The organism is Microbacterium sp. PI-1 (genome assembly GCF_004337555.1).
Classification (GTDB): Bacteria; Actinomycetota; Actinomycetes; order Actinomycetales; family Microbacteriaceae; genus Microbacterium; species Microbacterium aurugineum.
The window spans coordinates 170,221-227,891 of the sequence record NZ_SJYZ01000001.1; the positions used below are offsets into that span (position 1 = coordinate 170,221).

Below are 57,671 nucleotides of genomic sequence, written 5' to 3' on the forward strand. Positions count from 1 at the left end.
GTCGGTCGTGCCGACCAGGACCCGCCCCTTGAGCGGGTAGATCAGGACGATACGGCCGTCGGAGTGCTCGAAGAAGATCTCACGGCCCTGCGTGGCCTCGAGCAGCTCGGGGTGGTCGAGCACGATGTGCGACCCCTTGGTGCCGCCCATGTACTTCGTGTCCTCGCCGAGCGCATCGTTCGTCACGTCCGTCCAGGGGCCCGAGGCGTTCACCACGACATCGGCCTGCACGGAGAACTCGGTTCCGCTTTCGCGGTCGCGGAGGATCACCTTGTCGCCGTCGCGGGCGATCGCTTCGACGTAGTTGAGAGCATGCGCCCCCGGGTGAGCTGCGCGTCCGTCCTGGAGCACGTCGAGAGCGAGACGCTCCGGGTCGTGCATGGAGGCGTCGTAGTACGTCGCGGTGTACTTGATCCGCGGGTCGAGCGAAGGCAGTTCGGCCAACGACTTCTTCCGACCGAGGAAGCGGTGCCGCGGGACCATTCCGCCGTCGCGCGAGAACGTGTCATAGATCGTGAGGCCGACCTTGATGAGGAACGCGCCGCGCTCCTGCGGCTTGCCGCTCTTGTGCGTGAGGAACCGCAGGGGAGCGGAGAGGATGCCGGAGAAGGTGGAGTAGATCGGGATCGTCGTCTGCAGCGGCTTGACGTAGTGCGGGGCGATCTTGAGCAGGCCGTTGCGCTCTTCGACGGACTCGCGCACGAGGCGGAACTCACCGTTCTCGAGGTACCGGATCCCACCGTGGATCATGTGGCTCGATGCGGAGGACGCGCCGGAGGCGAAGTCGCCGCGCTCGACGAGGACGACGTCCACTCCCTGCAGTGCCAGATCGCGGAACGTGGAGATCCCGTTGATCCCGCCACCGATGACGAGGACGCTCGTACGTCCGGACTCACGGACGGTGCTGACCTCTGCGCGCTCCGCAGACGAGTGTGTGGAATCGATCATCGTCGACCCTCTCTTCCTTACTTGCCAACCAGCATCGACCTGTGTGGCATCTCGCGCAAGCCCACTGCACATATGTGCAAGGATCGGGGGTGAGGAGGTCACGATGGTCGGTCAGGCCGCGGAAACGCGCGACAGCAAGCTGATCGCGGCGCTCACCGCCGCGCAGCTGTACTACATGCAGGACAAGACGATGGAAGTCATCGCGCAGGAACTCGGCACCTCCCGATCCTCCGTGTCCCGCCTGTTGAGCTTCGCCAGGGAAAGCGGCCTGGTCGACATCCGGATCAATTCGCCGCTCGAACGTCTCGGGATGCTCGAGCAGCGCATCCGTGACCGGCACCGTGTGGCCGCGCACGTGGTGCCGATGCCGGAGATCCTCAGCGAAGTCGAACGTCTCGAGCGTGTGGCGCTCACGGCAGGTCGTCTGCTGTCACAGTTCGTCGATTCGAACATGGTCATCGGAGTCGCGTGGGGCTCGACGATCAGTGCGGTGAGCCGTGGACTGACACAGAAGGAGACGCACAACACCACGTTCGTGCAGCTCAACGGTGCCGGGAACACCCAGACGACCGGCGTCGAATACTCCAGCGACATCCTGCAGCGGTTCGGCAGTGCCTTCGGCGCGCAGGTGCAGCAGTTCCCCGTCCCCGCTTTCTTCGATGACCCGGCGACCCGGGAGGCGATGTGGAGGGAGCGGAGCACGCGGCGTGTGCTCGACCTTCAGGCCAAGATGGACGTCGCCGTCTTCAGCCTGGGCTCTCCTGCGGCGGAGGTGCCGAGCCGGGTCTACGTCGGCGGCTACCTCGGGCGTGACGACTACCGCAGCCTGCGCGAGGACCACGCGATCGGCGATGTCGCGACGGTCTTCTTCCGATCAGATGGTTCCTGGCGGGACATCCGCGTCAACGCGAGGGCGACCGGCCCCGGGCTCGATCGTCTGCGCCGTGTCCCTCGCCGGGTCTGCGTTGTCTCCGGTATCCCGAAGTTGGTGAGTCTCCGGGCTGCTCTGGCGGCCGGACTCATCACCGACGTGGTCCTCGACGAAGGTCTCGCACGCCGTCTCGTGGAGGACTGAACAGCGCCGGGAGTGTCAGTCCTCGTCGGTCGACGACTCCGGACCGGAACGGAACTCGCGGATCAGGTGCTGCACCACGGCGGTGAGATCGCCGCCCGCGGCATCGGCGACGGCGAGCTGCCGCGCGTAGCTGGCGCCGCCCTCCAGGATCGTCCCCACGCCGCCGAACTCGCGTCCGCACCCCAACTCCACCGCGACGGGGGCGAGCGACTCGAGCGTCTCGGTCAGGTGCTCCCGTACGGGGCGCTGGGTGCCTGCGGCGTCGACGATGACGCGGGCGTCGAGTCCGTATCGTGCCGCCCGCCACTTGTTCTCGCGGTGGAACCAGGCGGGAAGTTCAGGGAGAGCCCTGCCCTCGTCGAGTTGCCGCGAGAAGTGCTCGACGAGCACCTGCACGAGTGCGGCGACGGACGCCAGCTCCGGGAGGGTGGACAGGCCGTCGCAGGCGCGTACCTCGATCGTGCCCCAGCGTGGGGCGGGGCGGATGTCCCAGCGCACCTCGGTGGCATCTTCCATCACGCCGGTCCGGACCATGTCCTCGAGGTACGACTCGTACTGCGACCAGTCGTGCAGCGGCCACGGGAGTCCTGCTGTGGGCAGCTGCTGGAAGACCAGAGCACGGTTCGACGCGTAGCCCGTGCGTTCGCCGGCCCAGAACGGGCTCGACGCCGCCAGGGCCTGCAGGTGGGGGAGGTAGCCGGCGAGTGCGTTGATGAGGGGGAAGACCTTGCGGTGGTCTTCGACTCCGATGTGCACGTGGATGCCCCAGATCATCATGTTGCGTCCCCACCACTGAGTGCGCTCGATCAGGGTGTGATACCGCGACTTGTCCGACACCTGCTGATCGAACCACTGGGCGAACGGGTGGCTTCCGGCGGACAGCAGCTCGATCCCGGCGGGGTCCGTCGCCGAACGCACGGAGGTGATCGCGTTGGCGATGTCGTCGACGGCGTGCGCCACGGAGTCGCCGATTCCACTCGTCACCTCGATCGTGTTGGTGAGAAGCTCACCCGTGACCGTGTGGCGCTCGTCCGCGCTCTCCGTCTCCAGCGCGGCGAGCAGTTCCGGGGCGCGCCCGACCAGGTCACCGCTGGTGGGGTCCGCCAGCATGATCTCCCATTCGAGGCCGACGGTGGAGCGGGCCGAAGAGGCGAACTCGAGTTTCACCCGCACAGTCTGGCACGGGCGCGACGCGACACGGCAACAGCAGTTTCATCGCGTTTCGCGCCAGGCGCGTGCATCTGGCAGAATAGAGGGCTGGACCACCTGCTCGACCCTCTATCCAGCAGGTACCACTCATTTTGAGCTTCCGCCGGGTGTGCACCCCACTCTCCAGGCGATCAGTTCGTTTCCTTCCACACAATTCAGGAGAATCGTGGCTGTCAAGATTCGTCTCAAGCGCCTGGGCAAGATCCGTGCGCCGTACTACCGCATCGTCGTCGCCGACTCGAAGACCAAGCGCGATGGTCGCGTGATCGAGGAGATCGGCAAGTACCACCCCACCGAGGAGCCCTCGTTCATCGAGGTCGACTCCGAGCGTGCGCAGTACTGGCTCTCCGTCGGCGCGCAGCCGACCGAGCAGGTCGCCGCCATCCTCAAGATCACGGGCGACTGGGGCAAGTTCAAGGGCGACAAGGACGCGAAGTCCACGCTCAAGGTCGCCGAGCCGAAGGCTCCCTTCGAGGTCGACGCGTCCAAGAAGTCCGTCGTCAAGCCCAAGGCCGACAAGAAGGCGGAGGCTCCCGCTGAGGAGGCTCCCGCCGCCGCCGACGCGGAGGCCGCTGAGGCTCCCGCCGCAGACGCGGAGTAATCCGTCGTGCTCGCCGCCGCGCTCGAACACATCGTCAAGGGGATCGTCGATCACCCGGAGGATGTCCGTATCAACGAATCCACATCGCCGCGAGGCGATCTCCTCGAGGTGCGCGTGCACCCCGACGACCGTGGACGCGTGATCGGGCGCGGCGGCCGCACTGCGAAGGCCCTTCGCACGCTGGTCAGCGCTCTTGCTGACGGGCGTCGGGTCCGCGTCGATGTCGCGGACGACTGACGTGGTGTCGAAGGACCGCAATCAGGGCAAGAACCAGCTGCGCGTCGGACGTCTCGTCAAGGCGCACGGCCTGAAGGGTGGGCTCAAGCTCGAGCTCTACACCGACAACCCCGAGGGGCGATTCGTCCCCGGTGCCGGTTTCACGTTGCAGGTGCCTGAGGCATCTCCGTGGCACGGCAAGGACATCACCGTACGTGAGTATCGAGTGATGAACGGCAACCCGGTCGTCTTCTTCGAAGACGTCGACGACCGTGACGCGGCCGAGAGCCTCGTCAAGGCGATCCTCTGGATCGACCAGAACGTCGACGAGGTCGAGGACGACGCGTGGTTCGACCATCAGCTCGTGGGGCTCGATGTCGTCCGTGATGACGCCGTGATCGGTCGGGTCGTCCGTGTCGAGCACTTTCCCGCCCAGGATCTCCTCATCGTCAAGGCCGGTGAGAGCGAGGTCATGGTGCCTTTCGTCTCGGCGATCGTGCCGACCGTCGATGTCGCCGCAGGGCGTGTCGTCGTGACTCCTCCTGCGGGGCTCTTCGAGGAGCTTCCCGACGTCGCCGACACCGATCCGCAGGCGGACTCGGGCGCCGACGCGGCCGAGTGACCGCTGATACGGTTCACCCGTGCGCATCGATGTCGTCTCCATCTTCCCGTCGTATTTCGACGGACTGACGCTTTCCCTGCTCGGCAAGGCTCAGGCGTCCGGCCTCATCGACCTCCGTGTTCGGGATCTGCGGGATTGGACCTCGGATCGGCACCGTACCGTCGATGACACACCGTACGGCGGCGGCGCCGGCATGGTGATGAAGCCCGAACCGTGGGGGCTCGCACTCGATGAGCTGACCGGTGCGTCGGCATCGCATGTCGATGAGCGCCCCACCATCATCTTCCCGTCTCCCGCCGGCGAGGTGTTCACCCAGAAGACGGCCAGACAGCTCGCGACGCGTCAGCATCTCGTGTTCGGGTGCGGGCGCTATGAAGGCATCGACGAGCGCGTCTTCGAGTACGCCGCGGACCTCGGCGAGGTGCGCCTGATCAGCCTCGGCGATTACGTGCTGAACGGGGGAGAGGTCGCCGTGATGGCGATGATCGAGGCGGTCGGACGACTCATCCCCGGAGTGGTCGGCAATCCGGAGAGTCTCGTCGAGGAGTCGCACGAGGACGGCCTGCTGGAGTACCCGTCGTACACGAAGCCCGCGTCATGGCGTGAACGATCGGTGCCCGATGTCCTGCTGAGCGGTAATCATGCCGCCATCGCGGCCTGGCGTCGCGAGCAGCAGTGGGAACGCACGCGCCGGCGTCGACCCGACCTCCTGCCACGCGACGAGACCTCGGCATCCTGACGGCGATCCCGGTCAGAGGATGCCTTCCGAGGATCGGGTGATCTCGAAGACGACTCCGTGAGGATGTCGCAGTGCCAGCGCGTTCGTCGGGTCGAGTCCTCGCAACTCCGCGCGCAGCATCCGTCCGATCATCTCGTGGCTCACCAGCAGCGGCGCGCCGGTGGCAGCCCACCCGCATGAGCTGAGCGCCTTTCGGGCGCGCACGCGCGCCTGAGCGTAGCTCTCCCCACCGGGGAACGCCCATCCGTAGCGGTTCGCAGCTCGCTCCTCCCGGAGCGTGGGATAGAGCTCGTCGATCTCGTCCCAGGTCATCCCCGCGAGTTCGCCGTGGTCGATCTCCGCGAGTTCGGGGACCTCGATCATCTCGGCGCCGATCCGCTCCGCGATGATGGCCGCGGTCTGCGTGGCTCGTCCCAACGGGCTCGTGCACACTGTCAGGACTCCGGCGTCCCGGAGGCGCTCGGCGACGGCGTGCGCCTGCGCCACCCCTTCATCCGTCAACGGCGAATCCCGTTGTCCCTGCAGCCGGTGCTCGAGATTCCAGGTCGTCCGCCCGTGCCGAGCGAGGAAGAGACGCTCGGGGACGTGACGATCCTGCGGAATCATGGACTCAGGATGGCACACGGGCTCCCGGTCAGTCGACGCCGAGGAAAGACCTGTCCGTCAGCACGATCGGTCCGTCCTCGGTCACCGCGATGGTGTGCTCGGAGTGCGCACCTCGGGACCCGTCCGCGCTGCGCAGGGTCCATCCGTCCGGGTCGGTCACCAACTCGTCGGTCGTCGCGAGGAACCAGGGTTCCAAGGCGAGGACGAGTCCTGCGCGCAGGGGGAAGCCGCGCCCTGCGCGACCATCGTTCGGCACATGCGGATCCCCGTGCATGGTGCGACCGACGCCGTGTCCACCGAAGTCGGTGTTGATCGAGTACCCCTCGCCGTGTGCGACGGCCGCCACGGCCGCCGAGATGTCGCCGATGCGATTGCCGACGGTGGCGGTCTCGATGGCTGCTGCCAGTGCGCGCTCCGTCGTGTCGATGAGGCGCAGATCCTCGTCGCGCGCGGCGCCCACGACGAAGGAGACGGCGGAGTCGGCGACCCAGCCGTCGACGGCCACCGCGAAGTCGAGCGTCACGAGGTCGCCGTCGCGCAGGGCGTAGTCGTGGGGGAGTCCGTGCAGCACGGCGTCGTTGACCGAGGTGCAGATGACCTTGCCGAACGGGCTCGCGCCGAAGGACGGGTGGTAGTCGATGTAGCAGGACTCCGCGCCTGCCTTGCGGATCATGTCGTGCGCGCGACGGTCGATCGAGAGGAGATTCGTCCCGACCTTGGTCTCATCGCGCAACGTCGCCAGCGTCTCGGCGACGAAGCGTCCTGCGGCGCGCATCTCGTCGATCTCGGCAGGGGTGCGCAGTTCGATCATCGGTTGTCCTCTCGTCATCTCCATTCTCCCTGATCCGACGCCCCGGGATCTCCGACCGCTCTCAGCGAACATCGGGTCACGGGCACGTGTCCCGTCGTACGATCTGAGCATGTGGTTGCGACGGGCGTTCTTCCGCTGGCTTCTTCCGGCGGCGTTCCTGCTGCCACTGTGGCTTCTGATCGGGTGGGGAGTCTTCCAGGGCGGCTGGGCGATCCTCTGGGTGTTGCTCATCGCGATGCCGTCCGTGTTCCTCGGACAGCTCCTGTTGACGCTCCTCACGCGCTCGCGTCCCTCCGTTCGCATCGAGCGCGCGGTCTCCTGGTGGGATGTGGCCGGCTTCACGCTCTGGCACGGTCTGACGATCGCGGTCGGTTTCTTCATCGACGGGGTGTTCCCGTGGGTGCTCACCGGCGCGATCGTCGTCGGCATCGCGCTCGTCTGGCTCCAGGTGTGGCAGTTGTGGCAGGAGGCCAGGGGGAGTGGCTCTCGGCTGCGCGAGACCATCACCTGGTCGACGATCCCGACCGCCGACGAGCAGGCCCCTCCGACCAGAGCGCACGAGGTCATCGTGGTGCGGGAGACCGACGGCCGCGACTGACGTCGCGGTTTTGGCCGAGCACGCCTTCCATGGCAGAATGAATGTTTGTGCTGTGACCGGCTCTGCCACAGGGGAGCCCGCGGACGCATCAGCTCCGTACAGTTCATCCCTTTTCTTGTTCCTTTGAATACATGCATGCGACCTGTGGCGGGTGCAGAGAGAGACGATCATGCAGATCCTCGACGCCGTCGACGCGGCTTCCCTCCGTTCGGACATTCCGGACTTCTTCCCCGGTGACACCGTCAAGGTGCACGTCAACATCACCGAGGGCAACCGCTCCCGTATCCAGGTCTTCCAGGGCGTCGTCATCGGCCGCCAGGGCGACAGCGTGCGCGAGACCTTCACGGTTCGCAAGATCAGCTTCCAGGTCGGCGTCGAGCGTACCTTCCCGGTGCACTCCCCGGTGATCGACCACATCGAGGTCGTCACCCGCGGTGACGTGCGTCGCGCGAAGCTCTACTACCTCCGCCAGCTGCGTGGCAAGAAGGCGAAGATCAAGGAGAAGCGCGACCGCTGAGTCGCAGCATCTCCACAGCACCCCGGGACACGATGTCCCGGGGTGCTTCGTTCTCTCCCCGGTGTGCGAACCTAGATAGCGTCGCCGCACGACGGTGCATGATCGTGAAGGAACCTGATGACTGAATCCTCGTCCGCGCGCACGGCCAGACGTCGCCGCGGGTTCCTGGTCTTCCTCCGTGACGTCCTGGTGATCATCGTCATCGCCGCACTGGTGTCGTTCGTCGTCAAGACGTTCGTCGTGCGGTCTTTCTACATCCCCTCGGCGTCGATGGAGCGGACGCTCCTCGTGAAGGACCGGATCCTCGTCGATGAGCTCACCCCGCGATGGGCGGCGTACGAGCGCGGTGACGTCGTCGTGTTCAAGGACCCGGGCGGGTGGCTCGATCCCCAGCCGCAGACGCCTGCTCAGCCCCCTCTCGTCCAGGCGGTCGACTGGGTGCTGAACTTCGTCGGCATCTCCGCGACCGACTCGCAGGACCATCTCGTGAAGCGGTTGATCGGCCTTCCGGGAGATCACGTCGTCTGCTGCAACGCACTGGGTCAGATCACGATCAACGGTGCTCCGATCGACGAATTGAGCTACCTCAACCTGCCCGACGGCGACACCGCCGCCTCCAATGAGCCGTTCGACGTCGTGGTGCCGGAGGATTCGGTCTGGCTGCTCGGCGACAATCGTGATCGTTCCCGCGACGCCCGTGCGCATCAGGACCTTCCCAGCGGAGGCTTCGTGCCCATGGAGAACATCGTGGGCAAGGCATTCCTTACCACGTGGCCGTTGAACCGGATCGGACCCATCGACGGGCATCACGACATCTTCACCGGGGTTCCGGATCCCGAATGACCGTCATCACCCCGAAACTGACTCTCGAGCGCCGGCTCCTGAGGGAGTGCGAGCTGATCATCTCGCTCGATGAGGTCGGTCGGGGCGCACTCGCGGGGCCGGTCGCCGTCGGCGCCGCCATGATGGATGCCACAGGTGCTCGTCGGCGTGTCCCCGAGGGGCTTCGCGATTCGAAGCTCGTGACCGAGAGAAGGCGTCCGGAGGTGGCGGAGCGAGCGGCCGCGTGGGTGCAGGCATCAGCGGTCGGATGGGCGACCGCGCAGGAAGTCGATGACATCGGCATCATGTCCGCCCTCGGCCTCGCCGCCTCGCGGGCGGTGCAGTCGATCGCCGATCAGGGTGCGACTGTCGAAGACGCGCTCATCCTGCTCGATGGCAACCATGACTACGTCTCGAGGATCCATCCCGTGCCGCTGCGTGTCCGGCCGGTGATCAAGGCGGACCGTGACTGTGCGTCGGTGTCCGCCGCATCGGTGATCGCGAAGGTCGCCCGCGACGGGTACATGGCCGAGCTTCACGAGACTCATTCCGCGTACCAGTGGAATCGGAACAAGGGGTACGCGAGCCCCGAGCACCGCGATGCCATCCGCAGCCACGGACTGTCCCCGTTCCATCGGGCCTCGTGGGCGATTGCGGACGTACCCACGCTGTTCTGAGCGGTGCGATGCCGCGCCCAGCGGCCTGCGACTCTAGGATGGACTCATCATGGATGAGGAAGCCTTCGACGACTACGACCGCGAACTCGAGCTGGCCTTGTTCCGGGAGTACCGGGACGTGGTCTCGCAGTTCCAGTACGTCGTCGAGACCGAGCGCCGCTTCTATCTGGCGAACGAGGTCAACGTCGTGCGTCGCGACAGCGAGCACGACTTCTACTTCGAGATTTCGATGACGGACGTGTGGGTGTGGGACATCTATCGTGCCGACCGGTTCGTGAAGGCCGTGCGAGTCCTCACCTTCAAGGACGTGAACGTCGAGGAACTGCAGCGTCGGGAGTTCGAGCTCCCGCAGGAGCTGTCGCTCGACGGTGAGTAACTCTCTCCACACTCCACCCCACGGGTGAGTTCTCCCCAGGATCCGCGCCGACGACGTCGAATCGAGCCGTGCGACGTGAGCGCCGCGTGATGCTGAGTCCATGGCAGCGAAGGATGAACTCGGCAGAGCTGGAGAAGAGCGCGCCGCGCAGCACCTGACGGGGAACGGCTACACCGTTCTCGCGAGGAACTGGCGGTGTGCGCAGGGAGAGATCGACATCGTCGCCACGCTCGGAGAGCACGTGGCGATCGTGGAGGTAAAGACGCGGCGAACGGTCGCGTTCGGGCACCCGTTCGAAGCGATCGATGTGCGGAAGCGCCGTCGACTGTGGCAACTCGCGCACGCCTGGGCCCGCGAGAATCCCGAGGCGGCACGGGGGAGGGCCGTGCGACTCGAAGTCATCGGGATCGTGGGAGCCGACCCGGCACGCGGGACGCTCGAGCATCTCGTGGACATCGGATGAGCACTGCGCGTACCTGGGCGGTGGCGCTCACCGGTGTCGACGGGCATCTCGTCGAAGTCGAGGCCGACCTGTCGAATCAGACGCCCGAATTCCGCATCATCGGGTTGCCGGACAAGTCCCTCGGCGAGGCCGTGCAGCGGGTCCACAACGCTTGCAAGAACGCGGGTCTCGATCTCCCTCGACGCCGGCTCACCGTGAACCTCTCCCCGGCGAGTCTTCCCAAGCACGGCGCAGGTTTCGACCTCGGCATCGCCATGGCGGCGCTGGCGGCAGGAGGGGCGATCGGGTCGCGGTCGATCGCGGCAACGGTTCACATCGGCGAACTCGGACTCGACGGGCGGATCCGCCCCGTCCCGGGCGTCCTTCCCGCGGTCTTCGCCGCCGCACGCGCCGGGTTCGACACCGTGATCGTCCCGCGCGGCAACGAGTCGGAGGCGAGGCTCGTGCCGGGGGTCGAGGTGCGCGCTGCGGGCTCACTCGCAGAGGTCGCGGTCTGGCACGGCGCCGACGTCGAGGTGCCGGACGTCGACGTCGTCGAATCGGCGTCGGTGCCGGTGGCCGATCACCCGAGACTCGATTTGTGCGACGTCGTCGGTCAGGGTGAGGCGGTGGAGGCGCTCCTGGTGGCGGCGGCCGGCGGACACCACATGCTGCTGAGTGGTCCTCCGGGAGCAGGCAAGACGATGCTCGCTCGGAGGTTGCCCGGGATCATGCCGCTGCTCGACGAACAGGAAGCACTCGAGGTTGCGTCCATCCGATCGCTCAGCGGCGAAGCCGTCGCCGCACTCGATCGCGTGCCGCCGCTGGAGGCGCCGCACCACAGCGCATCGGTCGCTGCTCTGGTCGGCGGCGGGTCGCGGACGGCACGACCCGGGGCGATCGCGAGAGCGCACGGCGGGGTGCTCTTCCTCGATGAGGCGGCGGAGTTCTCGCGGGTGGCGCTCGACGCCCTGCGCCAGCCGCTGGAGTCAGGCGCGATCGAGGTCCACCGCGCGGGCTTCACGGCGCGGTTCCCGGCGAAGTTCCAGCTCCTGCTCGCGATGAACCCGTGTCCGTGCGGCAACTACGGCGTGAGAGGGGCCGAGTGCATCTGTCCGCCGATGTCGATTCGTCGGTACTCCACGCGATTGTCCGGTCCACTACGTGACCGCGTCGACATCGATCTCCAGGTCAGTCGTGTCGCGGCATCCCGGGCGATGGGTGAGGCCGGCGGGGAGACGACGACGGCGCAGGCGCGGGTCCGGGTGCAAGCCGCCAGGGAGCGGGCCGCACATCGGTGGCGGAGCAGTCCGTGGGGACGCAATGCGGATGTACCGGGGACCTGGCTGCGTCAGGGCGCTCAGCGTCTTCCGGCGGCCACGCGATCTCCGCTCGATCGGGCGCTGGAGCGCGGTCTGCTCACCCTGAGGGGATACGACCGAGTGCTGAGGGTGGCGTGGACGATGGCTGACCTGGCCGAGATCGAACAACCCGGTGTCGAGGAGATCGGGCGTGCGTTGCACCTGCGGAGAGGATTGCCGAGATGATGCGGCTACTGCTGGGAGACACCGAACTGATGGCTGCCGCCCGCCGCATCCACGCAGGGGAAGAGATGGCGGACTGCGTGGCGCGAGCGGCGTGGACGGTGATCGCCGAACCCGGAGATGCGGTCGCCGGCGCACTGATCGGCGCCCTCGGCGCGGAGGAGGCCCTCTCCGTGGCAGCAGGAGGTCGAAGCAGGTCGCCGTTCACCGATGACACAGGCGACGTAGGCTTCCGCGCGCTTCAGGAAGCCCAAGCGCGATGGCGTCCTCGGCTGCAGCAGGAGGCCGTGCGATCAGCCTTTCTCGGAGCACTCGAGATCGGCGCGCGGTTGGTGATCCCCGGCGATCCGCAGTGGCCGGAAGCCCTCGACGACCTCGGACCCCACGCGCCGAGCGCGCTCTGGGTGCGCGGGCGCGTGGAACTGCTCACAGCGTCCCCACGCGACTGGCATGCTGCGGAATTGAATCTCGCGCTATTGCCGTGTTAGGGCGTGAGTAACCAAACCAAGTTGAGCGGCGTCTTCCATCGGCTTGCAGGGGTGTGCGATCCCGGAGCAGGTTTTCGAGACGGAAGAGTCCACGATGCTGGTGGAGTTCCCGCTGGCCGAGTCGAGGAGGATCGAACGACCACGATTTTTCCGATGGGCTTTCTAGGCTGACGGGTCTGAGCTTCGCAGGCGAAGCCGGTGCGCGAAGGTTGGGCGTAGACCACTACGCGAACCGCTGGGTGCGAAGTGGGAAGTCACCAGTGTTGAACGTGCGGCGAGACCTCTTTGCTCATTGCAATGGCCCCTGCGTGGATCCGATTGAGTTCCTTCTGAGGGCGACGCTATCTGGTCCGGCGTAGCCGCGAGATGAGGTGTCTCTCGGCCCAGCCGAGCATCTGTAGTGTGGAGTTGCCGCCACGTGTCGCACCGGGGCGGTCTTCTATGCCCACCCCAGGGGGATCTCGTCTTGTCGCACGCCGTTTCTCAGCCCGTCATCCGTTACCCGCGCGCGCATGTCGCCGCGATGGTCGTCGTCGCACTCGTCGCGTCGCTCCTGTCGGCGTTCGTTATCGCGTTGCCTGCCCGCGCCGCGCAGATCGTCGCGCTCGAGGCCTTTACAGACACCCCCACGCTCGCCGGTGAGCAAGGCAGCCTGCGCCTCGCCGTTTCGAACCCGACGGGCGAGGCGTGGTTCAACATGGCGGTCGCGGCGACGGTGCCGGCTGGCGTGAGTCTCGCCGACGGCGGCGCGATACTCGGAGTGACACCCGTCGCCTACACGAGCGCCGACGATTCCACGATCCCGGCGGGCGTCACACGCTACGTGTGGGAGGACATCGTCGACCTGCCCGCGGGCGCGGCTTTCTCGGCCGAGGTAGGACTCACAGTCGCACAGCCGGTGTTCGATGATTCCGGTTCAGCGACGACCAACGATGAGGCTTTGCACCCTGTGGGGTCGGACTTTGACATCTCCGTCACCGCCTACACCAGCACCGACCCGCGTCTGCTGCCCTGGTTCGCCGGGAGCTCGGCGAACGACCCGACCGCATCCGAAGCAGTGACGCATTCGAGCCCCGTGCGCACGCCCACCACCGAGATCACGTCGCTGCGGGTGACGAAGACCGAGCCAAGCCCCGAGGCTGAGCTATTGCGCGGCGTGCACGACTTCGCCACGACCTACACGATCCAGGTCGAGAACACCACGCAGGGTTCGACGAACGACGTCACTGTCACCGACTACCTGCCCGCTGGACTCGAGTTCCTCGGAAACGGGCAGGCCGACTACTCCGCCAACGAGGAGTACCCGGGTGCGGGCCCCATCAGTCACGCGGCACCGGCCGGTTACCGCACGCCGCAGACGATCGACACGATTGTCGCCGACGCGGCCCTCGCCGCCGAACGCGGCCTCGTCGAGGGTGCCGTCTACACGGCTGTCACGTGGGTGCTCGACCTGGAGCCCGGCGAGATCGCGCAGATCCCCTACCTCGCCGGCATCCCCCTGTATGAGAACGCGCTCTTCGACGGCACCGCGCCGAGCCCCGAGTCGCTCGAGCAGGCACCGAACCTCGACAACAACACCGGGGCGTCGACTCGTCACTCCGACGAGGGCACCCCCGCCACCGACGGCAACACCCTAACCAACGTTGCCACCGCCACCGGGCAGTACCAGGGAGTCGTGCGCACGGGCGCCGACCGCACCGCGACCGACGCCGATGACGAGACTGTCTTCGCGATGGATGTGCGGGTGCTCAAATCCGCCAACCGCGAGACGTTCGCCGCCGGCGAAGAAGTGACCTACACGCTGGATATCGCAGCCAGCGAGTACACGGACGCCTCACAGATCGAACTGATCGACCGCCTGGGGGACGGGCTCTGCCCAATAGTGCCCACGGGCACCGACGTGCGCACCGGCACCATCGAGGTGCCGACCCTGGGCGGCGGCGTCGAGACTTTCACCGGCGCTCCCGTCTCGGAGTTCCCCGCGACGTGCGAGCTCGTCCCCGCCGCGCCGAGTGTCGCCGGGCTGCAGTGGATCGCGTTTGACGCCGACAGCGGGCTCTTCTATGCCGGATTCACGATCGACACGATCCCCGCGGGGAACGACGCCCAGGTGCAGTACACCGCGCGCATGCGCACGAGCTACACCAAGGACGGCTCAGGCAACACCTCATCGACCGACGCGGTGGTCAACTCCGTCATTATGACGGGTGCGACCGACCCGACCCCGGCAGTCGCTGAGGTCACCGGTCCCGGCACCGAGTCGGTCGCCGATGACTCCGAGGCTGTGCTCACGTCGCGCCCCGACTCGATTTCGAAGCGCGTGCTGCCCTCCGACGTGCCCCTCGCGTCGGGCGACGACGTCTGCGCCGTTGATCAGGCCCTCTACTCCGACACGCTCGCGGGCGGCTTCGTGCAGGGCGACACCGTGTGCTACGAACTGCGCGTGAACTTCTCGGCCGACGCCGATTCACGAAACCCCATCATCACCGATGTGCTGCCCGCAGGCGTCTTCGTCGACCCCGCCGACATACGTGCAAGTGTTGTGGTGCCCGGCGATGGCACCACAACACTCGATCCCGACCAGTGGCAGGTCGACGGCGACCGGGTCGTGATCGAACCCGCCAGCGACGTGATCGACGGCGACCGCTTCGTGCGCCGCGGTTCGATCCTGATCGTGCACATCGCGGGAACCGTCGAGCAGTTCTCCGTCGATCCGCTGTCGCTCGACAAGCACGAGAACCTGATGAAGTTCCAGCAGGAGAACGTCGACGCCGTCATCACGTTCGCCCGCACGCAGGCCGACATCGAGGTGCAAGCAGGCCTGCAGCTGAGCAAGGGCATCGCGGGCGTCAATGGCGACACCGTCGACGGTGCCGCTGGATGTGATGGCACCCTGCCCGACTGCGACAGTGTTCAGGTGGCGCAGGGAGACCGTGTTGGCTATCGGATCGACCTCTCGGGCGGACCGACCTCGGTGACCGACCCGACGCTGGTCGGCGCCACCTACGCGGTGTCGGATGTCGTGGTGTGGGACCGCCTGCCCGACGCGATCCAGCAGCTGATCAACGTCGATTCCGCTGTCATCTCCGAGCTCGACGTCGACGCCTCCGACGATGGCGAGCTGCTTCTGTCGGGTGATCCCGGCTACCCGGACGATGCGCCCGACGACCAGCCCGCGCTCGTCGTATGGCAGGGCGTCGGCGCCGCAGCCAACGAGGTCAGGACGCTCACCTACGACCTGACGATCCCTGTCGGCCTGCTGATCGACACCGACCACGTCAACACCGCGTCGATCATCGCCTACGCGGTCGGCGCGAACGGCGGCGGGCAAACCTCGATCCGTCCCGACGGCTCGCTCTCGACCGCAGAGAGCAACGCGCCGGGCGAGGGCACGCGCGACACGAGCGATGTGCACCTGCCTGCAGCATCCATCGACAAGCAGCTCGTGACGACCGAGATCGGCGCGCTCACAAGCGACATCGACACCCTGAACACCAACGCGGTGATCGTGCAAGGCGAGCGGGCCACGTTCCGGTACTCCGTCACGATCCCCGCGCACACGTCTGTCGAGAACGGCGTGCTGAGCGATGGGGGCGTGCTGCACATCGGGAGCGCGACCGGGACGGTGGCCGGCACGACCCTCGTGGGGTCGACGACGGCCAAGCCCGCCGGCGTCGCCGACGACGACTGGGACGACTTCGTCTTCGACGCGGCCACCGGCGCCTTGTCCTTCCCCGACCTCTACACCAACAACACCGACGCCGACCAGGTCTTCTCGATTGACCTGACGTTGTGGGTGACCGACCGCGACGCGAGCAACCCGTTACGAAACCCCAACATCGCCAACAATGCGACGCTGTTCAACACGGCGACCTTCGAGAGCGATTCCTGGGACGGCTCGGACAGCGCCACGGTGCAGTATCGCGAGCCGAACCTGCAGATCAACAAGTCCGCCGACCCCGCAAGCGACGTCTCGATCGGCAGCCCTGTCGAGTACGAGCTGCGGGTCACGAACACCAACCGGGTCAAGGCCTACGACGTCGAGGTGATCGACACCGTTCCCGAGGGCCTGATCGTGGATGCTGCCACCATCTCGGGAGGCGGTGTTCTGACAGGTGTGGACCCGGCGACGGGCGGCGGTACCATCACGTGGCAGATCGCCGAGGTGCCGGCCACCGCGACGCTGATCTACGAGGCCTCGATCGACCCCGACACGGGCGGCGGCCAGAGCTACGAGAACGTCGCCGACGTGACCGGCTACACGCTGCCCGCGACGCTCGACGGCGACGACACGACAGCCCGCCGCGGCGACCGCGTCGACACCGATGAGCAAGTCATCACGGCCACCACCGCCGGCATCGTCAAGGGTGTGCTCGTGGGTGCCGGGGCCTACGGCGAGAGCGCCACGGCCCCGATCGGCGAGACCGCCGAGTATTCGGTCGAGGTCACCCTGCAGCCGAACATCAACTACTACGATCCCGTGATTCGCGACGTGTTGCCCGAGGGCGCCGCTCTCGTCGAGGCCAGCGTCTCGGGTCCCGATGAGACGAGCGCCACCGACACGATCACCGGCGAGTGGGCGCGCAGTTACGACGCGGGCTCTCGCACGTGGTCGTGGGCGTACGACGGCGACATCGCCAGCGACCCCGAAACCCGCACACTCACCCTCACCTACGACGTGCTGCTCTCGGATGCAACCCCGGATGACGTGACCGCACTGCCCAACACGGCGACCTTCGCGTGGACGACGCAGTCGGGTGGCGGCGATCCGCAGGGCGTCACCGACACCGCGACGGTGACGATTCTCGACCCCGTCGTCGAGGTCGCGAAGACCGTCGACGACGCGGCGGCGATCGATGTCGTGCCCGGCGACGAGTTCACCTATCGCCTGGTCGTGACCAACACCGGCAACACCCCCGCATACAACCTCGTGATCACCGACGTTGTGCCCGAGGGCATCGTCGTCGACGCCGCCACGATCAGCGACGGCGGTGTGCTCACCGGCGCCGGCGCGAACGGGGGCGGCACGATCACCTGGATGGCGGGCACGGCGGACGCCGAGGCCCTCGACGGACCCCTGCATGAGCAGGGATCGAGCGCGACCCCGGTAGAGATCGAGTTGACGTACGACGCGACGCTGGCAGCATCCACCGCCATCGACACGGACGCGCTGGTCAACACCGTCACGCCGACGTCGTGGGAGTCGTTCGACGAGGGGGGCCGCGAGTACGGCCCTGGTGAGAGCGACACCGCGTCGGTGGAGCCCCTCTTTCCGTTCGTCGAAGCCGCGAAGGCGGTCGCCGACGGCGACACAGCCTACGAGGGCGACGCATTCGGCTGGGTGCTCACCGCCACGAACACCGGGAACGCCGCCGCGCAGACGGTCACGCTGACCGATGAGCTTCCCCTCAACTGGCAGTACACTGCGACGTCGGCGATCACGGTCGACGGGGTGGCCGTCACCGGGTCGCTCGCGCCCACTGTGACCGGTGCGCCCGCGACCGGCCAGAGCCTGCAGTGGACGTTCGGTTCTGAGTCCGGCGCCGAGGTGCTGCCGGTGGACGGCGTCATCGAGATCCGTTTCACCGCGACGCCGCTCGAGGACGCGCTGACCGACGCGGGCGTGACCCTTCCGGATGGGACGGCCGTACCGCACACCAACACGGTGGCGGTCGCTGCGACCGACCCGACGGGTGCCGAGGGCAACGCCGAAGGACCATACGTCGGCCCCGACGCCGACGCCGACGCCTACCTGCGCTCCGCCGACCTCGCGGTCGACAAGACCGCCGCAGACCGCGTGGTCGCGGGTTCGGGTGAGGTCGAGGGCTGGAGCATCGAGGTCACCAACAACGGCCCCGACACCGCGGCGGGCCCCATCGTCGTCACCGACGAGACCGCGCCGCTGCCCGAGGGCATCGCCGTGACCGGCGCCGCGGGCGAGGGATGGAGCTGCACGGTGCCCGTGCGCGCCGGCGACGGCACGACGACTCTCGAGTGCCTGCGCACCGACGAGACCGAGTCGCTCGATGCGGGCGCGTCGTTCGCCGAGATCGTCGTGTCGATCGAGGTCGATGCCGATGTGGATGTCGCGGCGCTGGCCGCCGACGCAGTCTCGAACACCGCCGAGGTGGAGGGGCGCACGTCCGACCCGGTGCCGACGAACAACAGCTCGACCGACGTGCTGCCGATCGAGGCTGAGGCCGACCTGAGCGTCGTCAAGACGGTCACGACCGCTGACGTGCTTGCCGGTGCACCGATCACCTGGCAGATCGCGCCGACCAACAATGGTGACTCCGTGTCGCTGAGCCCAGAGGGCGACCGCATCACGATCACAGACACAGTGCCCGCGGGGGTGACGGACGTCACGGTCACCCCGTCGTCGCCGTGGACGGCGACCGCCGAGAACGGCTTCCCCGCCCAGGCGGGCGATGAGATCGTCCTCACTTACGCCGCCGACGCGATGCCGGTGGGCGCCGCGCCGACGATCCTCGTCACAGGCACGATCGACTCCGGCTTTGGCGAGGGTGACGAACTGGTCAACACGGCTGAGATCGCGCCCGGTTCGACGACCGACCCAGACCCCGACAACAACGTCTCGACGGTCGAGGTCACTCCGGGCTCGGAGGCGACGCTCGCGGTCGCCAAGACCCGCGTGGTGTTCTCGGGCGGCGCGTGGGTGGATGCGGCGTCGCTCGACCCGGTGCCGCCTTTCGAGGCCGGCGATCCCGTGTCTTACCGCATCGCCGTGACGAACGATGGTCCCGCCGACGCGCGGGGTGTGCAGGTGCGCGACGAGGCACCCGACGGGCTGACGTATGCGTCGCACCAAGGCTTGTCGGGGGCGTCCTGGGCGCGCACCGACGGGCCGGCCACAGGAGATCAGGTATTCGGACTTGGGGCCGATCTGATCGCAGGGGCCACGGCATCCCTCATCGTGACGTTCGACAGCGATGCGGCCCTCGAGGGCGACATCGTCAACACCGCGGTGGCCTCGGCCACCAACGGGGTGAACGAGCCCGAGGACGTCGACGACACCGGATCGACACGTGTTGCCGACCTGGCGATCGAGAAGTCGCATACGGGTGAGGCGATCGCCGGGGCGACGCTCGAGTACACGCTCGTCGTCACCAACGAGGGGCCCAGCGTGTCGTCGGGACCCATCGAGATCGTCGACACCCTACCCGCGGGCATGAGCTACGCGGCCGATTCGGCGACCGTCGCCGTGGCCGGCGGAGCCGCCACCGCGGTCGAGCCCGCCGAGGCGGGCGCACAGCTGACCTGGTCGGTGGGCGACGCCTCGACGACGCTAGGCGTAGGGGAGCAGATCATGATCGTCTTCACCGTCGATCTCGCCGACGTCATGCCCGCACAGTTGGGGCTCGAGAACGTCGCCACCGTCGACGGGCCCGAAGATCCGAACCCCGACAACGATCGCGCGGCCGACCCGACCGACATCATCACGCAGGCCGACATGACGATCGTGAAGGACGTCGAGGCGGGCCCGTGGGTGGCCGGCACCGAAGTGCAGTACCAGATCACGATCGACAACGCAGGCCCCTCTGTCGCCGACGCCCGCATCGCAGATGTCGTGCCCGCGGGGCTGAGTGTGACCGCGATGTCGGGAACAGGCTGGGCCTGCGACGTCGACACCGCCGTCTGCGAGTTCGACGGGCATCCCGTCGGAGAAACGACGATAGCCGTCACCGCGCTCGTTGACGCCGCCACGCTGCAGGGTTCGGTACTCGAGAACGTCGCTGAGCTGACGTGGACCGACAGCCGCGGTGCGCACAGCCAAGACGACCCGGCCGAGATCACCGTCGACGCCCGTGCCGACCTGGGCATCGTCAAGACGGCGGTCGACGCCGACGGCAACCCGGTCACCGAGGTCATCGCCGGCGACCAGGTGCGCTACCTGCTCGAGGTGCACAATCACGGCCCGTCGGATGCTGTCGGCCCGATCGTCGTGACCGACCAGCTGCCGTTGGGCTTCACCTTTGCTTCGGTCGCCGCGTCGGAGTGGGTGTGCGAGGCATCTGCCACAGTCGAGGGTGAGGTGGTGTGCGAGCTGGATGTCGCACGCCTGGCGGCGGGAGTAACGGCGCCGGCGATCACGCTGCTGATCGACGTCGACCCGGCCGTCGCCGAGGGTGTGCACACCAACACCGCCGTCGTGTCGTCTCAAACGACCGAGCCGGACCCTGACCCGAACCCGAACACCGACGACGCCACTGTCGACGTCGTGCAGCGCGTGGCGCTGAGCGTCGTCAAGACGCACGACGCCGCATCCGTCGTCGTGGGAGGCGAGCTCGCGTTCGAGATCGCCGTGTCGTCGGCGGGGCCGTCGACCGCAACAGGCGTGACCGTCACCGAAACGCTGCCCGCGGGGCTCGAGTACGTTGGGTTTGAAGGGACGGACTGGAACGAGGTCTCGGTCACCGGTGATGCCGCGACCGGCACGGTGGTCGAGTACTCGCTCGCAAGCGCGATCGAGCCGGGCGGCGCGGCTCCCTCGCTCGAGGTGACTGTGCTCGTGCTTCCCGAGGCCTACCCGGGCGTGACGAACATCGTTGAGGCCAGCGCCACCCAGCCGCCGATCGACCCCGATGTGCCGGTGACCGATGACGACGAGATCGTCGTGCCGGGTCTGTCAACCCTGGTTGTCGACAAGACCGCCCGTGCGGGTGCGTGGCAGGAAGGCGGCACTGGGTCGTTCACGATCTCGTTGCGCAACGACGGGCCGACGGCCGATCCTGGCCCGATCACGGTGACCGACACGATGCCGCGCGGGCTGACCGCTCAGTCGTCGTCGTCGACAGATGCAAGGGTGGAATGCGTCACGGAGTCTGGTTCGGTCGTGTGCACACTGGCCGACGGACTCGCGGTCGGGGCCTCGATCACGATCGTGATCGACGTGGCGATCGGTCGCGGTGCGCACCCAGCTGTCGCGAACGTCGTGACGGTGGCGACCCCGACAGCGCAGACCGGGGACGCCGTGCTCAACGCGACGGCGTCTGTCGAGGTCGCGGCCGATCCGCTGGCCAACACCGGCAGCTCGCCCGTGTGGCTGCCGCTCGGTGCTCTCGCGCTGCTGCTGATGGCGCTCGGCCTGTGGATGATCGTGATCCGTCGCCGCCGCGAGGTCCTGGTTTGATCCGAGCCGCCGTCTGACCCGAACCCCGCCGTTGCCGCTGTAGCGGCGGGGTTCGGCCGTAAAGAAGTCAAAGAGGCAACAGGCCAGCGGTGCAGGCGGGATCCGCATCCCGTCCAGAAGCGTCCTGACACAGAATCGCGCACGCATCGTTTCCGCGATGTCGCAGATCGAAAAGCAACTCTCGTGAGACAAAATGCCCTCTCGCAGTGAGCACGTCTGTCGATGACAGTCCAGTCAGTCGTGTCGCGGTGGCCCAACTGGCGTGAGAGTCGACCTGAGCGTCAAGCGCCAGAAGTGGCGTGTTTTGTAAGCAGCTCACTGATCCCGCCACCAGCGGCTGCTATGGCCCTTGCTGCTGGATCGTGCACGACCGCGCGCCGGCCAGATCCGGGTCGTCGTAGTCCTTGGAGAATCCGTCTAGCGAGATGCCGATCGATGGGGCGAAACGGTGGTCATCACGATCACAGACGGTGCCGACGACATCGCTTCCGCAGAGGACGGGCCTCTCCGGGTGCCACGGGCCCCGTAGCGGGTCGGTGCTGCGTTCGATGAGGCCGGGGCGTGTGCGAGCGTCTCGACCGCGAGGGGGCCGACGACGGAGACCGGCGAGAGCGCTACCTGGCCTGCGAAGACAGTGTGTCCCTCGCCGGTTCGTGGGGCGAGACGAGCGCGTCGAGATCGGTCACGGACCCATGATCGAGCAGGCCGTGGACATTGCGGAGTGGTTCACCCGCGGTTCTGGATTGTGTCGATCCGTGAGTGCGCTGTAGCGGGCGTTGCTCGCCACCACGGCCTCCGCCCACCGGGTCGCGGCCGTGATGTGCAGGCCGGTGAGGCGCGCGATCACGGGGGCGGGCAACTCCTGGGCGAGGGAGGCCAGGGCGCCGGCGCGGGTATGACGGGCACGGATGCCGAACTTTGCCAGCCGGTCGGTGAGGGAGTCGCGGGAGAGTGGTGCGCCGTGATGCTGTCCGGGAAACAGCCAGTCGGATTCGCCGGCGTCGGTGAGCAGGCGCGGCGCGTCGCGGTGCGCGCGGGCAGCGATCGCGAGTTGTCCGATCGCCTCGGGCAGCTCCAACGGATCCGGCCCGAGCCGGATCATCACCGGGTCTGCTGCGGTGATGTCCGTCACGCGCAGTAGGTGCAGTCGGGCCACCGGGATTCCGAACAGGAGCAGCAGCGCGCCCGCGAGCCGGGTCCGGGGATCGTCACCGCGAGCGGTGAGCACTCCGCCGAGCAGCTCCCAGCGCTCGTCGACGCTGGCGCCGGTGGGTGTGTTCGAGGTGCGGCCCAGGGGAGGGACGTGCAGGCGCGGGCAGGTGCCGCTACGGGCCGCCCACTCAAGGAACGCCGCGACGCGCCGGCGAAGTGGTGGTCCGTCTAGGAGCCAGAGATCCAGTCGCGGCTGATCGAGAACGGCCAACGACTCTGAGCGGCCGGTGAGCCAGCTCATGAGGTCGAGGACTCGTAGCAGTTCCTGCCTGCGTCCGTTCGACTGCGATGGCGTGACCTGATCGGTCTGGTCGCGCAACTGCCGCAGATGACGCCAGCGGACGTACCGGTCGAACAGGCGGCGATGATCTGGGTTGACGATCTGCGCCGATCGAACCTGGCACCAGGTGTCGAACCGGACCAGCTGCTCGTCTCGCGCAGGGATCAGTCCATGCTCGGCCAGCAACGCCCGAACAGGGGCCGTCGACCCTGGACTGCCCAGCCGATCCAGCAGCGCGTGACTCAGCAGCTCCCCACCGGAGAGGGCCTCCCGCAGGATCGCGACCGTCGTGTTGCGGCGGAAGGCGTCCAGGGTACGTCGCTCGTCCGCGGCCAGGAACCGGTCGCGTAGTGGCCCGAGCATCGGATTGGCCGCCACGACATCGTCCGATAGCAACTCGCGGATCTTGTCGTCGGCGTAGCAACGATCACACCAACGGCGGCGATGCAGCCGACCGTGCGCCCCGCAGCGACGGCAGTCCCGGAACATCAACGGGCTGGTCCGGGCGCAACGCTGGCAGAGCGGACCCTTGTCGGTGCGCGCGCTCACCCGCGCGTCGCGGCCGCAGCCGATGCACGCCTCCACAATGTGCGGGGCGCAGGACCAGCAAAGCGGCTCCCCGTCCGGGGTGTGCCGAATCGGGAGCACCACCCGTGCGCAGACTGAGCACGGTTTGCGCTGGAGCGCGCAGGGCGTGCAGATCGCCTTCGCCGTGCTCGCGAAGCGACATTCCCGTTCCCGACCGCAACGGTGGCAGACATCGACGCGCGCGGCCGCGTAGCAGCCCACGCAGATCGCCTTCGATGTGCCGGGGAACCTGCATCGACCCGAGGTGCCGCAGACCGTGCAGACATCGGCGCCGGGCGCTGTCCGGCATCCGGAACACATCGGCCCGTCCGGAGTACGCACCGCGATCAGCCGGTGAATCCCGCAGCCGATGCACTCCGCGGAGGATTCGGGCAGCCGGTTCGTGCAGCTCTGGCAGAATCGGTCCCCGTTGGGACGCCGGAGCTCCAAATGGGCCGTGTCCCCGCATCCGTCGCAGACCGCCATATGCCCGGCCTTGTAGCAGGCGCGGCAGCACATCCGCCCGTTGAGTCGGTCCGGGAGCCTTCCGATCCGGCCGCAGTGCCCGCAGGCCAGGGCTCGCACCCGGGCGCCGAGACCACGCAGCCGCTCGTAGAACGTTGCGAACAAGACCGACGCCGCGGGCGGGTCGGCGATCCAGTTGACGCCGAACAACTCGCATTCCAGCGCGAGTCGCAACCTGCGATCCGCTTTCCATCCCTCGGTCGCGCTCAGCATCATGCTGAGAGTCCCGCCGGGAATCTGTTCGGCCACGAACCGATCCAGGCGCTCGTCGGCAACACCCTTCAGCGCACGCCAACAAGAGCGGCAGTACGCCCGGTCGCCTACCTGCGCGTGCCGCAACTGCCCATTCCGCTCACATTCGACGCAGTCGATCAGCACCGCCAGGCGTGCCCGCCCGCAGGCCTCGCAGATCCGGTCCAAGCCGTCCCGACGACTCAGCAGCACGACACGACCGCAGTGTGCGCAGCCCGGCGGGCGAACGGTTCTCGCGCCGGCGGCGGCGAGGTCGAGCAGGATGCGATCCAGCAGCCGCGGGATCCGCGTCGACCCCGAGAGCAGCATCCCCGGATCCTCGGTCAACTGTGCAAGCAGACGCCGCCCTGCGGGTTCCTGGAGGACCGTGCGGTCCACGACTCCCGCGATCACCTTCCGAGCAACCGTCTTCTCGACCTCCGTGATCGCTGCGACCAGGGCGTCGCGGACCTCGTCACCCATCCTTGGGGAGCACGCGCGCCCGCGGTGGGCGCAGGCCCTTCGCGCGCAGCATCGCCGCGCCGCGCGCGGGCTGGTCCTCACCGTCGGTGCCGGTCGCCGCCGCGGATGCCCCCAGGTCGACCTTGCGGACCAGCTCGTCCGCGCTGCACTCGAAGATGTCCATCAACGCGACCAGCACGTGCATATTCAGCCGTTCCGGCTTGTCCGTCGCTAACCGGTAGATCTGACTCGCCGACAATTCGATCCCACGCTCGCGCAGCAACGGCACCAGCTTCGACGTCGCGAAGATCCCCGACGCCGCCATCACCTCACGCAACCGCCACTCATACCCGATCACCTTCATCGGCCCCTCCTTCCTCCTGCGGCCGCAGCCGCCCCAACGCGTCCCGCATCATCTTGTTCGCGAAGTCGCCACTGACCCCGGTGTAGATCGACGTCGTTGACTGGTGCTGATGCCCGACCTGCCGCTGCACGAACACCGGATCAACCCCCTCCTCGATCAGATGCGTTACATAGCTATGGCGCAAAGCGTGCGGAGACAGCACCCGGTCGAACCCGAGATCTTCCCGATAGGCGGCGAACCGGTCCGATAGTTCCCGCGTGCGCAGCCTGGTGCCGCGCTCCGAAAACCACATCGCCCGCTCACCATCCGGCCGCATAAGTGGCCAGACGTTATCCAGATAGTCCTGCACCGCCTCCACCGCCCAGTCCCGCAACGTGACCACCGAGCGACGCTTGGGCGGGCCACCCTTGGACGCTTTTCCATAACGGACGTGCAGCATCCCGAACTCGCCGAACTCTGGCGCGTGCGCGTTGCGGTAGAAGTCGGTCACATCCAGATGGACCGCCTCGTTCGCCCGCAACCCCCACGCGTACATCACCCGCAGCAGCACCGCATCCCGATACGCCGGAAGTGCACCCTTGCGGCCACTCTCGAGGCACCGATCGACCTCCGAGTCGGCACGGTCAAACAACGCCTGCAACTCGGACCGGGTCAACGGTCGCCGCCCCGGCCGGCCTTCGTAGTTCTGCAGATGCCGGGTCGTGTTCCAGTCGTGACAGACCTGCACCGGGTGCGTCCCGAACCGCAGTTCACACTCCGCCGCCCACCCGTAGTGCTCCGATATCAAATACTCGCAGAACTGTCGTACAGCCTGCTGATAGCCGCGGATCGTCGACGGCGCCAAGTGCCGTACCGTCACCAGATCCAGCATCCACTCGTCGAACAAGCCCGCCGACCACAACCACGGCCACGAGCCTGCGTGCGCATGGAACTGCCGCACCGCGCGCACCGTTCCGGCCACATAGTCTTCGCGCAGCCCGCGCCCGCCCATCAGTTGCGCCCGCCAGCCCGTCACCATCGCCTCGAACACAGTCTCCTCGGCACGCAGGAACGAGATACCCGAGGCCAGATACAACCCCGCCACGCCATGCGCCACCAGCCCTGAAACCACCCGGATCGCTCCCATCAAACGCATACAACATGCATTAAACGCGAAGAATCGAATTGAAAGCAAATCGTACCCAGTCAGGAAGCGGCACCAACGATGTTCGCAGTACGATCAAGGTCACCTAGAGCCTGCAGGAATCTGCATCAGACGCAATAGGGCGCGCTTGTGTCGATGGTCGGCGCCCGCGCCTCGAGCGGTTACGGGGAGCAGGTGGCCGCTGAGCTGGCCGGTGATCTCGCCTCGACAGGGGCCGTGGTGGTGTCCGGCGGCGCCTACGGCATCGATGGGGCGGTGCATCGGGCGGCGCTCGGCGTTGGTGGGGCGACCGTCGCCTTCCTCGCCGGGGGAGTGGACCGCGCGTATCCGGTCGGTCATCAGCGATTGCTGCAGCAGATCTCTGAGCACGGGGCGGTGGTGAGCGAGCCGCCGTGCGGCACCGCCCCGACGAGGTGGCGCTTCCTCGCACGGAACCGCCTCATCGCTGCACTCGGAGAGGCGACGGTCGTCGTCGAGGCCGGGTGGCGCAGCGGCTCTCTGAACACCGCGGGTCACGCCGCGACGCTCGGTCGTCCGCTCGGTGCCGTACCGGGGCCGGTGACCTCGGCGTCGTCCGCGGGATGCCATCGTCTGTTGCGCGAGTATGACGCGCAGTGCGTCACTTCGGCAGCGGAGGTGCGGGAGCTGTGGGGGCAACTCGACGGCGTGCCGACAGTCGGTGCACTCGAGGATCCGAACAGGACGCGCGTACTCGATGCGCTGACCACGCGGTCGGTGCTCTCCGTCGATGAGATCGCCCGGCGCTCCGGCCTGTCTGCCGAGAGGGTGAGGTCCGTTCTCGGGCTGTTGCACCTGGAGGGCGATGTCGATGCCGACGGAACGGGCTGGCGTCGTGCACCACGCCCGCGAGGTGGGTGACTGTCAGGCCGACACCGCGGCGAGGCTCCGGATCACGGTCCCCCGACCGGGGCAGAGTGGAAGGTATGGAACTCACGGCCGCCGCCGAAGCGTTCGTCGATCACCTGGAACGGGTGCGTCGGCTGTCGCCGGCGACCGTGAAGGCCTACCGTTCCGACCTTCGGGACCTCGCCGCGTCCACGGGCAGTGTCCAGCTCGAAGACGTCGACCTCGACGCGCTCCGGGACTGGCTCTGGCACGCGACGCAGCGCGGCGATGCGCGCTCGACCCTCGCGCGGCGTTCTGCGGCAGCACGGTCGTTCTTCCGGTGGGCGCACGAACAGGAGCTCGTCTCTCAGGATCCGAGCCTTCGTCTGGTCACCCCGAAGAGGGGGCGCACTCTCCCGACCGTTGCGTCGCGGGAGGCGATGACCGCGTTGCTCGATGAGTATTGTGACGATGCCGCCGCAGGGGACCCGGTCGACTTGCGAGATCACGCGATCCTCGAGCTCCTGTACGGGTCGGGTATGCGGGTCTCCGAGCTGTGCGGGCTCGACATCGACGACCTCGATCTCGACCGAGCGACGGCGCGGGTGCTCGGCAAAGGGGCGAAGGAACGAGTCGTCCCCTTCGGCGCTCCCGCGCGGGACGCGTTGGACGCCTACCTCCGACGCGGGCGACCCGTCCTGGTCGCCAGAGCACGCACCTTCAGTCCCGCGGTGATGCTGGGGAGTCGGGGCGCTCGGGTCGGACCGCGGACGGTGTACGAGCTCGTCGCACGCGTGCTGGCGCCGATCGTCGGTGCCGAGACCATAGGACCCCACGCGCTCCGTCACACGGCCGCGACGCACCTCCTCGATGGCGGTGCGGATCTGCGCGCCGTGCAAGAGATCCTCGGTCACGCGAGCCTCGGCACCACGCAGATCTACACGCACGTCTCTGCGGAGCGTCTGACGGCCACCTATCGGCTCGCCCACCCGCGTGCGTGATCGTCGCTCACGGAGGTGATCGTCTCCGCGCGTCAGAGCGGCGCGCAGCAGGGGAGCAGGGTCGACCGCGGGATATCACCGAAGAGCAGGAGCGGGTTGATGTAGGCGCCATCCCGTCTCACACCGATGTGGAGGGCCCCCGACGGCGTGTGCCCGCCGACATCGACCGCGCCGATCTCCTGGCCGGCCGACACCGCATCACCGGGATCGAGCGTCGAGCGCAGGGGTTCGAACGTCGTCACGAGACCGTCGGCATGCGTGATCGTCAACAGCGGGCGATCGACGACGGTTCCGCGGAACGCGATGACCCCGTCTGCCGGAGCGACCGCGATCGCCCCGACGGACGAGACCAGGTCGACGCCTCGATGCCCTGCGCCGTATTCGTGCGCAGGAGCGCGAAAGGGCTCGACCACGGCCCGCGTGCCCAGGAGGGGCCATCGCCATCGAGGGAGGTCCGCGGCTTCCGCAGTGCCGAACGAGCCCAGCGTTGCGAGCAGGACGAGAAGGAGTCCGATCACGGAGCCGGACCTGGTGCGAGAGTGAAGGCTCATGCGGGGATCCTGTCGCGTGATTCCGGTCCGTGATCGGCGTTCCTGCGGTGTGGATGGCGACGGTGATCAACTCAGCGGGGACCGCCTCGGTGCAGAGGCAGTGAGGCCGCGGCATCCTGTATGCTGGAGGAGCACCTCGATATCGGGGTGACTACGCGTGCCCAGAGCGATCTCATCGCGGCATCGACACCCACAGGTCCTTCTTCCGAGGGGGAGGGTGCGTGCCGGGCACCAGGAAGTCCGGTCATCCGATCGGCTTGACAACCTCAACGGTACAGAAATGTGCCAGAACCAGGAGACGACCATGGCTGTGGTCACCATCCGCCAGCTGCTCGACAGCGGCGTGCACTTCGGACACCAGACCCGTCGGTGGAACCCGAAGGTCAAGCGCTTCATCCTCACGGAGCGCAGCGGCATCCACATCATCGATCTTCAGCAGTCGCTCGGCTACATCGACAAGGCCTACGACTTCGTCAAGGAGACGGTCGCCCACGGTGGCACCATCCTCTTCGTCGGCACGAAGAAGCAGGCGCAGGAGATCCTCGCCGAGCAGGCGACCCGCGTGGGCCAGCCCTTCGTCAACCAGCGCTGGCTCGGTGGACTCCTCACGAACTTCTCCACGATCTCGAAGCGTCTCGCACGCATGAAGGAGCTCGAGGAGCTCGACTACGAGACGCCGGCGAACAGCGGCTTCACCAAGAAGGAGCTCCTGCTCAAGAAGCGCGAGCTCGACAAGCTGCACAAGTCGCTCGGTGGTATCCGCAACCTCACCAAGACGCCTTCGGCTCTGTGGGTCATCGACGCCAAGCGCGAGCACCTCGCGATCGACGAGGCCAAGAAGCTCGGCATCCCGGTGATCGGCATCCTCGACACCAACGCGGACCCGGACGACTTCCAGTACCCGATCCCCGGCAACGACGACGCGATCCGTTCCGTCTCGCTGCTGACCCGCATCATCGCCGACGCCGCGGCCGAGGGCCTGCAGCAGAAGCACAACCCGGAGACGGGTGACGCTGAGCCGCTCGCCGACTGGGAGAAGGAGCTCCTCGAAGCTCCCGCCCAGGAGGTTCAGGAGTCCGCTGACGCCGCTGAGGTCGTGACCGCTGCCGACGAGGCCGCTGTCGTCGAGACCCCCGCTGCCGACGAGACCGCAGCCGACGAGGCCGGTGCCGAGGCTCACGACGAGGCGATCGCCGCTGCTTCCGGTGAGGAGACCGCTGAGGTCGCCGCCGCCGAGGCCGCAGACGCCAAGTAATCCCTCGTACACACCTACCTAACGAAGCAAGGAGCCACCACACATGGCCAACTTCACCATCGCTGACCTCAAGGCTCTGCGCGAGCAGCTCGGCACGGGCATGGTCGACACCAAGAAGGCGCTCGAGGAGGCCGACGGAGACGTCGCGAAGGCCACCGAGATCCTGCGCCTCAAGGGTGCGAAGGGCAACGCGAAGCGTGCTGACCGTTCCACGAGCGAGGGACTGATCGTCGCTCGTGAGCAGGACGGTGCCGTCACCCTGCTCGAGCTCGCCTGCGAGACCGACTTCGTCGCCAAGAACGAGCGTTTCATCACGCTGGCCGACAAGGTCGCCGATGCGGCCGCTGCGGTCAAGGCGGACTCGATCGAGGCAGCTCTCGCCGCCCCCGCGGGCGACAAGAGCGTCGAGCAGCTGATCTCCGAGGAAGCCGCGATCATCGGCGAGAAGGTCGAACTGCGTCGCGTGCGCACGATCTCGGGCGACAAGGTCGAGGTCTACCTGCACCGCACCAGCAAGGACCTGCCGCCGCAGATCGGTGTCGTCGTCGCGTATTCGGGCGACAACGCCGAGACCGCGCGCAGCATCGCGCAGCACATCTCGTTCGCCAACCCGTCGTACCTGTCCCGCGAGGACGTGCCGGCGGACGCCGTCGACAAGGAGCGTGAGATCGTCACCGAGATCTCCCGCAACGAGGGCAAGCCGGAAGCGGCTCTGCCGAAGATCGTCGAGGGTCGCGTGTCCGCCTTCATCAAGCAGGTCGCCCTGCTCGAGCAGGACTACGCGAAGGACAACAAGCTCTCTGTCGCCCAGGTGGCGAAGGACGCCGGTATCACCGTGACGGACTTCGCGCGCTTCAAGGTCGGCGCGTAGCGACGTTGAAGGGGTTCGGATCGTCATGATCCGAACCCCTTCTTCATGCCCACGAGGCAGTATCTTGAATCGGGACGAGAGGACACCCACCCATGACTGAACGCACCGGACGCCGTCGCGTCCTTCTCAAACTCTCCGGCGAGGCCTTCGGAGCGGGACAGCTGGGTGTCAGCCCCGACGTGGTGTCCCAGATCGCCCGGGACATCGCCGCGGCCGTCGACCGGGTGGAGGTCGCGATCGTCGTCGGCGGCGGCAACTTCTTCCGCGGCGCCGAGCTCAGCCAGCGCGGCATGGACCGCGGACGTGCCGACTACATGGGAATGCTGGGCACCGTGATGAACGCCCTCGCCCTGCAGGACTTCCTCGAGCAGGCCGGAGCCGCTACCCGCGTGCAGTCGGCGATCTCGATGACCCAGGTCGCCGAGCCCTACATCCCTCGTCGCGCGGAGCGCCACCTCGAGAAGGGGCGGGTCGTCATCTTCGGTGCTGGCGCTGGTCTCCCGTACTTCTCCACCGATACCGTGGCGGCCCAGCGCGCGCTCGAGATCGGAGCCGATGAGGTGCTCGTCGCCAAGAACGGGGTGGACGCGATCTACACCGCCGATCCCCACAAGCACGCCGACGCCGAGCGCATCGAGCAGGTCACCTACCGTGACGCACTCCAGCGCGGGCTCAAGGTCGTCGACTCGACCGCATTCAGCCTGTGCATGGACAACAGCATGGACATGCGTGTGTTCGGGATGGAGCCTGCGGGCAACGTGACGCGCGCCCTGCTGGGAGAGGCCATCGGCACCCTCGTCACCGCGTGAGCGTGTGACACGGCGGAGCCGCCTCCGCCCGATAGAATTTCCAGAACACCCCGACGATAGGAGTCACCGTGATCGCGGACGTCCTCGCTGAAACCACCACTCGTATGAACCGGGCGGTCGAAGCTGCCAAGGAGGACTTCTCCACGGTGCGCACCGGTCGTGCGAACCCGCAGATGTTCCAGAAGGTCCTCGTGGACTACTACGGCACGCCGACCCCCATCGCGCAGCTCGCATCGCTGGCGAACCAGGAGGCGCGCACCCTCATCATCACGCCGTACGACAAGTCGGCGCTCAAGGCCATCGAGCAGGCCATCCGGGACATGCCCAACCTCGGCGTCAATCCCACCAACGACGGCAACCTCGTCCGCGTCACGATGCCCGAGCTCACGGCTGAGCGCCGCAAGGAGTACGTCAAGCTGGTCAAGACCAAGGCTGAAGACGCCAAGGTGCATGTCCGCGGTATCCGTCGTAAGGCGAAGGACGAGCTGGACGCGCTCAAGAGCGAACTCGGAGAGGACGAGATCGCCCGCGGTGAGAAGGAGCTCGACGGTCTGACGCGTCAGCACGTCGAACTCATCGACGACGCGCTGAAGCGCAAAGAGGCCGAACTCCTCGAGGTGTAGTCGGGATGTCTGACGAAACGCGAGATGCCGATGACGGCACGCCACCGACGCGCCGGGATGCGCGTGGTGGTGCGCCGGCCGACGGCATCCCGCTCGTGGACGCGGCGTTTCCCTCCTTCGACGCGGACGCGATTCCGCCGCGTCCGCCGCTTCCGGTGACGCCGGAGTACACATCTCAGGACCCCGTCGGGCCGCTGGACACAGCTGACCACAACGCGATCCGTGAACAGTGGCGAGCCGCACGGGACGAGCTCGGCAGCCACGTCTCACATGCACGGGATCAGCTCGATCAGGCCAACGAGCGGATCAAGCAGCGCACGGGCCGCGACCTCATCCTCGCGATCCTGATCGGCCTTGCGTTCGGCGCTGCCCTGCTCGCATCCTTGCTGTTCATCAAGGCGCTCTTCGTGCCGTTCGCTCTCGCCGCCGCGCTGTTGGGCGTGTACGAGCTCTCCCGCGCGCTGCGGGCGTCCGGCAGACGGATCGACGTCGTGCCCCAGCTGATCGCCGCGGCTTTCCTGGTTCTCTCCGCGTACTTCGCCGAACCCTGGCTGTGCTGGGTGATGCTGTTCGTCGCGGTCGCCTTCGTGGTCGTCTGGCGCCTGATCGCGCAGATGGTGGTGAAAGACGGTCGTACCTACGGCGACGTGCTGACCGATGCCGTGATCAGCGGATTCGTGCAGATCTACGTGCCGTTCCTCGCCGGCGTCGCCCTCATCCTGCTGGAGCAGGAGGGCGGTCAGTGGTGGGTGCTCAGCTTCATCGCCATCGCCGTGGCCGCCGACACGGGGGCGTATGCCGCGGGGCTGGCGTTCGGGCGTCATCCGATGGCCCCGAAGATCAGTCCGAAGAAGACGTGGGAAGGGTTCGGTGGCGCCGTCGCCGCGTCCCTGATCGCAGGGGTGCTGCTTGCGATCTTCCTGCTGGAGCTGCCCTGGTGGGCGGGCCTGATCTTCGGCGCATCCATCCTCCTCTCCGCGACGCTCGGTGATCTCGGTGAGTCCATGCTCAAGCGTGACCTCGGTATCAAGGACATGAGTTCCTGGCTGCCCGGTCACGGCGGACTGCTCGATCGGCTGGACAGCATCCTGCCGTCGACCATTCCCGCGCTCTGCTTGTATTTCCTCCTTTCTCCCTGGGTGGTCATGTGATGAGTGACGAAAAGCTCGAAGAACAGGCGACGACGACACCGCCGGCGTTCGCGCTGACGACCGGGCGTGAGCGCGGCTACCATCGCGCAGCGGTCGACACCTTTCTCGCCTCTGCTCGTCGTGCCTTCGAGTCCGGGGGTGACGAGCTGAGTGCGGAAGACGTCCGCATCGCCTCGTTCCCGCTCGTGAAGGGCGGCTACGTGGTCGCTGACGTCGATGCGGCTCTCGGTCGCGTGGAAGACGCGTTCGCCGCTCGCGAGCGCGAGCGCGTCGTGCGCACGCAGGGAGCCGGCGCCTGGGTCGATCAGGCGAGAGCCGATGCGCAGGTGATCCTCGACCACCTCGCCCGACCCCGTCGTCATCGTTTCGCTCGCACCGGCGTGCTGACCTTCGGGTATCGCATCGACGAGGTCGACCACGTGTCGACGAGGATCGTGCGCTATCTGCGTGACGGCGATGCGCTCACCGCGGAACAACTCCGCTCGGCAGCCTTCCGGATGCAGCGCGGTGGCTACCGCGAAGAGCAGGTCGATGCTCTCCTCGACGCGACGATCGACGTCATCCTCGCCGTCCGCTGAGGTTCCTGATGGTCGATTCAGGCGCCTTTGCGTAGACTGTCCTTCATCGTGAACTCCCGAAACGACATGAACCTCGAACGAAGCGACTCCTCGCCGGTGCCCGCGGCCAGGGTGAAAGCCGCGCGCCCGGGTGCTCGCCGTTGGTCGCGTCGACGCGGTGTGGTGAGTGTCTTCAGCACCCTCGCCGTGGTCGGATTCGCCGGAGCACTCGTCGCACCGACCGGAGTGGCGCTGGCGGACCCCACCCCGACCGACTCACCCGACTCGGCTTACTCGTTGGCTCTCGCCGATACCCAGAACCTCGCGGTCACCGTGAGCGGTGCGGCGATCACGCCGATCGAACGCGGCACCTTCGAGGTGTACGTGAAGCCGAAGCCCGCTCCCACGGTCGCGTCCAGCTCGAACGGCGGGTCGTCCGGCGGATCGTCCCTGCCCCCGTACTCGGGAGGCGGAGCACCCGCCGAGTGGATGGCTGCCGCCGGGATCGCCCAGAGCGACTGGCAGTACGTCGACTACATCGTCTCGCGTGAGAGCGGTTGGAATCCCAACGCCACGAATCAGTCGTCGGGCGCGTGCGGCCTGGTTCAGGCGTTGCCCTGCAGCAAGGTGCCGGGCAACGGCTACAACCCGGTCGACAACCTGCGGTGGGCGACGGGGTATGCCACGGGACGGTACGGCAGCTGGGCCGGCGCCTACAACTTCTGGACCAACAACCACTGGTGGTGAGCAGGCGCCATGCCACGCTCACGCAGACGCCCTCCGGCGCGCCCGGAACCCGAGGACGCGTTCGACAGGTTGCTCGCCGGCTGGAAGCGCACAGAGACGCGCCGCGGCGCGGAGTGGACCGTGCAGCCGGTGTCTGCCGTGCAGGCACAGAAGGCGTACGTGTGCCCGGGCTGTGGCGGACAGATCGTGATCGGCACGGCGCACCTCGTGACCTGGCGTGCCGACGGAGTGCTGGGCGACGCGGCGGACCTCGCCGCGCGTAGACATTGGCACACACACTGCTGGAGGATGGCGTGAGCATGGAGATCCGAGGACCGCTGGAGCTTCCGGCGCAGCGCGAGGACATCGAGCTGACGACCGCGGACGGGCTCACGCTCGTCGGCGAGCTCGCCGTGCCGGAGGAGACCGCACCGGTGGCGACGCTCGTGACGCTGCACCCGTTGCCCACCGCGGGCGGCTTCATGGACTCCCACATCATCCGTAAGTCAGCGGCCCGCCTGCCTGCTCTCGCCGACCTCGCGGTCCTGCGCTTCAACACCCGCGGAACGACATCGCCGCGCGGGACCAGCGATGGCGCGTTCGACGGCGGTGCTGCCGAGCAGTTCGACGTGGCGGCGGCGATGGATTTCGTCCGTGACCGCGCCTTGCCGAATCCCTGGCTCGTCGGATGGTCGTTCGGTACGGAGCTCGCCCTCAAGTACGGTCGCGACCATGACACCGCCGGCATCATCCTGCTCTCCCCGCCCTTGCACCGCGCGACGGACGCGGAAGTCGCTGCCTGGGGTGCGGTCGACGTGCCCGTGGTGATCCTGGTGCCGGAACTCGACGACTACCTGCGTCCGGACGAGGCACGTGAACGGTTCGCGTCGATCCCGCACGCGAATCTGATCGCCGTGGACGGCGGCAAGCATCTGTGGGTCGGGGAGACGCAGACCCGGCGCGTGCTCACCGAGATCGTGGCGGCGGTGAACCCGTCGGCGCTCCCGCTGGCGACGCACTGGCCCGAGGCCGACTGAGCCCTCCGCCTCGCCTCAGAGCTCGTTCATGCGGGGGATGAGCACCTGACGGTAGATGATCAGGATGCTCGCCGCGACGGGGATCGCGATGAGCGCCCCCAGCAGCCCGAGCAGGCTTCCTCCGGCGAGTGCGGCGACGACCACGACAGCTCCCGGAACGGAGACCGCACGACTCATGATGCGCGGGGAGATCACGTACGCCTCGATCTGCATGTAGATCAAGTAGTAGATGGCAGCGGCGATCGCGATTCCCGGCGAGCCGAGCCCGGGGATGAGACATACGAGCACGATGATCGTGGAGCCCGTCAGGGTGCCGACGAGCGGGATCAGCGAGAAGAAGAACGCGATGATCGCGAGGACCGTGGGGAACGGCGCATTGATGATGGAGAGGAAGATAGCGCTCAGGACGCCGTTGAGCACACCCTGGGAGACCTGGCCCATCACGTAGTAGCCGACCGAGTCGGTGATCTGCTCGGAGAGATCGATGAACCGATCGCGCTTCGAGGCCGGGGCGAGCTGGTAGACGGCGCGCTTGAGGGAGGGGGTCGACGCGGTCAGGTAGATCGTCAGGATGAGCACGATGAACGCCCCGAAGAGTCCACTGAGGACAGCGCCGCTCGCGACGAGGACCCCTTGACCGATCGAGCCGCCGATCTCGGCCAGGTTCGTCGTGAGCCATTCCGTCACGTAGGTGAAGACGTCATCGACGAGCAGGTTGGGGAACGTGGCCTGCATCCACTCCTTGAGATCGGGGATCAGGTTCCCGCGTGAGACGATCGCCGAGATCTGTGCGATGAGCTGAGAGATCTGGTCCACCAGCACCGGGAGGATGATCAGGACGATCCCACTGAACACGGCGAGGACAGCGACGATGGTCACCAACACGGCGAGCCACCGGGGGAGTTTGCGGCGTTCGAGGAACGAGACCAGCGGATCCAGGCCCAGGCTGAGGAAGAGCGCGGTGCCGACGTAGAGGAGCACCGTGGAGAGCGTCTGCACGCTGCTGATCAGCAGGATCCCCAACCCCACTCCGAGCGTCGCCACCAGCGCGGTGCGGAAGGGATTGTGGATCTTCATCTGTGGACTCCTCGAAACGGCTGCAGCAAGGCTACCGAGCGGGAGCCTCGAGCAGCGGGCGACGTGCCGTTTCCTGCCCGCACTGCACCTCCTCGTGGGCAACACACAGCTGATTTCGCTAGTCTGAAATGTCGAGTGTTGCGTCGCGGGCAGATGCCGGTGATGCGTGAGGAGACTATTCGTGCGTTTCGTATGGGCCGTGGTGGCCTTCGTGCTGGCCGCGGTGCTGATCGGGGCGGGGATCGCCCAGCGCACCATATTCATGGGGCCCGACTCGCAGCAGACGCAGGTCGAGATCGATGAGCCCGCACCGTTCGTGCTGCTGGATGGCGACGTCCTGCGGACGAACCCGGGTGCGCAGAAGCTGATCGTCCGCGGCCAGGGAGACATCTTCAGCAGTTACGGTCGGACCGCCGACATGGAGGCCTGGCTGGCTGACTCCGACTACAACCGGGTGACGGTGGACGACGAGGGCGAGTTGTCGGTCGAGCACGTCACGGCACCCGAAGACCCGGATTCGACGGACGCCGGTGAGGACGCGGGCGACGGGGCGACCGAGGAACCCGCAGGCCGCGACCCGCGAGGGTCTGACCTGTGGCTGGACTCCTTCGAGGATGAGAACCTCCTCACCGTCGACAAGATCCAGTTGCCCGAGGGAACGAGCACGTTGATCGCCTACGACGGCACGCTCGACGCGCCCGACCAGATCACGGTCTCCTGGCCGTTGGACACGAAGACGCCTCTGGCAGGGCCGCTGATGGTCGCCGGTGGCATCGTGCTGCTGATCGGACTCATCCTGTACGTGCTGGGGATCCGCCATCAGCGGCGAGGACGCGGCCCTCGTCGCAAGGGTCCCGGCCCGCTTCCGGCGACCGAGCCGATCGACGTCGCCGCGCTTCCGCCCGCGGAGCGCGCCGCACTCGAAGCCGGGAACGATACATCGGAATCTCAGACTTCCGTCGACGGAGCATCGGACGACGGGACCGAAGATGCGGAGATCGTGGACGATCACAAGGGAACCGACTCGAAGAACGCCATGCGAGCGGCGCGCCCGATGCGGCGGCGTCGGATGCTGGCACTCCCGGCACTCGGTCTGACGGCCGTCCTCGCTGCCGGATGCTCGGCGGACTCCTGGCCCCAGTTCGACGGCGCTTCGGCGTCTCCGTCGCCGAGCCCGACGGTGATCGCCCCCGAGAACCAGAAGCCGCCCGCTGTGACGGAGTCGCAGGCCAAGCGCATCCTGCAGTCCGCGTCCGAGACCGTCGCCGAAGCGGACTCCGCGCTCGACCTCGACCTCGCGACCACTCGTCTCGACGGCCCCGCACTCGCCGCGCGGACCACGGAGTATGCATTGCGGTCGAAGATCGCGGACATGGCGCTACCCGCAGCCATCCCGACCGACGACTTCGAGGTGGTGCTCCCCGAGGCCACCGACCGCTGGCCCCGCACGGTCCTCATGCTGTCGAAGAGCACCGGTGACGACACCGTGCCCCCGGTCCTCCTCATGATGACGCAGGCGGATCCGTGGTCGAACTACCGGATCAGCAACATGGCGGAGATGTCGGCGGACGCTGTGTTCCCCGACGTCGCAGCCACCTGGCTCGGCACCTCCCTCGTGCCGTCCGACTCCGCCTTCCTGACGCTTCCACCGGCTGAGCTCGCTCCGGCTTTCGCCGATGTCGTCGATGCCGGGGAGAAGAGCGAGTACTACGGTCTCTTCGACGACCTCGCGTTGAATCTCGCGAGCTCGATCACCGACAGCAGGCAGGCCGTCGTGAAGAACCTCGCCGACAAGGGGGCGTCAGAGACGTCGAAGGCAGCCTTCGACATGTCCCCGACGACAGCCGAGCCCATCTCGATGACCACTCTCGATAGTGGTGCGATCGTCGCCGTGTCTCTCACCGACAAGGAGACCGTGACTCCGACGTCGTCGGATGTGGTGATCCGATTCGGTGACAACGCCGAGGCGAAGGCGCTGACGGGGGCGACCGAGTCCGCGAAGGGCGTCGAGACGACGTACGAGTTCCAGCTGTTCTTCTCGGTCCCCGCACAGGGATCGACGGAACAGATCCGACTCCTGGCAGTCCACCAGGACCTCCTCTCCGTGAAGGTGATCAAGTGAGTGAAATCTCCCCGGCCGCGCTGCGTGGCGCGGTGGACCTTTCGAGCCTCCGCAACCGGCCGGCGTCGCCGTCCGAGAGCACGGCCACGCCCGGCGTCGTCGACGTCGTGGTCGACGCCACTGATGAGACGTTCGGCCAGATCCTCGAGCTCTCGCGCACGGTGCCGGTCGTCGTCGACCTGTGGGCGGAGTGGTGCGGTCCGTGCAAGCAGCTCAGCCCGATCATCGAGAAGGTGACCCGCGAACTCGGCGGGCGCGTCCTGTTGGCGAAGGTCGATGTCGATGCGAACCCGCAGCTCGCGCAGAGCTTCCGGGCGCAGTCGATCCCGATGGTGGTCGCGTTGATCGCCGGCCAGCCCGTGCCGATGTTCACCGGTGCGGTGCCGGAGCAGCAGGTGCGAGAGGTCTTTGCCCAGCTCTTGCAGGTCGCCGCACAGAACGGTGTCACCGGCACTCTCGCGGTCGAGGAGACGGCGGCTGCTGACGCACCGAGTGCACCGGAGGAGCCGGAGCTTCCGCCGCTGCACGCCGAGGCCTTCGCCGCGATCGAGGTCGGGGACTACGCCGCCGCGATCCGCGCGTACGAGAAGGCACTCGCCGAGAACCCGCGTGACGAGGAAGCCCTCGCCGGACTGGGACAGGTGCGCCTTCTCGATCGCGTCCAGGGGCTCGATCTCCAGGCGGCCCGTGCGGCGGCCGCCGAGCGTCCGCTCGATGTCCAGGCGCAGTTCGATGTCGCGGATCTCGACCTTTCGGGAGGTCACGTCGACGATGCGTTCGGTCGACTGCTCGACCTCTTCGCGCAGCTGCCCTCCGATGAGCGCACTCCTGTCAGGGAGCGCCTGGTCGAGTTGTTCGGACTCATCGGGGCAGCCGACCCGCGCGTCGTCTCCGCCCGCAACCGGCTCTCTTCGCTGCTCTTCTAGGGAAGACGGGAACCGGTCGGGTGCACTGTCACCCGTGACTCACGGTGGGCACGTGCGGCTCGGGCTGATGGCGCAGCCAGAGCGTCGAGAGCGCGGGGAGTGTCACCACCGCGGTGGGAGCGGCGCCCTCATCCGCGCTCGCGAAGACCATGCCGAGGTTTCCCGAGCCTCGGCCGCCGTACTCGGCGGCGTCTGTATTGAGAACCTCCTGCCACACCCCTTCCCGGGGGAGCTCGAGGCGATAGCCGGCGTGCTCGACGCCCGCGAAGTTGCTGACGACGACCAAGCGTCCTCCGTGGTCGTCGCGCCGCTCGAACGCGATCACGGACGGATCCCAGTTCGGCGCACCGAGTCGATGGAAGGACGACCCGTCGTTGTCCCGCGCCCAGAGCGGTGCCTGTGCGCGATAGGTCCGGTTCATCGCGCCCACGAAATCCTGCAACTGCAGATGCGAGGGCTGGTCGAGAAGCCACCAATCGAGTTCGCGACTCTCCGACCACTCGGCGAGCTGACCGAACTCCTGTCCCATGAACAGGAGCTTCTTGCCCGGGTGCCCCCACATGTATGCAAGGTACGCGCGGGTGTTGGCGAGCTTGTGCCAGTGATCGCCCGGCATCTTCGTGAGCAGGCTCCCCTTGCCGTGCACGACCTCGTCGTGGCTGATCGGCAGCAGGTAGTTCTCGCCGAAGGCATAGACGAACGAGAACGTCATCTCGCCCTCATGATGCGAGCGGTACATGGGATCACGTGAGATGTACTGGAGCGAGTCGTTCATCCACCCCATGTTCCACTTGAAGCCGAACCCGAGCCCCGCGTGATCGGTGGGGGCGGTGACGCCCGGGAAGCTCGTGGATTCCTCGGCGATCATCATGATCCCCGGATGCAGGCGGTAGGCGGTGGCGTTGACCTCCTGCAGGAACCGGATCGCTTCGAGGTTCTCGCGTCCGCCGTGGATGTTGGGCTCCCATTGGCCGGCCTCGCGGGAGTAGTCGAGGTAGAGCATCGAAGCGACCGCGTCGACCCGCAACCCGTCGACATGGAATTCCCTGAGCCAGTAGAGCGCGTTGGCGACCAGGAATCCTCGGACCTCGGGGCGTCCGTAGTCGAAGATGAGCGTGCCCCAGTCCTGGTGTTCGCCGCGGCGCGGGTCGGGGTGCTCGTACAGCGGCTGACCGTCGAAGCGGGCGAGGGCGAAGGCGTCCTTCGGGAAGTGCCCCGGCACCCAGTCCATGATGACGCCGATACCGGCCTGATGCAGACGATCGATCAGGTAGCGCAGATCGTCGGGGCTGCCGAACCGGCTCGTCGGCGCGTAGTACCCGCTCACCTGGTAGCCCCACGAGCCGCCGAACGGATGCTCGGCCAGAGGCATGAACTCGACATGGGTGAACCCTGCCGCCGTCACATGGTCGATCAGCGGACCCGCGAGCTCGCGATACCCGAGTCCGGAACGCCAGGACCCGACGTGGAGCTCGTAGATCGAGAGTGGCTGCGCGACGGCATGCGTTGCCGCACGCCGGGTCATCCACGCACCGTCGGACCAGGCATAGGACGAGGAAGTCACCACGGAGGCCGTGTCCGGAGGAACTTCGGCGGCGAGCGCCATGGGGTCGGCCTTGAGGATCCATGCCCCGTCACGCGTACGGATCTGGTACTTGTACCGGGTGCCGACCGACAGGTCCGGGATGAAGAGCTCCCAGACTCCACTCACCCCCATCGAACGCATCGCGTGGGCTTCGCCGTTCCAGTCGTTGTGGTCACCCACCACGCGCACGGCGGTGGCGTTGGGTGCCCAGACGGCGAAGGAGACGCCCGGCTCGCCCTCCGCGGTTCGGGGGTGCGCCCCCAGCGCCTCCCAGAGGTGTTCGTGACGCCCCTCGGCGATCAGATGCAGGTCGAGGTCGCCGAGGGTGGGACGGTGCCGATAAGGATCGCCCACGACGGTTTCCGCGTGATCGGCGTAGCGCGTCGCGACCCGGTAGGGGAGAGGGGGACCGACGTGCTGCCCCTCCCAGATGCCGTGCGCGGCGTGGGAGAGTTCGAGTCTGGTTCCATCATCGAAAACGGCGGCGACCTCCGACGCGAGAGGGCGTCGGACGCGGATGACGGTCACCGTCCGGTCGGCGGCGTCCTGGTGGGCATGTGCGCCGAGCACGGAATGCGGATCATGGTGGGTGGCCGAGGAGACCGCCTCCCATTCGGTGGATGCGGCGACGTCTTCCGCGTAGCTCATGATCGCTCCCTCACCTTCAGGATGTGGACCGGCTCGGCGAAGGCGTCGAGTCGTACGTAGTTGTGGTCGCTCCAGGTCCAGATCGCGCCGGTGAGGAGGTCCTCGACCTCGAACGGGTGGCCGAGGGGAACACCCCACCGGGTCGTGTCGAGGTGGACGGTGGTCTCCCGCACCGAATGCGGGTCGACGTTGGCGACCACGATGATCGTGTCCGCGTGCCCGCTCCCGGTGAACGGCGCCGCGAGGTGCTTGCTGTAGACGAGGACGGCGTCGTCGTCGCTCCAGTGGGTCGAGAAGTTGCGGAGCTGACGCAGCGCCGGGTGGGCGGCGCGGATCTCGTTGAGCCTGCGCAGCAACGGCGCGAGCGACTCCCCGCGAGCCTCGGCCCCGTTCCAGTCGCGGAACTTGTACTCGTACTTCTCGTTGTCGATGTTCTCCTCGGAACCCGGGCGGGCGACGTTCTCGAAGAGCTCGTAGCCGGCGTACACGCCGTAGACCGGTCCTGCCGTGGCCGCGATGCAGGCACGGACCCGGTAGGCGGCCCGACCGCCGAACTGCAGATACTCGGTCAGGATGTCATGGGTGTTCACAAAAAGGTTCGGGCGCATGTAGTCGGCGGTCTCGTGTGAGACCGAGGTGAGGAACTCCTCGAGCTCCGCTTTCGTGTTCCGCCAGGTGAAGTAGCTGTAGCTCTGCTGGAACCCCACAGCGGCGAGGGCGCGCATCACCGCGGGACGGGTGAACGCCTCCGCGAGGAAGATCACGTCAGGGTCGACCGCGTTGACCTCCGCGATCAGCCACTCCCAGAACTGCAGAGGCTTGGTGTGCGGGTTGTCGACCCGGAAGATCTTCACCCCCTGCGCGACCCAGTGCTGAACCACCCGGAGCATCTCCGCCGAGATCCCCGCAGGGTCGTTGTCGAAGTTGAGCGGGTAGATGTCCTGGTACTTCTTCGGCGGGTTCTCCGCGTACGCGATGCTGCCGTCGGGCAGCGTGGTGAACCACTCCGGGTGCTCCCTGACCCAGGGGTGATCGGGGGAGGCCTGCAGCGCGAGGTCGAGCGCGATCTCGAGGCCCTCCTTCCGCGCGGCGCGGACGAAGGCCCGGAAGTCCGCGAGAGTGCCGAGGTCGGGGTGGATCGCGTCGTGGCCGCCCTCTTCCGCACCGATGGCATACGGCGATCCCGGGTCGCCCTGCTCCGCCGTGAGGGTGTTGTTGCGTCCCTTCCGGTTCGTGATGCCGATCGGGTGGATCGGTACGAGGTAGACCACGTCGAAGCCCATCGCCGCGACTTCCGGGAGGCGCTTCGTCGCTGTGCGGAACGTCCCGCTCCGTACCGTCCCGTCCTTCAACCGCTTGGTGCCTTCGGAGCGCGGGAAGAACTCGTACCAGGCACCGACTCCTGCGGCCGGCCGATCGACGACGAGACTCTGCTCGGGGGTGGCGGAGCGGATCGCCGTGACAGGCCGGGCGCGGAAGATCTCCGTCAGCTGGGGGTCCGCGGCGAGGGCCGCGGTCACCGCGCCGTCGCCGCTCCGCAGTGACTCGGCGTCTGTGAGCAGCCGTCGTCGCTGCGCGGCCGGGCGGTCCTTCTCCGCGGCGGCGCGCGCGAGCAGTTCGGCCCCCAGGGCCGCCATCACGGGGATGTCGACGCCCGCGGCGACCTTCAACGCCGCCGCGTGGGCCCAAGTCGCGAAGTCATCGGCGAACGCCTCGAAGCGGTAGTGCCAGGTGCCCTGCTCGTCGAGCGCGACGTCTGCTGACCAGGTGTCGGTGCCGTCGTGACGAGGGGAGAGTCTGTGGAGCGTCTCTTCTCCGGAGGGCGACGTGAGGCGGAGATGCACACCGATGATGTCGTGGCCCTCGCGGAACGACACCACGTGGAAGGGGACGACTTCGCCGACGAAGGCCTTGGCGGGAAATCCACCGGGGACGACGGGCGAGGGGTCGAGCAGCGGGAGCCGGGTCGTACGCAACGCACCGGGGAGGTCTACGTGCCCGGGCGCGCGCGCCGGGATCTGAGCGGGGCTCCGGAGAGCCGAGGACCGAGTACCAGCACGTGCAGCCACATCCCGAATCTACCGCGCGGACGTGATCGCGGGTAGCGCGCCGTGGGGTGCGTCGGAGCCGGGTGTCATTCGACCCGGAACAACCTCATCGACGTGCCCGATACGGGTAGGACGTCTCCGGGGGCGAAGACCTCCTCGTCGTCGGAGGGACGCTCCTGCGCACTCGACCACAACGAGACGAAGCGCGTCGCGTCCTCGATCTCCTCCGGGAGACGCACGTCGATCGGTGACTCGGTTCCGTGCACGATGAGCAGGATGCGGTTGTACGCCTCGGCGTCAGGAGTGGATGCCGCGACGTACTGCAGGGTGCGATTGCCGGGATCCGCCCATTGGCTCTGCTCCATCGTCTCGCCGTTCTGGTCGTACCAGTCCATGACGGAGGCGTTCGGGATGTGTTCACCCAGTCGGGCATAGCGACTGGGACGGAGCGCGGGGTTCTCCCGCCGCAGCCGGGTCAGGCGGGAGACATGCGCGCGCAGATCCTCCTGCCACGGTTCGAACTCCCACCCGAGCCACGTGAGGGCGGAGTCCTGCGCGTAGGCGTTGTTGTTGCCGCGCTGTGTGCGTCCGACCTCGTCGCCGGCCGTGAGCATCGGCACGCCCGCGGACAGCAGGAGCGTGCCGAGGAGGTTGCGCATGGCCTTGCGCCGTGCGGCCAGGATCGTCGGGTCGTCCGTCGGGCCTTCGATCCCGTGGTTGAACGCGCGGTTCATGTCGGCGCCGTCGCGGTTGTGCTCCCCGTTGGCCTCGTTGTGCTTCACGTCGTAGGAGACGAGGTCGTGCAGGGTGAAACCGTCGTGCGCGGTGATGAAGTTCACGCTGGCGAGGGGACCGCGCTCCTCGCTGAACGTGTTCGAGGAGCCGGCGAGCCGCGTCGCGAACCCGCCGATCCCCACCGGTGCTGAGGCGCGACGCGCGTAGTCGATGTCGCTCAGCCAGAAGTTGCGCACGCGGTCGCGGTAGCGGTCGTTCCATTCCTGCCAGCCGGTCGGGAAGTTGCCCGTCTGCCAGCCGCCGAGTCCGACGTCCCACGGCTCGGCGATGAGTTTGGTGTCCGCCAGGATCGGGTCGTTCGCGATGGCTGCGAGGAGCGGATGATCGGGCGTGTAGGTGTGCGTGCTGTCCCGCGCGATCGCGGTCGCGAGGTCGAAGCGGAAGCCGTCGATCTGCATCTCCTGCGCCCAGTATCGAAGGGAATCGAGAACGAGCCTCGCACCGGCGTCGGTGGCCGTGTTCAGAGTGTTCCCGCACCCTGTGGTGTCGATGTAGACCCCGGACTCGTCCTGTCGGTAGTAGGAGGCGTTGTCGATGCCGCGCAGGCTCGAGCGGGGGCCGCCGATGCCCTCCTCCGACGTGTGGTTGTACACGACGTCGAGGATCACCTCGAGACCGGCTTCATGCAGCAGCCTGACCATGCCCTGGAACTCGGCGAGCACGGCCTCGGGGCCCTCCTTGCGGGCCTCCTCGGTGGCGTAGGCCGTGTGCGGGGTGAAGAAGTTCAGGGTGTTGTAGCCCCAGTAATTGGTGAGGCCGCGCTCGAGCAGGCGGGGCTCTGGCACGAAGGCATGCACGGGCAGCAACTCGATCGACGTGATCCCGAGCGAGTGGAAGTACTCGATCATCGCGGGGTGCGCGAGACCGGCGTAGGTGCCGTGCAGAGCAGGAGGAACGTCGGGGTGGCGCTTGGTGAGCCCTTTGAGGTGGCCCTCGTAGATGACCGTGCGATCCAGGGGCACCCGGGGCTTCTGCGAGTCGCCCCAGTCGAAGCCGTCGACGATCACGACCGAGCGCCACTCCTCGTAGCCGTCGCCCTGAGCGAGGCCGCGGGCGTAGGGGTCGAGGAGGAGGGTCTCCGGGTTGAAGGTGTTCCCGGGCCCGTGCGGCCCTCCGACCCGGATGGCGTACCGCACGCCGGGCTGCAACAGCTCCGTCGTGATCTCCCAGACACCGCCGGGGCGGCGCTCGAGTTCCAGCTCATCCGTCGCCCAGTCGAGGTCGGTGGCGTCGAACACCACGAGCTCGACGGAGGAGGCGTTCTGCGACCAGACGCGCAGCGTGCCGACGCCGTCATGGAGACGGACACCGAGGTGGTCGAGAGTGGAGCCGCCGGGCACGGCGAGGGCAGGGGACACGGGCATGAGTACACACTAGAGGCGATGTGTCGCCGTCTCATCTCCGGGCGTACCGGGTTCCACGCCCACACGCCCCGACCGAGGCCGATTCGCGAGAGAATCGAGGGATGCGGCACTATCTCGATCATGCGGCGACCACGCCTCTGCGCCCGGAGGCGCGCGCCGCGTGGCTGGATGCCTCCGAGACCGTGGGCAACGCGTCGTCGACACATGGGGCAGGACAGGACGCCCGGCGTCTGCTCGAGGAGTCGCGCGAGCGTGTCGCCGCGGTGTTGGGCGCCGATCCCATCGAGATCGTGTTCACTTCGGGTGGTACCGAATCGATCAATCTGGCACTGCAGGGGATGTGGCGATCCCGCCCGACCGGGACAGCGGCGGTCGTGATGCCGGAGGCGGAGCACCACGCCACGATGGACACCGTCTCCGCTCTCCTCGACGACGGCGCCGAGTTGCGTCGGGTGCCGGTCACCGCCCACGCGCGGATAGACCCCGAGGTCTTCGCCGCACGCCTTCCCGGTGCCGCCCTCGCGACGGCCCTCGTCGCGAACAACGAAGCGGGCACGATCAACCCGGCCGCGATGCTGGCCCGCTATGCGGCGATCGCCCGCGTGCCGCTGCACCTCGACGCCGTGGCCGCGCTCGGCCATGTTCCGGTGTCGTTCCGCTCGATGCGTGGCGACGTCGCCGACGGTGTCGGACTCGTGGCGATGAGCCTGGCCGGCCACAAGATCGGCGCGCCCGTGGGAGTCGGAGTCCTCGTCGCTGCGCGCACCGCACGGATCACGGCACTGTTGCGCGGTGGTGCCCAGCAACGCGGGCTCCGGGCCGGGACGCAAGACGTCCCCGGAGCTGCGGCGTTCGCCACCGCGGTCGAACTCGCCGAGACCGAGCGCGAACAGGAGGCAGCACGATTGGCCGGTCTCCGCGACCGCCTCATCACGGGAATCCGCTCCGCTGTGCCCTCCGCCGTGCTCCTCGGCGACCCGATCGAGCGTCTGCCCGGCAACGCGCACGTGCTCTTCCCCGGTGCCGTGGGGGAGAGCCTGCTGTTCCTTCTCGACGTGGCCGGGGTCGCCGCATCCACAGGATCCGCGTGTCAGGCAGGGGTGGCCGAGCCCTCACACGTCGTGATGGCGATGGGGCGGAGCGAGCGGGAGGCGCGCAGTGTGCTGCGGTTCTCCCTGGGGCGCACGTCGACGGCCGCGGATGTCGATGCGGTACTCGCCGTCATCGCCGATGCCTATGCCCGCGCATCCGGCGCCGGCACAGGCACACGCTCGTAGACTGTTCTCATGCGGATACTTGCGGCGATGAGCGGTGGAGTCGATTCCGCCGTTGCAGCCGCCAGGGCTGTGGAGGCGGGACACGACGTCGTCGGTGTGCATCTGGCTCTCTCCCGCGCCGGGGGCACGCTGCGAACCGGTAGCCGTGGATGCTGCACGATCGAAGACGCTCTCGATGCACGCCGGGCCGCCGACGTGCTCGGCATCCCCTTCTACGTCTGGGACTTCTCGGAGCGCTTCCGCGACGACGTGATCGAGGACTTCATCGCGGAGTATCAGGCGGGCCGCACGCCCAACCCCTGCATGCGTTGCAACGAGAAGATCAAGTTCGCCGCGCTTCTGGAAAGAGCCATCGAGCTCGGGTTCGACGCCGTGTGCACGGGCCACTACGCCACACTCATCGACGGCGAGCAGGGGCTGGAGCTGCACCGTGCCTCGGACAACGCCAAGGATCAGTCGTATGTGCTGGGCGTCTTGACCTCCGAGCAACTCGCTCACACATACTTCCCGCTCGGCACGACGCCGTCGAAGGCGATCGTGCGCGCGGAGGCGGAGTCGCGTGGGCTGAGCGTCGCGCAGAAGCCTGACAGCCATGACATCTGCTTCATCCCCGACGGCGACACCCGCGGCTGGCTGGCGGAGAAGGTCGGCACCGCCACGGGCGAGATCGTCGATCGCAGTGGTGAGGTCGTCGGATCGCACGAGGGCGCCCACGCATTCACGGTAGGACAGCGTCGCGGACTCAAGCTCGGCATCCCCGCCCCGGACGGCAAGCCTCGGTTCGTCCTCGAGGTCCGACCGGTGTCGAACACGGTCGTCGTCGGTCCGAAGGAAGCGTTGGCGATCGCGGAGATCGCGGGGGAGCGCTTCAGCTGGGCGGGCGCCGCACCCACCGAATCCGCGTTCGAATGCCACGTCCAGATCCGCGCTCACGCGGAACCGGTCCCTGCGCGGGCCACGGTTTCGGACACCGGCGTCCGCGTCGTCCCGGACGTTCCGCTCGACGGGGTGGCGCCGGGGCAGACGGCGGTGCTGTATGTCGGCACCCGCGTTCTCGGACAGTTCACGATCGACACCACGGTCTCGGCCGTTCCGGTCGGCGCGTAGACGTTTCCGGTGTCGGTGCCCACTCATAGACTGTCGAGGTGCCGGAGAACATCTCGCTGGAAGACGCCCGAACCGAAGCCGAGGAGCTGACCACCCGCATTCTCGATGCGAAAGAGGCCTACTACGGCCGAGACACCTCGCTCGTCGACGATTTCACGTATGACGGGTGGATGCACCGGCTCGAAGAACTCGAGAGGCTTCATCCCGAGCTTCAGGGGCAGGACTCGCCCACGCAGATGGTCGGCGCCGCCGAGGCCACAGGCCTCGCGACCATCGAGCACGCCGAGCGCATGCTCAGCCTCGACAACGTGTTCTCCGTCGACGAGCTGAGGGACTGGGCGGCGAAGACCGAAGCCGCGGCCGGCCGTCGCGTCGCATGGCTCACCGAACTGAAGATCGATGGCCTCGCGATCAACCTCCGGTACGAGAACGGAGTCCTGACCTCCGCGGCGACGCGTGGTGATGGACGAGTGGGGGAGGTCGTCACCGAGAACGCCCTGCGTCTCCCGGAGATCCCGTATCGTCTGAGCGGCGAGGGACACCCCGAGATCGTCGAGGTGCGCGGTGAGGTGTTCATCCCGGTCGCGGCCTTCGAACGCCTCAATGCCGCGCAGGCGAGCTACCGCGATCGCGCCTACGCCGATGCTCTCGCGAAGTGGGAAGCGCGGAGCGGGGTCAAGAAGCCCTTCGACGAAGAGAAGGCGCGCACCGCCGCCGCGCGACGCTTCCCGTCCTTCGCGAATCCACGGAACGCGGCCAGTGGAGGGCTCCGTCAGCAGATCGACAAGAAGAACGGGCTCGAGCTCGAAGCGGGACTTCTACGCATCGAGTCCCTGTCGCTCTACGTGCACGGTATCGGCGCGTGGACGAATCCTCCCGTCGCAGCGCAGAGCGAGGTGTACGAAGTGCTCGCCGGATGGGGCCTGCCGACGAGCCCGCACACGAAGGTCTGCGGCACGATCGACGACGTCGTCGCGTTCGTCGAGTACTTCGGCGAGCATCGGCATGACATTGAGCATGAGCTCGACGGCATCGTGGTCAAGGTCGACGAGCTCGAGCTGCACGCTGAACTCGGAGCCACGAGTCGTGCGCCGAGGTGGGCGATCGCCTACAAGTACCCGCCGGAAGAGGTGCAGACCACGCTGCTCGACATCGTGGTCTCGGTCGGCCGTACGGGTCGTGCGACTCCCTTCGCCGTCATGGCGCCGGCGCACGTCGCCGGTTCCGTGGTGCGTCAGGCCACGCTGCACAACAAGGACGTGGTCAAGGCCAAGGGCGTGCTGATCGGTGACACCGTCGTGCTGCGCAAAGCCGGTGATGTCATCCCCGAGGTTCTCGGACCCGTGGTCGAGAGACGAGACGGCACGGAGCGCGAGTTCGTGATGCCCGTCGAATGCCCCGAGTGCGGCACACCTCTTCGGGCGATGAAGGAGGGCGACATCGACCTGAGGTGCCCGAACGCCCGTTCCTGCCCCGCACAGGTCCGCGGTCGCGTCGAGCACATCGGCTCACGCGGGGCACTCGATGTCGAAGCACTCGGTGAGGTCACCGCAGCCGCGTTGACGCAGCCGACCTCGCCGGCGATCCCGCCTCTCGAGACGGAGGCGGGCCTGTTCGCCCTCACCCTCGAACAACTCGTGCCGATCGAACTCTTCGTGCGCGATGCCGAGACCGGGCTTCCGAAGGAGGATGACGACGGGGTCGTCAAGACGCGTGCGCCCTTCCGCAGGAATCCGACCCCGACCGAGAGGAAGTCCGGTCTCGAGGGGCCGCAGCCCGCCTCGCAGGCGTTGACACTCCTCGCTGAGCTCGAGAAGGCGAAGACGAAGGACTTGTGGCGTCTGCTCGTGTCGCTGAACATCCGCCACGTCGGGCCGGTCGCGGCGCGCGCACTCGCCCAGTGGTTCGGTTCTCTCGACGCGATCCGCGCTGCGACGCGGGACGAACTTGCCGCCGTGGAGGGGGTCGGGGGGATCATCGCGGATTCGGTCCTCGACTGGTTCGAGATCGACTGGCACCAGGAGATCGTGCAGCAGTGGGCGGACGCCGGTGTGCAGTGGTCGACGCCCGGTCACCCCGGTCCGGGTGGTGCGGTTCCCGCCGGCGGCGTCCTCGAAGGCCTGACCATCGTCGCCACCGGCTCGCTCGACGGATACACCCGGGAGGGCGCTCAGGAGGCCATCATCAAGGCGGGGGGCAAGGCGGCATCCAGCGTCTCGAAGAAGACGGACTTCGTCGCTGCCGGGCCGGGTGCCGGGTCGAAGCTGGCGAAGGCCGAAGAGCTCGGACTCCGGATTCTCGACGCAGCCCAGTTCCACGTGCTGGTGACGGAAGGGCCGGAGGCGCTTCCTCCCGCAAGCGAGGGTTCGTGAAGCGGTACGGTCCGCTGATCGTCGTCCCGGATGCGCTGGCCGTCGGCGATCCCGGCCGCCATCATCTTCGGCTGACGCCGGAGGCGGTGATGATCCGGGCGGGTGTCGAGAGCCGAAGCATCCTGCCGTGGGCGAGCGTCGAACGGGTCGTGCTCGACGTGCCGACCACCAGGTTTCGTCTGCCGGGTCTGGTCGGCACGCTAGTGCTCGGTGCCGTGACCGCGGCGATGCTGAGCGACCCCGGAGTCGAACCTGAGGACGGTACCGCGACCCTCACGGTCGATGGTGAGAACACCACCGTGCTGTTGAGTCGCCATCATGTCGGCGGATACTGGGCTCCGAGCGTCGCGGGGGCGCACCGCCTGATCGCCCATCTCATCGCGCACCCCGAACAGCGTGCACTGCTCGAGCATCCGGAACGGTTGATCGACGTGGCGGCGCAGCTTGCGCGCGGAACGGGTTAGCTGTGATGTCCAGGGAGGCTGTTCCCTTGAGTCGATCCGTCCCTCGCGACCTTGGTGACATCGTCAGATGGTGTTAGCTTGATGCCAACGTCGCGTGTCGTTGGCAGTCCGTGTCAGGCATGGAGGCGTGGGATATGAAGGAGGACGACAGATGATGTCGACCCCTTCGCCCTCTCGTGACTGAGGGCGAGAACACCGGGCCAGGAGCCCGGAACGGCGAAACCGACAGCACTGCTGTCAACGCGTTCAATCGCGGTGTCATCGACGAGTTCCGTGCGAACGCCGGCCGCGTCGGCGGCAAGTTCGAGGGGTTCACCCTCGCTCTGCTCACCACGACCGGCGCGCGCACGGGCATCCGCCGCACGACACCGTTGGCGTACTTCGAGCTGAACGGGATGCGCGCCGTCGTCGCATCGGCGATGGGCGGGCCACGGCACCCCGCATGGCTTGCGAACGTCCGCGCGCGTCCCCAGGTGAGCGTCAAAGTCGGAGCGGAGTCATTCGACGCACTCGCGTCGATTCCGTCAGGCATAGAGCGCGACCGGCTGTTCGCGCAGGTCGTCGAGCAGGATCCGGAATTCGGTGACTATCAGGCGAGCACGTCGCGGGTGATTCCCGTGGTGATACTGCAGCGACTCAGCTCGCCGTCCGTCCCGCCATTCGAGGGGGAGCGCGCGCGCTTGGTCGCCTGGGCAGCCGAACTGCGGCAGGTGCATGACCGGCTCCGTCAGGCGCTGCGGGTCGCGCAGGACTCCGCCGCACAGGGACGATCTCCCGAGGTCGCGGGGCGTGAGCTGCTGTTGTTCTGCCATGGGTTCTGCACGGCACTGACCGGACATCACGAGGGCGAGGATCGCGAGCTGTTCCCCGCGATCGCGGCCGCGCACCCGGAACTGCGGGACACGTTGCGGTATCTGCAGCAGGATCACTCGATGATCGCTCACCTTGTGAGCGGGTTGCAGTCGTCGGTGGACGCATCGGCAACACCGGTCGAGCTCGCCCGGCACCTGGAAGGGATCGCCGCGATCATGGAGAGCCACTTCCGTTACGAGGAACGGCAACTCCTCGAGGTGCTCGAGACCCTCGCACTCGATGCCGACCCCAAACGCGTGCTCGGCCCGCTCTGAACCCTGTCTCTGCGCGGGTTGGACGTGATTCTGCATCGCCGACCGCGCGCTGTCTCTTGGAGTTGTTCCTCATGTCCCACGTCAACGCTGTTCTTACGCCACGCACTCGGCTTCGACTCGCACGCATGATCGTCGACGGCAAGCATCCCGTCAGCCACGTCGCGAAGCTGTTCACGGTGTCGCCGGTCACCGCCCGCAAATGGGCAGACCGGTATCGCGCCGAGGGCGCGACGGGGATGAAGGATCGGTCGAGCCGCGTGAATCGCCTCTCCCGTATCGACCGGGTGACGGGCGAACCCTTGCGACGTTAAGAGCATGACCGTCCGGGGTCGCTGATCCACGTTGATGTCACGAAGTTCGGCAACATCCCCGACGGCGGCGGATGGCGCTTCGTCGGCAAACAGCAAGGCGACTGGAACCGTCAGGCCACCGCCCGCCGAACGGGGCAGCGCAACAGTCGGTCAGAACCCCGCCTCGGCACCGCGTTCGTCCATACCGTCCTCGATGACCACTCTCGCGTCGCCTATGCCGAGATCCATTCCGACGAGAAAGCCGTCACCGCGATCAGCGTCCTCGAACGGGCGACGACGCGTCAGCTCTTGTGACGGGGCTTGCGGTACGGCTTCTCGTCGCGGTTGTCGCGTGCCGGACGGTCGTCGCGGTCGCGTCGTTCGAACTTGCCACCGTCGCGCGGAGCAGTGCGCCGAGCGCCCCCGGGGCCACGATCGGGCTTGATCTCGATCAGGCGACCGGAGATACGCGTGTCGCGGAGCTTCTCCAGGACGGCGGGGTCGAGATTGGAAGGCAGCTCGACGATCGAGAAGTCGGGGCGGATGTTGATGGCTCCGAAATCATCTCGACCCAGCCCGCCTTCGTTCGCGAGGGCGCCGACGATCTGGCGGGGTTCGACACGGTGGCGGCGTCCGACCTCGATGCGGTACGCCGCATAGTCGCCGCGGCTACGGCGTTCGGTGCGCGGCTCACGCGAGTCGCGGGCGCTGCGCTCCCGAGGCGGACGGTTGTCGGCCTCGACCGCCTTCGAGAGAGGATCGTTCGCGGGGTCCAGGAGCAGTGGCTTGTCGCCCTGAGCGACGACGGCCAGGGCGGCGGCCACGTCTCCCTCCGGCACATCGTGGTGGCGGACGTAGTGGGCGACGATGTCGCGGAACGCCTCGATCCGTCCGGTCTCCGAGAGCGCGGTGGTGATCGCGTCGTCGAAGCGGTTCAGACGCGTGGTGTTCACGTCCTCCGTGCTCGGCAGCTGCATCTGGGTCGGCTGCTGACGGGTCGCCTTCTCGATGTGCTTGAGCAGGTAGCGCTCACGCGGTGTGATGAAGCTGATGGCGTCGCCTGAGCGTCCCGCCCGACCCGTGCGACCGATGCGGTGCACGTACGACTCGGTGTCGGTGGGGATGTCGAAGTTCACGACGTGGCTGATGCGCTCGACGTCGAGCCCGCGCGCAGCCACGTCGGTGGCGACGAGGATGTCGAGCTTGCCATCCTTGAGCTGGTTCACGCTGCGCTCACGCTGCACCTGGGGGACATCGCCGTTGATCGCTGCCGCGGAGTAGCCGCGGGCGCGGAGCTTCTCGGCGAGCGTCTCGGTCTCGTTCTTGGTGCGGACGAAGACGATCATCCCGTCGAAGTTCTCGACTTCGAGGATCCGGGTGAGAGCGTCGACCTTCTGCGCATAAGACACCACGAGGTAACGCTGGGTGATGTTGGTGCCGGTGGCGGTCTTGGACTTGATGCTGATCTCTTCCGGCTCACGCAGATACTTCTGCGCGAGGCGGCGGATCTGCGGGGGCATCGTCGCCGAGAACAGGGCGACCTGCTTCTCTTCGGGAGTCTGCGCGAGGATCTGCTCCACGTCTTCGGCGAAGCCCATCTTCAGCATCTCGTCGGCTTCGTCGAGCACGAGGTACTGGAGCTGGGACAGGTCGAGAGTGCCCTTCGCGAGGTGGTCCATGATTCGGCCGGGCGTGCCGACGATGACGTGGACGCCGCGACGCAGCGCCGACAGCTGAACGCCGTAGCCCTGTCCGCCGTAGACGGGGAGGACGTGGACGCCCTTCATCTTGGAGGCGTAGGACTCGAAGGCCTCGCAGACCTGGAGCGCGAGTTCGCGGGTGGGCGCGAGCACGAGTGCTTGCGGGGTCTTCTGCGAGACGTCGAGGCGCTCGAGGACGGGAAGAGCGAAGGCCGCGGTCTTTCCGGTTCCGGTCTGCGCCATCCCGACGACATCGCGTCCGGCCAGGAGCGTGGGAATGGTGGCCGCCTGGATGGGCGACGGGGTCTCGTAGCCGAGATCCTTGATGGCTTTGAGGACGGGCCCGGTGATGCCGAGCTCCTCGAATCCGGGGGTCGCGGGGGAGTCCTCGGGGGCGTCGGTCAGCACTGCATCTTCAGGGGTCACTTCCCAAGGGTAGCGCGCCGCGATGCTCGGCGCCTGTGAGGGCGGCCTCAGACGCCGGTGGTCAGTGAGATCAGCCGCTCCTTCACCTGGCGTCGGAGCACCTTTCCGATCAGGGACTTGGGCAGTTCGTCGACCACGAAGACGCGACGGGGCACCTTGTACGGGGTCAAGATGCTGCGCGCGAAGTCACGGATCTCTTCGACATCGATATCGGTTCCGGGGTCCACGACGATCGCAGCGACGACCTCTTCGCCCGAATGCTCGCTGGGCAGACCGACGACCGCTGCATCGGCGACCTTCGGGTGCTGGCGCAGGACGTTCTCGACCTCGGTGGGAGCGACGTTGAAGCCACCCGTGATGATGAGCTCCTTGATCCGATCGACGATCCGTACGAAGCCGGCGTCGTCGATCGTGACGATGTCGCCCGTGCGGTACCAGCCGTCGACGAAGACGGCTTCGGTCTCCTCGGGCTTGCCGTAGTAGCCCGCGAAGACCTGCGGCCCGCGCACGACGAGTTCGCCGGCCGCCCCGGCTTCGACGTCGTGGCGGGGGTTCTCCGGGTCGACGACGCGACACTCCGTCCCCGGAAGGGGGAGCCCGACGGTGCCGGGCACACGGTTGTCGGCGACCGGGTTCGCCATGAGGACGGGCGAGCACTCGCTGAGCCCGTAGCCCTCGACGAGGTAGCCGTGGGTCGCCTCTTCGAAGGGGACCACCAGCTCATGCGGCAGTGCCATCGCGCCGGAGATCGCGACCTCTATGCCGTCGAGCGACACGTCCTTCGCCTTTGCCGCAGCGAGAAGACGGTCGGCGATCGGCGGCACGAGCGGCAGGAAGGTCGCGGGGTGCTTCTTGACGACGTCGAGGACGAGGTCGGGATCGAACTTCGGGAAGAGAACGAGTCGTGCACCCATCGACATCGCGAACGTGAGACACAGGGTGAGGCCGTAGGCGTGGAACATCGGCAGCACGGCGTAGACGACGCAGCCGTTCCCGCGTTCGATCGACGGTACCCAGGCTTGCGCCTGGGCGGCGTTCGCGAGCAGGTTGCGATGGGTGAGGGCTGCGCCCTTCGGCGTTCCGGTGGTTCCGGACGTGTACTGGATGATCGCGAGGTCGTCAGTTCCCGGTCTCGGATGCGATTCCGGGATCGGAGCCGCCGCGAGCAACGTCTCCCAGGCGACCGCCCCGCGGACCTTCTCGGTCAACGCTGCACGGGATTCGCGCGCCTTCGCCACGGGAAGTCGCAGAGCGACGCGGGTGAGGAATGGCATGGCCCTCGTCACATCGACGGCGATGAGGTTCGTCACGGCAAGATCCGCGGGGAACTCCTGCACGGTGGAGACGACCTTGTTCCACACGATCGCGTGCTTCGCACCGTGGTCCTCGAACTGCTTGCGCAACTCTCGTGGCGTGTAGAGGGGGTTGTGTTCGACGACCACCGCGCCGAGACGGAGGACGGCGTAGAACGCGATGATGTGCTGCGGGCAGTTGGGCAGCACGATCGCGACCGGGTCGCCGGCGCGGACGCCCAGGTCGCGCAGTCCCGTCGCGGCGCGGTCGATCGCGGTCTGCAGCTGCGCATATGTCGTCTCCCGCCCGAAGAACTGGAGGGCGGGCGCGTCCGGGTAGTCGCGGGCCGACGCGGTGACGATGTCCACGAGAGATCCGTCGACGGGAGGCAGGTCTTCCGGGACGCCTGCGGCGTAGCTGGCGATCCACGGGCGAGGGGGCTGGAACGTGCTCACCCGCCCAGCATATGTCGAGTCGCTCGTCGGGACGGAGGACCGGGGAACGCGCCAACTAGACTGAAGGGGTGTCTGAAATCACCCCTGATCTTGTACGCCATCTCGGCGTGCTCGCGCGCATCCAGCTGAACGACGACGAGGTGACGCGGCTCACGGGCCAGCTCGACGCCATCGTCGACAACATCGCCAAGGTGTCGGAGGTCGCCACCGCTGACATCGTCGCGACGAGCCACCCGATCCCGCTGAGCAACGTGTTCCGTCCCGACGTCGTCGGACAGACGCTCACGCACGAGCAGGTACTGCAGAATGCGCCGGACGCTGCCGGCGGCCGTTTCCGCGTCACCGCGATCCTGGGAGAAGAGCAGTGAGCGACATCATCGGACTGAACGCGGCCGATCTCGCCGCGAAGCTGGTCGCGGGCGAGGTGTCGAGCGTCGAAGCGACGCAGGCCCATCTCGATCGCATCACCGCGGTCGACGGCGACGTCCACGCGTTCCTGCATGTCAACGAGGGTGCCCTCGAGGCCGCGGCGGCGATCGATGCCCGTCGTGCCGCGGGTGAGACTCTCGGCCCGCTGGCCGGTGTGCCGCTGGCCATCAAGGATGTCCTGGTCACGACCGATCAGCCCACCACCAGTGGTTCGCGCATCCTCGAGGGATACCGCTCGCCGTACGACGCGACCGTCGTCGCCCGTTCGCGGGCGGCGGGACTGGTGCCGCTGGGCAAGACCAACATGGACGAGTTCGCGATGGGATCGTCCACCGAGCACTCGGCATACGGCCCCACTCGCAATCCGTGGGACCTCGACCGCATCCCGGGCGGCTCGGGCGGCGGCTCGGCCGCGGCGGTGGCGGCTTTCGAAGCACCGCTGGCCCTGGGCTCGGACACCGGTGGCTCGATCCGGCAGCCCGCGCACGTCACCGGCACCGTGGGCGTCAAGC

Annotated in this window: 47 protein-coding genes and 2 pseudogenes (2 of these 49 only partly in view); 35 read left to right on the plus strand and 14 right to left on the minus strand. The window is 67.5% G+C overall.

Annotated features, from left to right (window positions below; translation table 11 throughout):
* On the minus strand, positions 1–948 hold the 5' portion of the coding sequence (locus tag E0W80_RS00805) for a glycerol-3-phosphate dehydrogenase/oxidase (RefSeq protein ID WP_131490941.1). 762 nt of this gene lie to the left of the window's left edge; the window shows 948 of its 1,710 coding nt (coding positions 1–948); the start codon lies at positions 946–948; the stop codon falls past the left edge of the window.
* Between the two features lie 103 nt (positions 949–1,051).
* Here E0W80_RS00805 and E0W80_RS00810 point away from each other — a divergent pair, with 103 nt between their 5' ends.
* Positions 1,052–2,023 (plus strand): sugar-binding domain-containing protein, encoded by a 972-nt coding sequence (locus E0W80_RS00810; RefSeq protein WP_047523383.1) that lies wholly within the window; start codon positions 1,052–1,054, stop codon positions 2,021–2,023.
* Positions 2,024–2,038: 15 nt separating this feature from the next.
* Here the strand turns inward: E0W80_RS00810 and E0W80_RS00815 are convergent, their stop codons facing one another.
* Positions 2,039–3,190, minus strand: coding sequence for a glutamate--cysteine ligase (locus E0W80_RS00815; protein WP_131490942.1), 1,152 nt, complete (start codon positions 3,188–3,190; stop codon positions 2,039–2,041).
* Between the two features lie 208 nt (positions 3,191–3,398).
* On the opposite strand from E0W80_RS00815, the gene rpsP reads away from it, so the two are divergent.
* The 4 genes from rpsP to trmD are packed head-to-tail and all read left to right on the plus strand — an operon-like array spanning position 3,399 to position 5,410.
* Positions 3,399–3,833: a 30S ribosomal protein S16 gene (rpsP, locus tag E0W80_RS00820; RefSeq protein WP_131490943.1), complete on the plus strand. Its 435-nt coding sequence runs from the start codon at positions 3,399–3,401 to the stop codon at positions 3,831–3,833.
* A gap of 6 nt (positions 3,834–3,839) precedes the next feature.
* Positions 3,840–4,070, plus strand: coding sequence for an RNA-binding protein (locus E0W80_RS00825; protein WP_017830729.1), 231 nt, complete (start codon positions 3,840–3,842; stop codon positions 4,068–4,070).
* Positions 4,054–4,671 (plus strand): ribosome maturation factor RimM, encoded by a 618-nt coding sequence (rimM, locus tag E0W80_RS00830; RefSeq protein WP_131490944.1) that lies wholly within the window; start codon positions 4,054–4,056, stop codon positions 4,669–4,671. The genes E0W80_RS00825 and rimM overlap by 17 nt, the downstream gene beginning before the upstream one ends.
* A gap of 19 nt (positions 4,672–4,690) precedes the next feature.
* Positions 4,691–5,410 carry a tRNA (guanosine(37)-N1)-methyltransferase TrmD gene (trmD, locus tag E0W80_RS00835; protein WP_131490945.1) on the plus strand — a complete coding sequence of 240 codons (720 nt, stop codon included), beginning with the start codon at positions 4,691–4,693 and terminating at the stop codon, positions 5,408–5,410.
* Positions 5,411–5,422: 12 nt separating this feature from the next.
* On the opposite strand, the gene E0W80_RS00840 is transcribed toward trmD, so the two are convergent.
* Both E0W80_RS00840 and map read right to left on the minus strand, forming a co-directional pair.
* Positions 5,423–6,016 carry a histidine phosphatase family protein gene (locus tag E0W80_RS00840; protein ID WP_131490946.1) on the minus strand — a complete coding sequence of 198 codons (594 nt, stop codon included), beginning with the start codon at positions 6,014–6,016 and terminating at the stop codon, positions 5,423–5,425.
* Positions 6,017–6,044: 28 nt separating this feature from the next.
* Positions 6,045–6,827 (minus strand): type I methionyl aminopeptidase, encoded by a 783-nt coding sequence (gene map / locus E0W80_RS00845; protein ID WP_131490947.1) that lies wholly within the window; start codon positions 6,825–6,827, stop codon positions 6,045–6,047.
* Positions 6,828–6,936: 109 nt separating this feature from the next.
* Between map and E0W80_RS00850 the strand changes: the two genes are divergently transcribed.
* The 9 genes from E0W80_RS00850 to E0W80_RS00890 all read left to right on the plus strand — a co-directional run bounded on the left by E0W80_RS00850 (position 6,937) and on the right by E0W80_RS00890 (position 21,442).
* Positions 6,937–7,425, plus strand: coding sequence for a hypothetical protein (locus tag E0W80_RS00850; protein ID WP_047523376.1), 489 nt, complete (start codon positions 6,937–6,939; stop codon positions 7,423–7,425).
* 169 nt (positions 7,426–7,594) lie between these two features.
* A complete protein-coding gene (gene rplS / locus E0W80_RS00855; protein WP_045265383.1) occupies positions 7,595–7,942 on the plus strand; it encodes a 50S ribosomal protein L19 in 348 nt (115 codons plus the stop codon).
* 117 nt (positions 7,943–8,059) lie between these two features.
* A complete protein-coding gene (gene lepB / locus E0W80_RS00860) occupies positions 8,060–8,785 on the plus strand; it encodes a signal peptidase I (RefSeq protein ID WP_047523375.1) in 726 nt (241 codons plus the stop codon).
* Positions 8,782–9,441, plus strand: a complete 660-nt coding sequence (locus E0W80_RS00865; RefSeq protein ID WP_131490948.1) for a ribonuclease HII — start codon at positions 8,782–8,784, stop codon at positions 9,439–9,441. The genes lepB and E0W80_RS00865 overlap by 4 nt, the downstream gene beginning before the upstream one ends.
* A 49-nt stretch (positions 9,442–9,490) precedes the next feature.
* Positions 9,491–9,817, plus strand: a complete 327-nt coding sequence (locus E0W80_RS00870) for a DUF2469 family protein (protein ID WP_047523373.1) — start codon at positions 9,491–9,493, stop codon at positions 9,815–9,817.
* Between the two features lie 100 nt (positions 9,818–9,917).
* On the plus strand, positions 9,918–10,280 hold the full coding sequence (locus E0W80_RS00875) for a YraN family protein (RefSeq protein WP_131490949.1): 363 nt from the start codon (positions 9,918–9,920) through the stop codon (positions 10,278–10,280).
* Entirely contained in the window at positions 10,277–11,806 is a 1,530-nt protein-coding gene (locus E0W80_RS00880) for a YifB family Mg chelatase-like AAA ATPase (protein ID WP_131490950.1), read from the plus strand. Before E0W80_RS00875 ends, E0W80_RS00880 begins: the two co-directional genes overlap by 4 nt.
* Positions 11,803–12,291: a hypothetical protein gene (locus E0W80_RS19070; protein WP_165875367.1), complete on the plus strand. Its 489-nt coding sequence runs from the start codon at positions 11,803–11,805 to the stop codon at positions 12,289–12,291. The genes E0W80_RS00880 and E0W80_RS19070 overlap by 4 nt, the downstream gene beginning before the upstream one ends.
* Before the next feature lie 466 nt (positions 12,292–12,757).
* On the plus strand, positions 12,758–21,442 hold the full coding sequence (locus E0W80_RS00890; protein WP_131490952.1) for an LPXTG cell wall anchor domain-containing protein: 8,685 nt from the start codon (positions 12,758–12,760) through the stop codon (positions 21,440–21,442).
* A 682-nt stretch (positions 21,443–22,124) separates the two neighbouring features.
* On the opposite strand, the gene E0W80_RS00895 is transcribed toward E0W80_RS00890, so the two are convergent.
* From E0W80_RS00895 to E0W80_RS00905, 3 genes are read right to left on the minus strand one after another with little or no spacing between them, the layout of a single operon-like run.
* The gene (locus E0W80_RS00895; RefSeq protein WP_131490953.1) at positions 22,125–24,740 is read right to left on the minus strand and encodes a hypothetical protein; all 2,616 of its coding nucleotides are present in this window, start codon (positions 24,738–24,740) and stop codon (positions 22,125–22,127) included.
* Positions 24,733–25,083 (minus strand): helix-turn-helix transcriptional regulator, encoded by a 351-nt coding sequence (locus tag E0W80_RS00900; RefSeq protein WP_131490954.1) that lies wholly within the window; start codon positions 25,081–25,083, stop codon positions 24,733–24,735. Before E0W80_RS00900 ends, E0W80_RS00895 begins: the two co-directional genes overlap by 8 nt.
* Positions 25,064–26,209 (minus strand): tyrosine-type recombinase/integrase, encoded by a 1,146-nt coding sequence (locus E0W80_RS00905; protein ID WP_205802283.1) that lies wholly within the window; start codon positions 26,207–26,209, stop codon positions 25,064–25,066. The genes E0W80_RS00900 and E0W80_RS00905 overlap by 20 nt, the downstream gene beginning before the upstream one ends.
* Before the next feature lie 147 nt (positions 26,210–26,356).
* On the opposite strand from E0W80_RS00905, the pseudogene E0W80_RS00910 reads away from it, so the two are divergent.
* Together E0W80_RS00910 and E0W80_RS00915 are read left to right on the plus strand one after the other, a co-directional pair.
* A pseudogene (locus tag E0W80_RS00910) lies at positions 26,357–27,106 on the plus strand (DNA-processing protein DprA); the annotation flags it as partial.
* Between the two features lie 65 nt (positions 27,107–27,171).
* Positions 27,172–28,074 (plus strand): tyrosine recombinase XerC, encoded by a 903-nt coding sequence (locus E0W80_RS00915; RefSeq protein WP_131490955.1) that lies wholly within the window; start codon positions 27,172–27,174, stop codon positions 28,072–28,074.
* 32 nt (positions 28,075–28,106) lie between these two features.
* On the opposite strand, the gene E0W80_RS00920 is transcribed toward E0W80_RS00915, so the two are convergent.
* Positions 28,107–28,625, minus strand: a complete 519-nt coding sequence (locus E0W80_RS00920; protein ID WP_131490956.1) for a M23 family metallopeptidase — start codon at positions 28,623–28,625, stop codon at positions 28,107–28,109.
* A gap of 304 nt (positions 28,626–28,929) precedes the next feature.
* On the opposite strand from E0W80_RS00920, the gene rpsB reads away from it, so the two are divergent.
* The 9 genes from rpsB to E0W80_RS00965 all read left to right on the plus strand — a co-directional run bounded on the left by rpsB (position 28,930) and on the right by E0W80_RS00965 (position 35,654).
* Positions 28,930–29,880, plus strand: coding sequence for a 30S ribosomal protein S2 (gene rpsB, locus E0W80_RS00925; protein ID WP_047523368.1), 951 nt, complete (start codon positions 28,930–28,932; stop codon positions 29,878–29,880).
* Positions 29,881–29,923: 43 nt separating this feature from the next.
* Positions 29,924–30,751 carry a translation elongation factor Ts gene (gene tsf, locus E0W80_RS00930; protein ID WP_047523367.1) on the plus strand — a complete coding sequence of 276 codons (828 nt, stop codon included), beginning with the start codon at positions 29,924–29,926 and terminating at the stop codon, positions 30,749–30,751.
* Positions 30,752–30,843: 92 nt separating this feature from the next.
* A complete protein-coding gene (pyrH, locus tag E0W80_RS00935; protein WP_047523364.1) occupies positions 30,844–31,560 on the plus strand; it encodes a UMP kinase in 717 nt (238 codons plus the stop codon).
* 68 nt (positions 31,561–31,628) lie between these two features.
* Positions 31,629–32,183: a ribosome recycling factor gene (gene frr, locus E0W80_RS00940; protein ID WP_047523362.1), complete on the plus strand. Its 555-nt coding sequence runs from the start codon at positions 31,629–31,631 to the stop codon at positions 32,181–32,183.
* Between the two features lie 5 nt (positions 32,184–32,188).
* Positions 32,189–33,334, plus strand: coding sequence for a phosphatidate cytidylyltransferase (locus E0W80_RS00945; protein WP_131490957.1), 1,146 nt, complete (start codon positions 32,189–32,191; stop codon positions 33,332–33,334).
* Entirely contained in the window at positions 33,334–33,912 is a 579-nt protein-coding gene (locus tag E0W80_RS00950) for a DivIVA domain-containing protein (protein ID WP_131490958.1), read from the plus strand. Before E0W80_RS00945 ends, E0W80_RS00950 begins: the two co-directional genes overlap by 1 nt.
* Positions 33,913–33,960: 48 nt before the next feature.
* Positions 33,961–34,638 (plus strand): transglycosylase SLT domain-containing protein, encoded by a 678-nt coding sequence (locus tag E0W80_RS00955; RefSeq protein ID WP_240740425.1) that lies wholly within the window; start codon positions 33,961–33,963, stop codon positions 34,636–34,638.
* Positions 34,639–34,647: 9 nt separating this feature from the next.
* Positions 34,648–34,935 carry a hypothetical protein gene (locus tag E0W80_RS00960; protein ID WP_047523352.1) on the plus strand — a complete coding sequence of 96 codons (288 nt, stop codon included), beginning with the start codon at positions 34,648–34,650 and terminating at the stop codon, positions 34,933–34,935.
* A gap of 2 nt (positions 34,936–34,937) precedes the next feature.
* On the plus strand, positions 34,938–35,654 hold the full coding sequence (locus E0W80_RS00965; RefSeq protein WP_131490959.1) for an alpha/beta hydrolase: 717 nt from the start codon (positions 34,938–34,940) through the stop codon (positions 35,652–35,654).
* A 15-nt stretch (positions 35,655–35,669) separates the two neighbouring features.
* On the opposite strand, the gene E0W80_RS00970 is transcribed toward E0W80_RS00965, so the two are convergent.
* Positions 35,670–36,731, minus strand: coding sequence for an AI-2E family transporter (locus E0W80_RS00970; protein WP_047523349.1), 1,062 nt, complete (start codon positions 36,729–36,731; stop codon positions 35,670–35,672).
* 181 nt (positions 36,732–36,912) lie between these two features.
* Here E0W80_RS00970 and E0W80_RS00975 point away from each other — a divergent pair, with 181 nt between their 5' ends.
* Positions 36,913–38,853 (plus strand): glycosyl transferase, encoded by a 1,941-nt coding sequence (locus E0W80_RS00975; RefSeq protein ID WP_131490960.1) that lies wholly within the window; start codon positions 36,913–36,915, stop codon positions 38,851–38,853.
* A complete protein-coding gene (locus E0W80_RS00980) occupies positions 38,850–39,779 on the plus strand; it encodes a tetratricopeptide repeat protein (RefSeq protein ID WP_131490961.1) in 930 nt (309 codons plus the stop codon). Before E0W80_RS00975 ends, E0W80_RS00980 begins: the two co-directional genes overlap by 4 nt.
* 28 nt (positions 39,780–39,807) lie before the next feature.
* Here the strand turns inward: E0W80_RS00980 and glgB are convergent, their stop codons facing one another.
* From glgB to glgX, 3 genes are all read right to left on the minus strand, one after another.
* Positions 39,808–42,012, minus strand: a complete 2,205-nt coding sequence (glgB, locus tag E0W80_RS00985) for a 1,4-alpha-glucan branching protein GlgB (protein WP_131490962.1) — start codon at positions 42,010–42,012, stop codon at positions 39,808–39,810.
* Complete coding sequence (locus E0W80_RS00990) at positions 42,009–43,967, minus strand: alpha-1,4-glucan--maltose-1-phosphate maltosyltransferase (RefSeq protein WP_240740428.1); 1,959 nt, start codon at positions 43,965–43,967, stop codon at positions 42,009–42,011. The genes glgB and E0W80_RS00990 overlap by 4 nt, the downstream gene beginning before the upstream one ends.
* Before the next feature lie 179 nt (positions 43,968–44,146).
* Positions 44,147–46,219: a glycogen debranching protein GlgX gene (glgX, locus tag E0W80_RS00995; RefSeq protein WP_131490963.1), complete on the minus strand. Its 2,073-nt coding sequence runs from the start codon at positions 46,217–46,219 to the stop codon at positions 44,147–44,149.
* 101 nt (positions 46,220–46,320) lie between these two features.
* Here glgX and E0W80_RS01000 point away from each other — a divergent pair, with 101 nt between their 5' ends.
* From E0W80_RS01000 to E0W80_RS01025, 6 genes and pseudogenes are all read left to right on the plus strand, one after another.
* On the plus strand, positions 46,321–47,496 hold the full coding sequence (locus tag E0W80_RS01000) for a cysteine desulfurase family protein (RefSeq protein ID WP_131490964.1): 1,176 nt from the start codon (positions 46,321–46,323) through the stop codon (positions 47,494–47,496).
* Positions 47,497–47,505: 9 nt separating this feature from the next.
* Positions 47,506–48,603: a tRNA 2-thiouridine(34) synthase MnmA gene (mnmA, locus tag E0W80_RS01005; RefSeq protein ID WP_131490965.1), complete on the plus strand. Its 1,098-nt coding sequence runs from the start codon at positions 47,506–47,508 to the stop codon at positions 48,601–48,603.
* Positions 48,604–48,641: 38 nt separating this feature from the next.
* The gene (ligA, locus tag E0W80_RS01010; protein WP_131490966.1) at positions 48,642–50,975 is read left to right on the plus strand and encodes an NAD-dependent DNA ligase LigA; all 2,334 of its coding nucleotides are present in this window, start codon (positions 48,642–48,644) and stop codon (positions 50,973–50,975) included.
* Complete coding sequence (locus tag E0W80_RS01015; RefSeq protein ID WP_131490967.1) at positions 50,972–51,439, plus strand: hypothetical protein; 468 nt, start codon at positions 50,972–50,974, stop codon at positions 51,437–51,439. Before ligA ends, E0W80_RS01015 begins: the two co-directional genes overlap by 4 nt.
* 176 nt (positions 51,440–51,615) lie before the next feature.
* The gene (locus tag E0W80_RS19335; protein ID WP_131490968.1) at positions 51,616–52,566 is read left to right on the plus strand and encodes a nitroreductase/quinone reductase family protein; all 951 of its coding nucleotides are present in this window, start codon (positions 51,616–51,618) and stop codon (positions 52,564–52,566) included.
* Positions 52,567–52,637: 71 nt separating this feature from the next.
* Positions 52,638–53,150: pseudogene (locus E0W80_RS01025) on the plus strand (leucine zipper domain-containing protein); the annotation flags it as partial.
* Between the two features lie 8 nt (positions 53,151–53,158).
* On the opposite strand, the gene E0W80_RS01030 reads toward E0W80_RS01025, so the two are convergent.
* Entirely contained in the window at positions 53,159–54,964 is a 1,806-nt protein-coding gene (locus E0W80_RS01030; protein WP_047523337.1) for a DEAD/DEAH box helicase, read from the minus strand.
* Between the two features lie 65 nt (positions 54,965–55,029).
* Positions 55,030–56,730, minus strand: coding sequence for a long-chain-fatty-acid--CoA ligase (locus E0W80_RS01035; protein WP_131490969.1), 1,701 nt, complete (start codon positions 56,728–56,730; stop codon positions 55,030–55,032).
* 68 nt (positions 56,731–56,798) lie between these two features.
* Between E0W80_RS01035 and gatC the strand changes: the two genes are divergently transcribed.
* Together gatC and gatA are read left to right on the plus strand one after the other, a co-directional pair.
* Entirely contained in the window at positions 56,799–57,098 is a 300-nt protein-coding gene (gene gatC, locus E0W80_RS01040) for an Asp-tRNA(Asn)/Glu-tRNA(Gln) amidotransferase subunit GatC (protein WP_131490970.1), read from the plus strand.
* Positions 57,095–57,671, plus strand: the beginning of a protein-coding gene (gatA, locus tag E0W80_RS01045; RefSeq protein WP_047523334.1) for an Asp-tRNA(Asn)/Glu-tRNA(Gln) amidotransferase subunit GatA. 941 nt of this gene lie beyond the right edge of the window; 577 of the gene's 1,518 nt are visible here — the first part of the coding sequence; it begins with the start codon at positions 57,095–57,097; its stop codon lies beyond the right edge, outside the window. Before gatC ends, gatA begins: the two co-directional genes overlap by 4 nt.

Coding starts and splice junctions, on each gene's coding strand:
- E0W80_RS00810 (WP_047523383.1), top strand. CDS start 1,052: ATGGTCGGTCAGGCCGCGGAAACGCGCGACAGCAAGCTGATCGCGGCG.
- rimM (WP_131490944.1), top strand. CDS start 4,054: ATGTCGCGGACGACTGACGTGGTGTCGAAGGACCGCAATCAGGGCAAG.
- E0W80_RS00840 (WP_131490946.1), bottom strand. CDS start 6,016: ATGATTCCGCAGGATCGTCACGTCCCCGAGCGTCTCTTCCTCGCTCGG.
- map (WP_131490947.1), bottom strand. CDS start 6,827: ATGATCGAACTGCGCACCCCTGCCGAGATCGACGAGATGCGCGCCGCA.
- E0W80_RS00850 (WP_047523376.1), top strand. CDS start 6,937: ATGTGGTTGCGACGGGCGTTCTTCCGCTGGCTTCTTCCGGCGGCGTTC.
- rplS (WP_045265383.1), top strand. CDS start 7,595: ATGCAGATCCTCGACGCCGTCGACGCGGCTTCCCTCCGTTCGGACATT.
- lepB (WP_047523375.1), top strand. CDS start 8,060: ATGACTGAATCCTCGTCCGCGCGCACGGCCAGACGTCGCCGCGGGTTC.
- E0W80_RS00865 (WP_131490948.1), top strand. CDS start 8,782: ATGACCGTCATCACCCCGAAACTGACTCTCGAGCGCCGGCTCCTGAGG.
- E0W80_RS00870 (WP_047523373.1), top strand. CDS start 9,491: ATGGATGAGGAAGCCTTCGACGACTACGACCGCGAACTCGAGCTGGCC.
- E0W80_RS00875 (WP_131490949.1), top strand. CDS start 9,918: ATGGCAGCGAAGGATGAACTCGGCAGAGCTGGAGAAGAGCGCGCCGCG.
- E0W80_RS00880 (WP_131490950.1), top strand. CDS start 10,277: ATGAGCACTGCGCGTACCTGGGCGGTGGCGCTCACCGGTGTCGACGGG.
- E0W80_RS19070 (WP_165875367.1), top strand. CDS start 11,803: ATGATGCGGCTACTGCTGGGAGACACCGAACTGATGGCTGCCGCCCGC.
- E0W80_RS00895 (WP_131490953.1), bottom strand. CDS start 24,740: ATGGGTGACGAGGTCCGCGACGCCCTGGTCGCAGCGATCACGGAGGTC.
- E0W80_RS00900 (WP_131490954.1), bottom strand. CDS start 25,083: ATGAAGGTGATCGGGTATGAGTGGCGGTTGCGTGAGGTGATGGCGGCG.
- E0W80_RS00905 (WP_205802283.1), bottom strand. CDS start 26,209: ATGGGAGCGATCCGGGTGGTTTCAGGGCTGGTGGCGCATGGCGTGGCG.
- E0W80_RS00915 (WP_131490955.1), top strand. CDS start 27,172: ATGGAACTCACGGCCGCCGCCGAAGCGTTCGTCGATCACCTGGAACGG.
- E0W80_RS00920 (WP_131490956.1), bottom strand. CDS start 28,625: ATGAGCCTTCACTCTCGCACCAGGTCCGGCTCCGTGATCGGACTCCTT.
- rpsB (WP_047523368.1), top strand. CDS start 28,930: ATGGCTGTGGTCACCATCCGCCAGCTGCTCGACAGCGGCGTGCACTTC.
- tsf (WP_047523367.1), top strand. CDS start 29,924: ATGGCCAACTTCACCATCGCTGACCTCAAGGCTCTGCGCGAGCAGCTC.
- pyrH (WP_047523364.1), top strand. CDS start 30,844: ATGACTGAACGCACCGGACGCCGTCGCGTCCTTCTCAAACTCTCCGGC.
- E0W80_RS00945 (WP_131490957.1), top strand. CDS start 32,189: ATGTCTGACGAAACGCGAGATGCCGATGACGGCACGCCACCGACGCGC.
- E0W80_RS00950 (WP_131490958.1), top strand. CDS start 33,334: ATGAGTGACGAAAAGCTCGAAGAACAGGCGACGACGACACCGCCGGCG.
- E0W80_RS00960 (WP_047523352.1), top strand. CDS start 34,648: ATGCCACGCTCACGCAGACGCCCTCCGGCGCGCCCGGAACCCGAGGAC.
- E0W80_RS00965 (WP_131490959.1), top strand. CDS start 34,938: ATGGAGATCCGAGGACCGCTGGAGCTTCCGGCGCAGCGCGAGGACATC.
- E0W80_RS00970 (WP_047523349.1), bottom strand. CDS start 36,731: ATGAAGATCCACAATCCCTTCCGCACCGCGCTGGTGGCGACGCTCGGA.
- glgB (WP_131490962.1), bottom strand. CDS start 42,012: ATGAGCTACGCGGAAGACGTCGCCGCATCCACCGAATGGGAGGCGGTC.
- glgX (WP_131490963.1), bottom strand. CDS start 46,219: ATGCCCGTGTCCCCTGCCCTCGCCGTGCCCGGCGGCTCCACTCTCGAC.
- E0W80_RS01000 (WP_131490964.1), top strand. CDS start 46,321: ATGCGGCACTATCTCGATCATGCGGCGACCACGCCTCTGCGCCCGGAG.
- mnmA (WP_131490965.1), top strand. CDS start 47,506: ATGCGGATACTTGCGGCGATGAGCGGTGGAGTCGATTCCGCCGTTGCA.